Annotated in this window: 61 protein-coding genes and 2 tRNA genes (1 of these 63 running past the window's edge); 15 read left to right on the top strand and 48 right to left on the bottom strand. The window is 55.3% G+C overall.

Annotated features, from left to right (window positions below; all coding sequences use genetic code 11):
* From WMO24_RS11510 to WMO24_RS11495, 4 genes are all read left to right on the top strand, one after another.
* On the top strand, positions 1-7 hold the 3' end of the coding sequence (locus WMO24_RS11510) for a hypothetical protein (protein WP_349216585.1). The gene continues 716 nt to the left of window position 1, outside the view; the window shows 7 of its 723 coding nt (coding positions 717-723); the start codon falls outside the window, past its left edge; its stop codon occupies positions 5-7.
* A 220-nt stretch (positions 8-227) separates the two neighbouring features.
* Positions 228-824 carry a hypothetical protein gene (locus WMO24_RS11505; protein WP_349216584.1) on the top strand — a complete coding sequence of 199 codons (597 nt, stop codon included), beginning with the start codon at positions 228-230 and terminating at the stop codon, positions 822-824.
* Between the two features lie 58 nt (positions 825-882).
* Complete coding sequence (locus WMO24_RS11500; protein WP_349216583.1) at positions 883-1,380, top strand: flavodoxin family protein; 498 nt, start codon at positions 883-885, stop codon at positions 1,378-1,380.
* Between the two features lie 145 nt (positions 1,381-1,525).
* Complete coding sequence (locus WMO24_RS11495) at positions 1,526-2,128, top strand: hypothetical protein (protein ID WP_349216582.1); 603 nt, start codon at positions 1,526-1,528, stop codon at positions 2,126-2,128.
* Between the two features lie 150 nt (positions 2,129-2,278).
* Here the strand turns inward: WMO24_RS11495 and WMO24_RS11490 are convergent, their stop codons facing one another.
* The 9 genes from WMO24_RS11490 to WMO24_RS11445 all read right to left on the bottom strand — a co-directional run bounded on the left by WMO24_RS11490 (position 2,279) and on the right by WMO24_RS11445 (position 11,410).
* Positions 2,279-3,109 carry a MurR/RpiR family transcriptional regulator gene (locus WMO24_RS11490; RefSeq protein WP_349216581.1) on the bottom strand — a complete coding sequence of 277 codons (831 nt, stop codon included), beginning with the start codon at positions 3,107-3,109 and terminating at the stop codon, positions 2,279-2,281.
* A gap of 56 nt (positions 3,110-3,165) precedes the next feature.
* Positions 3,166-3,822: a PepSY domain-containing protein gene (locus WMO24_RS11485; RefSeq protein WP_349216580.1), complete on the bottom strand. Its 657-nt coding sequence runs from the start codon at positions 3,820-3,822 to the stop codon at positions 3,166-3,168.
* Positions 3,823-3,889: 67 nt separating this feature from the next.
* Complete coding sequence (locus tag WMO24_RS11480; protein WP_349216579.1) at positions 3,890-4,885, bottom strand: PHP domain-containing protein; 996 nt, start codon at positions 4,883-4,885, stop codon at positions 3,890-3,892.
* A gap of 15 nt (positions 4,886-4,900) precedes the next feature.
* Positions 4,901-5,740: an energy-coupling factor transporter transmembrane component T family protein gene (locus tag WMO24_RS11475; RefSeq protein WP_349216578.1), complete on the bottom strand. Its 840-nt coding sequence runs from the start codon at positions 5,738-5,740 to the stop codon at positions 4,901-4,903.
* Between the two features lie 2 nt (positions 5,741-5,742).
* The gene (locus WMO24_RS11470; RefSeq protein WP_349216577.1) at positions 5,743-7,437 is read right to left on the bottom strand and encodes an ABC transporter ATP-binding protein; all 1,695 of its coding nucleotides are present in this window, start codon (positions 7,435-7,437) and stop codon (positions 5,743-5,745) included.
* Positions 7,434-8,282, bottom strand: a complete 849-nt coding sequence (locus WMO24_RS11465; protein WP_349216576.1) for a DUF8171 family membrane protein — start codon at positions 8,280-8,282, stop codon at positions 7,434-7,436. The genes WMO24_RS11470 and WMO24_RS11465 overlap by 4 nt, the downstream gene beginning before the upstream one ends.
* Positions 8,283-8,439: 157 nt before the next feature.
* Positions 8,440-8,682, bottom strand: a complete 243-nt coding sequence (locus WMO24_RS11460) for a hypothetical protein (RefSeq protein ID WP_349216575.1) — start codon at positions 8,680-8,682, stop codon at positions 8,440-8,442.
* 42 nt (positions 8,683-8,724) lie between these two features.
* Positions 8,725-10,095 carry a PhoH family protein gene (locus WMO24_RS11455; RefSeq protein ID WP_349216574.1) on the bottom strand — a complete coding sequence of 457 codons (1,371 nt, stop codon included), beginning with the start codon at positions 10,093-10,095 and terminating at the stop codon, positions 8,725-8,727.
* Between the two features lie 940 nt (positions 10,096-11,035).
* Positions 11,036-11,410, bottom strand: a complete 375-nt coding sequence (locus tag WMO24_RS11445; protein ID WP_349216573.1) for a hypothetical protein — start codon at positions 11,408-11,410, stop codon at positions 11,036-11,038.
* Between the two features lie 147 nt (positions 11,411-11,557).
* Between WMO24_RS11445 and WMO24_RS11440 the strand changes: the two genes are divergently transcribed.
* The 4 genes from WMO24_RS11440 to WMO24_RS11425 are packed head-to-tail and all read left to right on the top strand — an operon-like array spanning position 11,558 to position 12,765.
* Positions 11,558-11,806 carry a DUF6788 family protein gene (locus WMO24_RS11440; protein ID WP_349216572.1) on the top strand — a complete coding sequence of 83 codons (249 nt, stop codon included), beginning with the start codon at positions 11,558-11,560 and terminating at the stop codon, positions 11,804-11,806.
* Entirely contained in the window at positions 11,803-12,294 is a 492-nt protein-coding gene (locus WMO24_RS11435; RefSeq protein ID WP_349216571.1) for a DUF3990 domain-containing protein, read from the top strand. Before WMO24_RS11440 ends, WMO24_RS11435 begins: the two co-directional genes overlap by 4 nt.
* 2 nt (positions 12,295-12,296) lie before the next feature.
* Complete coding sequence (locus tag WMO24_RS11430) at positions 12,297-12,533, top strand: hypothetical protein (RefSeq protein ID WP_349216570.1); 237 nt, start codon at positions 12,297-12,299, stop codon at positions 12,531-12,533.
* A 13-nt stretch (positions 12,534-12,546) separates the two neighbouring features.
* Positions 12,547-12,765 carry a DUF3791 domain-containing protein gene (locus WMO24_RS11425; protein WP_349216569.1) on the top strand — a complete coding sequence of 73 codons (219 nt, stop codon included), beginning with the start codon at positions 12,547-12,549 and terminating at the stop codon, positions 12,763-12,765.
* 102 nt (positions 12,766-12,867) lie between these two features.
* Here WMO24_RS11425 and WMO24_RS11420 read toward each other — a convergent pair whose 3' ends face one another.
* From WMO24_RS11420 to WMO24_RS11380, 9 genes are all read right to left on the bottom strand, one after another.
* On the bottom strand, positions 12,868-13,764 hold the full coding sequence (locus WMO24_RS11420) for a tetratricopeptide repeat protein (protein ID WP_349216568.1): 897 nt from the start codon (positions 13,762-13,764) through the stop codon (positions 12,868-12,870).
* Positions 13,739-14,971 (bottom strand): VirB4 family type IV secretion system protein, encoded by a 1,233-nt coding sequence (locus tag WMO24_RS11415; RefSeq protein WP_435413939.1) that lies wholly within the window; start codon positions 14,969-14,971, stop codon positions 13,739-13,741. Before WMO24_RS11415 ends, WMO24_RS11420 begins: the two co-directional genes overlap by 26 nt.
* Positions 14,972-15,068: 97 nt before the next feature.
* Complete coding sequence (locus tag WMO24_RS11410) at positions 15,069-16,583, bottom strand: DUF6788 family protein (RefSeq protein ID WP_349216567.1); 1,515 nt, start codon at positions 16,581-16,583, stop codon at positions 15,069-15,071.
* An 85-nt stretch (positions 16,584-16,668) separates the two neighbouring features.
* Positions 16,669-17,163: a class B sortase gene (locus tag WMO24_RS11405; protein WP_349216566.1), complete on the bottom strand. Its 495-nt coding sequence runs from the start codon at positions 17,161-17,163 to the stop codon at positions 16,669-16,671.
* A 12-nt stretch (positions 17,164-17,175) separates the two neighbouring features.
* A complete protein-coding gene (locus tag WMO24_RS11400; protein ID WP_349216565.1) occupies positions 17,176-17,469 on the bottom strand; it encodes a DUF4314 domain-containing protein in 294 nt (97 codons plus the stop codon).
* A 1-nt stretch (position 17,470) separates the two neighbouring features.
* Positions 17,471-18,397, bottom strand: coding sequence for a hypothetical protein (locus tag WMO24_RS11395; protein ID WP_349216564.1), 927 nt, complete (start codon positions 18,395-18,397; stop codon positions 17,471-17,473).
* Between the two features lie 290 nt (positions 18,398-18,687).
* Positions 18,688-18,777, bottom strand: a tRNA-Ser gene (locus WMO24_RS11390).
* Between the two features lie 48 nt (positions 18,778-18,825).
* Positions 18,826-18,913: transfer RNA gene (locus WMO24_RS11385), tRNA-Ser, on the bottom strand.
* 94 nt (positions 18,914-19,007) lie between these two features.
* Entirely contained in the window at positions 19,008-19,265 is a 258-nt protein-coding gene (locus tag WMO24_RS11380; protein WP_349216563.1) for a hypothetical protein, read from the bottom strand.
* Between the two features lie 164 nt (positions 19,266-19,429).
* On the opposite strand from WMO24_RS11380, the gene WMO24_RS11375 reads away from it, so the two are divergent.
* The 3 genes from WMO24_RS11375 to WMO24_RS11365 all read left to right on the top strand — a co-directional run bounded on the left by WMO24_RS11375 (position 19,430) and on the right by WMO24_RS11365 (position 22,276).
* On the top strand, positions 19,430-20,038 hold the full coding sequence (locus tag WMO24_RS11375; RefSeq protein WP_349216562.1) for a LexA family protein: 609 nt from the start codon (positions 19,430-19,432) through the stop codon (positions 20,036-20,038).
* 127 nt (positions 20,039-20,165) lie between these two features.
* The gene (locus WMO24_RS11370; protein WP_349216561.1) at positions 20,166-21,503 is read left to right on the top strand and encodes a putative DNA modification/repair radical SAM protein; all 1,338 of its coding nucleotides are present in this window, start codon (positions 20,166-20,168) and stop codon (positions 21,501-21,503) included.
* Complete coding sequence (locus tag WMO24_RS11365; RefSeq protein WP_349216560.1) at positions 21,482-22,276, top strand: TIGR03915 family putative DNA repair protein; 795 nt, start codon at positions 21,482-21,484, stop codon at positions 22,274-22,276. Before WMO24_RS11370 ends, WMO24_RS11365 begins: the two co-directional genes overlap by 22 nt.
* A gap of 32 nt (positions 22,277-22,308) precedes the next feature.
* On the opposite strand, the gene WMO24_RS11360 is transcribed toward WMO24_RS11365, so the two are convergent.
* The 5 genes from WMO24_RS11360 to WMO24_RS11340 all read right to left on the bottom strand — a co-directional run bounded on the left by WMO24_RS11360 (position 22,309) and on the right by WMO24_RS11340 (position 26,046).
* Positions 22,309-23,904, bottom strand: coding sequence for a potassium/proton antiporter (locus tag WMO24_RS11360; protein ID WP_349216559.1), 1,596 nt, complete (start codon positions 23,902-23,904; stop codon positions 22,309-22,311).
* 142 nt (positions 23,905-24,046) lie between these two features.
* Positions 24,047-24,250, bottom strand: coding sequence for a PspC domain-containing protein (locus tag WMO24_RS11355; protein ID WP_349216558.1), 204 nt, complete (start codon positions 24,248-24,250; stop codon positions 24,047-24,049).
* 22 nt (positions 24,251-24,272) lie between these two features.
* Positions 24,273-25,031, bottom strand: a complete 759-nt coding sequence (locus WMO24_RS11350) for a DUF4097 family beta strand repeat-containing protein (RefSeq protein WP_349216557.1) — start codon at positions 25,029-25,031, stop codon at positions 24,273-24,275.
* A 3-nt stretch (positions 25,032-25,034) separates the two neighbouring features.
* The gene (locus WMO24_RS11345) at positions 25,035-25,733 is read right to left on the bottom strand and encodes a DUF1700 domain-containing protein (protein ID WP_349216556.1); all 699 of its coding nucleotides are present in this window, start codon (positions 25,731-25,733) and stop codon (positions 25,035-25,037) included.
* Positions 25,726-26,046 carry a PadR family transcriptional regulator gene (locus tag WMO24_RS11340; RefSeq protein WP_349216555.1) on the bottom strand — a complete coding sequence of 107 codons (321 nt, stop codon included), beginning with the start codon at positions 26,044-26,046 and terminating at the stop codon, positions 25,726-25,728. The genes WMO24_RS11345 and WMO24_RS11340 overlap by 8 nt, the downstream gene beginning before the upstream one ends.
* Before the next feature lie 196 nt (positions 26,047-26,242).
* On the opposite strand from WMO24_RS11340, the gene WMO24_RS11335 reads away from it, so the two are divergent.
* The 3 genes from WMO24_RS11335 to WMO24_RS11325 all read left to right on the top strand — a co-directional run bounded on the left by WMO24_RS11335 (position 26,243) and on the right by WMO24_RS11325 (position 28,897).
* Entirely contained in the window at positions 26,243-27,910 is a 1,668-nt protein-coding gene (locus WMO24_RS11335) for a MutS-related protein (RefSeq protein WP_349216554.1), read from the top strand.
* Between the two features lie 95 nt (positions 27,911-28,005).
* Positions 28,006-28,479, top strand: coding sequence for a peptidylprolyl isomerase (locus tag WMO24_RS11330; RefSeq protein ID WP_349216553.1), 474 nt, complete (start codon positions 28,006-28,008; stop codon positions 28,477-28,479).
* A 1-nt stretch (position 28,480) separates the two neighbouring features.
* Positions 28,481-28,897, top strand: coding sequence for a GtrA family protein (locus tag WMO24_RS11325; protein WP_349216552.1), 417 nt, complete (start codon positions 28,481-28,483; stop codon positions 28,895-28,897).
* Between the two features lie 37 nt (positions 28,898-28,934).
* Here the strand turns inward: WMO24_RS11325 and WMO24_RS11320 are convergent, their stop codons facing one another.
* The 4 genes from WMO24_RS11320 to WMO24_RS11305 all read right to left on the bottom strand — a co-directional run bounded on the left by WMO24_RS11320 (position 28,935) and on the right by WMO24_RS11305 (position 32,261).
* Entirely contained in the window at positions 28,935-29,453 is a 519-nt protein-coding gene (locus WMO24_RS11320) for a DUF5666 domain-containing protein (RefSeq protein WP_349216551.1), read from the bottom strand.
* On the bottom strand, positions 29,440-29,922 hold the full coding sequence (locus WMO24_RS11315) for an RNA polymerase sigma factor (RefSeq protein WP_349216550.1): 483 nt from the start codon (positions 29,920-29,922) through the stop codon (positions 29,440-29,442). The genes WMO24_RS11320 and WMO24_RS11315 overlap by 14 nt, the downstream gene beginning before the upstream one ends.
* A gap of 144 nt (positions 29,923-30,066) precedes the next feature.
* Entirely contained in the window at positions 30,067-31,575 is a 1,509-nt protein-coding gene (locus WMO24_RS11310; protein ID WP_349216549.1) for a sensor histidine kinase, read from the bottom strand.
* Positions 31,572-32,261: a response regulator transcription factor gene (locus tag WMO24_RS11305; RefSeq protein WP_349216548.1), complete on the bottom strand. Its 690-nt coding sequence runs from the start codon at positions 32,259-32,261 to the stop codon at positions 31,572-31,574. Before WMO24_RS11305 ends, WMO24_RS11310 begins: the two co-directional genes overlap by 4 nt.
* Before the next feature lie 181 nt (positions 32,262-32,442).
* Between WMO24_RS11305 and WMO24_RS11300 the strand changes: the two genes are divergently transcribed.
* Entirely contained in the window at positions 32,443-33,279 is an 837-nt protein-coding gene (locus WMO24_RS11300; RefSeq protein WP_349216547.1) for a glycerophosphodiester phosphodiesterase family protein, read from the top strand.
* A 70-nt stretch (positions 33,280-33,349) separates the two neighbouring features.
* On the opposite strand, the gene WMO24_RS11295 is transcribed toward WMO24_RS11300, so the two are convergent.
* The 21 genes from WMO24_RS11295 to WMO24_RS11195 form a co-directional block, all read right to left on the bottom strand.
* Positions 33,350-34,198, bottom strand: a complete 849-nt coding sequence (locus tag WMO24_RS11295; RefSeq protein WP_349216546.1) for a patatin-like phospholipase family protein — start codon at positions 34,196-34,198, stop codon at positions 33,350-33,352.
* 88 nt (positions 34,199-34,286) lie between these two features.
* Positions 34,287-35,330: a ribonucleotide-diphosphate reductase subunit beta gene (locus WMO24_RS11290; protein ID WP_349216545.1), complete on the bottom strand. Its 1,044-nt coding sequence runs from the start codon at positions 35,328-35,330 to the stop codon at positions 34,287-34,289.
* Positions 35,331-35,348: 18 nt separating this feature from the next.
* Positions 35,349-37,871, bottom strand: coding sequence for a ribonucleoside-diphosphate reductase subunit alpha (locus WMO24_RS11285; protein ID WP_349216544.1), 2,523 nt, complete (start codon positions 37,869-37,871; stop codon positions 35,349-35,351).
* A 114-nt stretch (positions 37,872-37,985) separates the two neighbouring features.
* Positions 37,986-39,311, bottom strand: coding sequence for a diguanylate cyclase (locus WMO24_RS11280; protein ID WP_349216543.1), 1,326 nt, complete (start codon positions 39,309-39,311; stop codon positions 37,986-37,988).
* A gap of 246 nt (positions 39,312-39,557) precedes the next feature.
* Complete coding sequence (locus WMO24_RS11275; RefSeq protein WP_349216542.1) at positions 39,558-41,693, bottom strand: polyribonucleotide nucleotidyltransferase; 2,136 nt, start codon at positions 41,691-41,693, stop codon at positions 39,558-39,560.
* 182 nt (positions 41,694-41,875) lie between these two features.
* A complete protein-coding gene (rpsO, locus tag WMO24_RS11270; RefSeq protein ID WP_349216541.1) occupies positions 41,876-42,133 on the bottom strand; it encodes a 30S ribosomal protein S15 in 258 nt (85 codons plus the stop codon).
* 155 nt (positions 42,134-42,288) lie between these two features.
* Positions 42,289-43,212, bottom strand: a complete 924-nt coding sequence (gene ribF, locus WMO24_RS11265) for a riboflavin biosynthesis protein RibF (protein WP_349216540.1) — start codon at positions 43,210-43,212, stop codon at positions 42,289-42,291.
* Positions 43,213-43,218: 6 nt separating this feature from the next.
* A complete protein-coding gene (gene truB, locus WMO24_RS11260) occupies positions 43,219-44,100 on the bottom strand; it encodes a tRNA pseudouridine(55) synthase TruB (RefSeq protein ID WP_349216539.1) in 882 nt (293 codons plus the stop codon).
* Positions 44,085-45,047, bottom strand: coding sequence for a DHH family phosphoesterase (locus WMO24_RS11255; RefSeq protein ID WP_349216538.1), 963 nt, complete (start codon positions 45,045-45,047; stop codon positions 44,085-44,087). Before WMO24_RS11255 ends, truB begins: the two co-directional genes overlap by 16 nt.
* 25 nt (positions 45,048-45,072) lie before the next feature.
* Complete coding sequence (gene rbfA / locus WMO24_RS11250; RefSeq protein ID WP_349216537.1) at positions 45,073-45,423, bottom strand: 30S ribosome-binding factor RbfA; 351 nt, start codon at positions 45,421-45,423, stop codon at positions 45,073-45,075.
* 34 nt (positions 45,424-45,457) lie between these two features.
* Positions 45,458-47,845 carry a translation initiation factor IF-2 gene (gene infB, locus WMO24_RS11245; RefSeq protein ID WP_349216536.1) on the bottom strand — a complete coding sequence of 796 codons (2,388 nt, stop codon included), beginning with the start codon at positions 47,843-47,845 and terminating at the stop codon, positions 45,458-45,460.
* Positions 47,842-48,171, bottom strand: coding sequence for a L7Ae/L30e/S12e/Gadd45 family ribosomal protein (locus WMO24_RS11240; protein WP_349216535.1), 330 nt, complete (start codon positions 48,169-48,171; stop codon positions 47,842-47,844). Before WMO24_RS11240 ends, infB begins: the two co-directional genes overlap by 4 nt.
* Positions 48,161-48,442: an RNase P modulator RnpM gene (gene rnpM / locus WMO24_RS11235; RefSeq protein WP_349216534.1), complete on the bottom strand. Its 282-nt coding sequence runs from the start codon at positions 48,440-48,442 to the stop codon at positions 48,161-48,163. The genes WMO24_RS11240 and rnpM overlap by 11 nt, the downstream gene beginning before the upstream one ends.
* 58 nt (positions 48,443-48,500) lie before the next feature.
* On the bottom strand, positions 48,501-49,583 hold the full coding sequence (nusA, locus tag WMO24_RS11230) for a transcription termination factor NusA (protein ID WP_349216533.1): 1,083 nt from the start codon (positions 49,581-49,583) through the stop codon (positions 48,501-48,503).
* Positions 49,584-49,629: 46 nt separating this feature from the next.
* Positions 49,630-50,115: a ribosome maturation factor RimP gene (gene rimP / locus WMO24_RS11225; RefSeq protein ID WP_349216532.1), complete on the bottom strand. Its 486-nt coding sequence runs from the start codon at positions 50,113-50,115 to the stop codon at positions 49,630-49,632.
* A gap of 109 nt (positions 50,116-50,224) precedes the next feature.
* Positions 50,225-51,370, bottom strand: coding sequence for a glycerate kinase family protein (locus WMO24_RS11220; RefSeq protein ID WP_349216531.1), 1,146 nt, complete (start codon positions 51,368-51,370; stop codon positions 50,225-50,227).
* A 34-nt stretch (positions 51,371-51,404) separates the two neighbouring features.
* Entirely contained in the window at positions 51,405-52,730 is a 1,326-nt protein-coding gene (locus tag WMO24_RS11215; protein ID WP_349216530.1) for a C69 family dipeptidase, read from the bottom strand.
* 13 nt (positions 52,731-52,743) lie between these two features.
* Positions 52,744-53,628, bottom strand: a complete 885-nt coding sequence (locus WMO24_RS11210) for a DMT family transporter (protein ID WP_349216529.1) — start codon at positions 53,626-53,628, stop codon at positions 52,744-52,746.
* Entirely contained in the window at positions 53,625-54,794 is a 1,170-nt protein-coding gene (locus tag WMO24_RS11205) for a sugar diacid recognition domain-containing protein (protein ID WP_349216528.1), read from the bottom strand. Before WMO24_RS11205 ends, WMO24_RS11210 begins: the two co-directional genes overlap by 4 nt.
* 45 nt (positions 54,795-54,839) lie before the next feature.
* The gene (locus tag WMO24_RS11200) at positions 54,840-56,183 is read right to left on the bottom strand and encodes an MFS transporter (protein ID WP_349216527.1); all 1,344 of its coding nucleotides are present in this window, start codon (positions 56,181-56,183) and stop codon (positions 54,840-54,842) included.
* On the bottom strand, positions 56,162-56,567 hold a 406-nt coding region (locus WMO24_RS11195), incomplete at its 5' end, for a hypothetical protein (protein WP_349216526.1). The genes WMO24_RS11195 and WMO24_RS11200, both read right to left, overlap by 22 nt.

The following is a 56,567-nucleotide window of genomic DNA, read 5'->3' as shown; positions in this document are numbered from 1 at the left end:
CAGTTAAGAGGGATACGGCATCCGTTTGATACGGAGAAAGGGGCTGGCGTTTCGTGGAAAACCTATTGATCCAATTTTTCAACTGGATGTTTGAAAATCCGACTCGGGGTACCTTGCTGTCGTATGGGGTGATTACCGCACTGTGTATCCTGCTGGGATTTGTGCTCCCGGCCAGATCCGAAAGGCGGAAAAGGAAGAAGGAGCAGCGCTGGAGGGATGCCCGCACAGTGAAGACCTTGGGTTTTATCCGTTCTGCAAAGCATACGGGACGAAGCGTCAATGATAATCCCGAGATCCGCTTCGTGGTGGACGCGTTGGCTAAGGACGGAGCATTTTTTGAGACCACCGTGACGGAGATCGTCCCCCGGGCGCAGCTTTCCATGTGCGCCGTCGGAGCTCCGCTCTCCATCCGGTATGACCCGGCAGACCGCTCCCATGCCATCGGGGATGATAATCCGGATGCCGATGTGCTGAATGAGCGCATCGCCCGCTACCAGTGCCGAAAACATCCGGGCGAGCTGACCTATGAACAGCGCATGGAGCTTAACAGAAACAGCGTGGTCAAAAAAGCACTGCTGGAAAACCTGCGGCTGACCGGGAAAGCGGAAGCCGGGGACTGGGAAGCAAAAGTGACAGTTCGGATCACGGACAATACGGCGGGAGACACGGTCATGAACCGCACCCTTTACTTAAACGACAAGATGCTTAAGCATATGGTTCCTGGCAAATATATCGACATCAGCGTTGTGCCGGGCAGGGAGGACTTTTTCGGTATCGTAACGGATATTGCTACGAAGGTTGTCCCTGAGAAAAGCGGGTCTTGAATGTCAAGCGGGCGCTCTTTCCTGTCCGGGATAATGTCACAAAAGAAAGGATTGCGTTTTGAAAACGATCATTCATGATTTTTATAAAGAAACATTCTCTGCTTTTGAACTTCCGGATGAAAATGTTGTTGTTCTCAATGCGGACGGCCATTATGCTCCGTGCCGTGGCTGCTTTGCATGCTGGCTGAAAAATACCGGATTCTGTGTGATGGACGACTCCTTGAAACATGCGGGCGCTTTGATCGGGCAAAGCGACCCGCTGATCATTATCAGCCGCTTGTGTTACGGCGGCTACAGCCCCGGCGTCAAGGCTGTTTTGGACCGCGCTATTGGGGTATCCCTCCCCTTCTTTACCTGGCGGGGCGGCCAAACCCATCATATGGGGCGCTACCCGCAGCGAAAACTGCTGCGCATTCTCTTTTACGGGGATTGTACGGAATCGGAACGGCAGACTGCCGCAGAGCTTGCCGAGCGCAACCGGCTCAACCTTGGATACAAAACAGCGGAAACGCTGTTTTTCCAAAATCCTGCACAGATCAGGGGAGCGATATCATGAAGCTGCTGATCCTCAATGCAAGCCCCAAAAAGAGAGGCGGCGCTTCTCAATTTTTCTCCGGTATCCTCCGGCTGTTTCTTCCCGGCCTTGTCAAAAAACGGTTCCTCTGCGGAGCCGGAAAGACTTTGACCATGCGCTTTCCCAGTTGGGCAGCGCGGACGCCGTATGTATCTCTTTCCCGCTTTATGTAGATGGATTGCCCTCTCATTTAGCAGAGTTCCTATCGCTGGCAGAAGAATATTGTAAAGCCCGTTCTCTTCGGTTCCGCCTGTACGCCATTGCCAACAACGGCTTTATAGAGGGACAGCAAAACCGTACCGCACTGCGGATACTGGAATCCTGGTGCCTGCATTCCGGCGCTATCTGGAGCGGCGGGATCGGGATTGGCGGAGGCGTCATGCTGCGGGTGCTGGGAATCGTCTATCCTGTTTTGATCGCGCTATCTATCGTACAGATCGCCGTTTCGTTTCTTACGGCAGGAAGCGTACCGCCGGACATGCTTTATACCCTCGCCATTCAGGCGGGAAGCTGGCTGTTTTTCAATTCCGGCGTATTGTTTTGCCTGGCCCGGTTGTCTGCGGCTGTTCATAAGCGCAAAACCGTAAAGAGCCGCTACACCCGTGTGCTGCTTCCATCCTTCCTGTTTGTTCCGATTGCCGATCTGTTTATGATTCTATCCTCTCTGTCTTGCGGCCGGTTCCTGTTCGCACTTTTAAAACAGGACGATTGTTCTCGTCATAAAGGGTAAGGTGATTGCATGGAGTCCGTCATTTTATACGGAATAGGCGCCAATCGGCGCAAAATAAAATCGCGGCAGTCGGGTTAACGATTGCCGCGATTTCAGATAAAAGCTGTAAAATAACAGGCAAGGATTGCCCTCCGGAGGCGCGTTGGAATTTTACCGGTTTGGCGCATAAGTTTTTTTCATATGGTACAGATGGGAGAGGTTTTCTACGGAGGCCTCTCCCATCTGTTCGGATACCGCCACTACCAGTGCGTCCACCAACGCCGCAGGCGCCGTCATCGAGTGATACTCTTTTGCCTCTCCCCGATAGGCGAACAGCTGGATATCTGCCCGTTCTTCTTCCGGGACAAATGCACGGGAGATAAACGTAAGCGTCTGGTAACCGGCTTCTTTCCGGTATCCCAGGATCATCTTTCCCTCCTGCGAGAGCTTGGAAAAGCTGAACATAATCACCAGATCGCCGGCCTTTGCCTGTGAGAGCCCTTCCAGCACCTCCGAGCCCCCTGATGGCAGCAGAACGGACTGAATCCCAAGCCGCCGCAGGCGAAACATCAGAAGCTGCCCCAATGAGGACGACGCGCTTTTCGCATGGATAAATACCCGATGTGCAGAGCAAAGCGCCGAAACTGCCTTCTGAAATTCCTCCTGTTCCAATCCCTCCAGCGTTTTCTGCAGGTACATCTGCTGACGCAGGAACCAATTGTTCACGGTAAATGCTTCTTCAGAATGCAATGTCTGCATCAGTTTGGCAGCCGGACCTTCCGAAATGTTCTGATCTGCCACCAGCCGCTTGAGTTCCTTATAATCCCCGCAGCCCAGACGGCGCACAAAGCGGGAAATCGTCGTACCCGAAACATCAAGCTTTTCTCCCACTTCCCCGATGGAGGAAAGCAAAAATTCTTCCGGGTTATTGGAAATATAGTCCAGAATCCGGGATTCAGCTTTGGTGATCTGCTCCGGCATCCGGGGAAACTGTAAAGTCATCAGCTGCGACTCCTCCTGTGGCCTTTCTTTGCTCAAACCAGCTCTGTGTGGAGCTGTTATTCCCGCAGATCCGCATTCCAGTCAAAAATAATCCCGGTCTTCGGATCGATCTCAAACTCATATTTGACGCCGTCGTGGAACAACTCCCCCTCAAAGCGGCCCCGACCGTCGCCGCTTTCTTCCCGCATTCGGACGTTTTCCGCGCTGGAGCCGGGCACCTTGCTCTGGACGACCTGTTTAGCTTCCTCCAGCGTAACAGGGCTTCCGCCCAGCCTGTCCAGCCACTCTTCATCCACCTCGTAATCGGCACCGATGATCGTCCCGTCTGCTATTGCGATTTCAAAATCATAATCTCCATATTGGGTTTCAAATTCCACCTGGAAAATCGGGATATCGTTTTCCCGATCCCGTTCCACTTTCACGTTATAAGCGTCTTTTTCCGGAACGCCGGCATTTTCCATCGCCAGGGCAAGCGCGGCATCCTGATCGATTTCAGCATCTGCCGGCTGGCTGCTGCCGGATGGTTTTGAACTGTCCGGAATCTCATCATCCGGAAGGATTTCGGGCTGCGCGGTACCGGAAGCTGTCTCCTGCGGAGCCTGATCTGCCGCAGAAGATCCTTGCGGGGGATCGGATGGTATCTGGCCGGTTGTTCTGCCGCAGCCGGCCAGCAGCAGGCACAAAACAGAAAATAACAGTGCAATTCGTCTCATAAAGCGCTCACCTCTATCCTATAACAAGTATATCAAGAAGCCATGCTCTGTTCAAGAAAAAGGTCCATTACATACCTTTTCCCCGGAAAACCAGGATACCCTTCGCTGAGCCGGTGGTTGTTGCAGATACCAGTTCAAAACCCTTCCGGGACATTTCGTTGGCAGTCAGCTGGATCCTGTCCGCCATTTCTCCGGCTTTTGGCGAATAGTCGATCACCACCGTTTGGTAGGCTACGGCGAGCCTGTCTGAAAAAGAACAGGAATCCTGTTCTTTTCCACCGCCCAGCAGAACGCCGACATAGTCCCCGCCTAAAGCGTGAATCTCCTTCAGCGCCCGCTTCAGGATGCCGGCGGTTTTCACCTGAAACGCGGCCTGCTCCGAAACCATAATCTGATAGGCTCCTGACGACATTTGACGGCGCAGTTCGTCCAGTGTGGCGGGTTTCTCTGCAAATTCTGTCCAGATACAACCGTATTGCACCGCCTGATGGGTGTCGCTCCCGCTGACTACCGGTTTGTGGAGCCGTTCTCCCAGAGAACGGGTGAGCCGTTCGGCGCGTTCCCGGTCCTCCGCCACATCCTTGCCGTTTAAGTCCAGGAAATCCAGCCGTTCCAGCTGTTCCCGGGGCAGCTCCGGAATATGTCCGCCTGCCCGGTAAGGGTGGGCGGCGCCTACCAGAACATCGTATTCCCTGAAGAGGTCCAGCAGCTTTTCAAAGGGGAGAAAATGCCCCGGCTGCTTGTGCGGAGCCAACCGCTGATTGAGTTCCAGAATCGTTTCTACAGTTCCCAGCGACAGGATATGCCCACCCTCGGCAATATCCGTCTCCATGCCTGGGAATATCCGCAGCCCGTTTTCCAGCAGAAGGGCGTCTCCTTCCCGTTTGCTTTGATGCAAAAGATAGCCGTACAGCTCATCGAATTGCAGCGTATTGAAATGCTCGGTCAGGCACAGGGCGTCCAGCCCGGCCGCCTTTGCTTCGCCGAACAGCCAGTCGGTATATTGGGTGGAAAACGGAAGCCGTTTGGCCAGTTTCCCGTGAGTATGAAAATCCAGTTTCAAAGTGCAGCCTCTTTTCTAAAATAATGTGGATAACAGAATGGAAACCGCGATCCAGAGGAAAGAGATCGCCAGGAACAGCAGGTCGTTATAGGTGACCTTCAAAGTAGCAAGCTTCATCTTTTTCACCGCCTTGTTGACCGCCGCATAACGGTAGCCTTTGATTTCCAGCGCCTCCACCGTTGTCCGGGAGCGCTTGGCGGTGTTGAGCATCAGCGGGTAAAAGGCGTGCATGACCACTTTGACCTGATAAAACAGGTACTTGACTTTTCCCCAGAACCTTTCGTGCGCCGGCGGATTCCCCCGCATCCGGAAGGAGAGCAGGATGTTCTGGAACTCCTCCATCAGCATGGGCAGGATCCGATAGGCGTAGGAGATGGAAAAGGAGAGCCGTTCCGGGCAGCCGTACCACATCAGCCCGTTGGACAGCCGGTCCGGGTCCAGTCCGGAAAACACCGTGACGGAGGCCAGAGAGCAGGTGGCGACCTTCAGGGTGAGGATCAGCAGCGGGACGACCGTAGAATCGTCCCCACCGAAAAGGAAGGACACCACCAGCAGATATCCCGTCTGGGTAAAGACGCCGACCGCGAACAGCAGCAGCACCAGGCCCGCCACACGGGCCAGTACGGTGGTAACGAGCACCAGCAAAAAGCAGGCCATCAAAAACCATAGGTTATTCACAAACCAGGGAACCAATCCGAAGAACAAATACCACACCAGCAGAATCCGCGGATCCAGTCTGGCGATCACTGTGTCATCGTTGCCGTAGGCGTTTTTGAGCACCTGATTGCGCAGAAAGTCAATGGAGAATTTATCCAGGATATTTTCGGAGAGCTTCTTTTTCATCTTCGTTGCCATCCTCACGCCTCCTCAAAGCCATGCAGGAATTCCTCCACCGTATAGCAGAGAGCCCTGCCGTCCAGAGCCTGCCCCATGGAAAAAATCTCCGGCGGCCGGATCCCTACGGTGTTCAGGATTTCCTGATTTCCAAAGATCTCGTCCCGCGAACCGTCCGCTACCACCCGGCCCCGGCAGAGCACCACGATCCGCTGCGCCCATTCACAGACCAGCTGCATATCGTGGGTGGCGATCATCACCGTTTCGGTGATATCCTTCATATCCGTCAGCGTCCGCATGATCTCCTTGCGGGTGGCGATATCCAGATTGGCGGTCGGCTCGTCCAGCAGCAAAATGCCGGGGTTCAGGGCAACGCCGATGGCGAGACTTGCCCGTCGCATCTGGCCGCCGGAGAGAAGCCGGCCGTCCCGGTCCTGCAATTCCGTCAGCCGGAAGCGGGCCAGCAGTTCGTCGGTGCGCGCCTGCCAGTTTTCAACATCCCGTACCTGCATGGCATAGGCGATATCGGCACGGATGGAATCCTTGATAAACATCTCTTCCGGATTCTGATAAACAAGGGAAATGCTTCGAGACAGCTGTTCCGTCTTTTTCTTCCGGGTGCTTTCGCCGTTCAGGAGGATATCGCCCGTCCCCGGCTTGAGAAGGCCCACCATCAGTTTCATTAAGGTGGATTTCCCCGCGCCGTTGGAACCGATCAGGGCGATCTTTTCTCCGCGGCGGATCTCCAGATCCAGGCCGTCAAACACCAACCGGTCATCCCCTTTGACGCTGCGGTAAGCGATGGACACGTCCCGAAACTGCACATTCGGCTCACCGGCTTCTGCCGCTTTCTGTTCCGCAGAGGCACGGGGATGATACTGTAAGTTCCGAAAAGCGTTTTTCCCTTCTTCTACGGTGGTGGGCAGGAGCTGTCCCTCCGGCAGCCTGCCTTCCTGATTCATCCGGTGAGCGGCAATGGTCACCTGGGGCGGGAAGATATTGCATGCCTGCAACTCCTCCACCCGGCGCAGCGCCTCGCCCGTGGGAAGCTTCCACGCAACGCCGCCGTCCCGCATCAGCATCACATGCTTGCAGTAATCGGCGATATATTCCGTATGGTGCTCGATGACGATGATCGTCTTGCCATGCTTTTCGTTCAGCTCCTTCAGTACGCCGTAGATTTTATCCGCATGGCTGGGATCCAGCTGGGCGATCGGCTCGTCCAGAATCAGGATATCCGGCCGCAGGGAAACAGCGCCCGCCAGCGCCAGCAGATGGGTCTGCCCCCCGGAAAGCTGCCAGATATAGTCGTCTTCCCGTCCCTCCAGCCCGCAAAGGGAGAGAGCCTGCCGTCCTCTTTCGATATAATCCGGCATGGCGTAGTTCAAGCAGGCATAGGAGGCGTCATCCAGCACGGTAGGTCGGACGATCTGATTTTCAAAATCCTGATAGACATATCCCGCCTTGCAGGCCAGCGTCCCCACATCCGATTCCAGGGTGTTGATCCCTCCCACCTTGACGGTCCCTTCAAAATCTCCGTCGATAAAGTGGGGAATAAGCCCGTTTAAGGTTTTACAAAAAGTGGACTTCCCGCAGCCGTTGTTCCCAACGACCGCCAGGAAGTCCCCTTCTTCAACCGTAAGCGATATGTTCTTCAGAATCGGACTTTTTGCGGCGGGATAGGAATAGGTCAAATTCTCTATCTCGATGATGTTCATTGTTCCTCCGCCTGTTTCTTTCCGGCCTTGACTTTTAGCGCAACGATCGCAGCAACAGCGATTACGGCGGCAACTACAAGACCGATGGCCAGCGCTGTCCCGCTTTCCGCCCACTCGGCTTCCCATTCGATCAGCGGGGTGCCGCTGGTAGCCAAAAGCTCGGCACCTGCCGCTGCGGCAAAGGCAACGATACAGCCGATGACAACTTTGGCGTTGATCCCGCCCAGCCAGGTCTTTTCATCCCGCGGGCGCATTCCCAGCAGCGGCTCGATCTTGCCGTACAGCTTCGGCACCAGAAACAGGGTAGGCAGCAGGCAGAACAGGATACCGGAAAACAGCAGGTCGTTGAGGAACGCAAAGCCTTCGGTGGCAAACACGCTCTCCGGCAGGCCGGCTACTGCTTCAAAATCCTCTACGGCAAACTGTACCTTCAAAATATCTACGACGGTTCCCATCAGCAGCTGAAGCCCCGTCCCGGTAATGGCCGCGATGCCGACCATTTTATAGTTCTTCGGGTTCTTCACCATCCGTCCGGCAACATACACACCAATGGTTACCGTCAGGAATTTTTCCAGCTCGCCCAAGCCGCCGAACTGGCCCAGCATGATCTCGCTGAATACCAGCTCGCCGGTAGCCGCGCCCAGCGCCGCTGAAAGCGGGTCAAACAGCATGGCCAGCGTCAGCGGGATAAACAGGAAGTATTCCACCGAAAATTCCACGATACCGGCCTGAAAGCTGGGAATCAGTTCGGTAAACAGGGTTGCCAATCCATACAGCGCCATGGTCAATACGAAGACCATGAGTTTTTGCGACTGCGTCGCCGTCTGCTTTTTCGAGAGCTCCATGTCCTTTCATCCTCCAAATCAGAAATGATTTCTTGCATTTGTCTGCGTCTACAATATACCATACGTTCTGTTAGCTCTCTATCATGGCTGCGTAAAAAGTAAATTAAATTTGCGTAATTCCAATTTATAAAAATTTTTTACCGTTTCAAAATCAGGGTTACTTTCTCCGGATGAAGGACAGCAGGACGGCGAGGATCCCAACGAGAAGGACACCGGCCGAGAGGCCCATGAGGATGCCGGTGGCGAAATCCTGGAACGGGGAACCGCCCACCGCCCTGGAAACAATCCCCAAAACGATACCGAGCAGGATCAGCAGCACGCCGAAATACCGCTTCCGGCTGCTCCTGAGCTTTTGCCCTATCCGTGCGATGGTCTCCTGAAAGGAACCGTTTTGTTTCATATCGCTATCACCTTTCCTGTGCATATATAAAATCCAATCCAATTACATCCGTTTAACTGCATCCATAGCCAGTGCGGAACGCTCGCACTCTTCGGCGGACATGGTGACCTGCCAGCACAGCGGGCTGCCCTTCATTTTTTCCGCTGCGTAGCTCAAACCGTTGGTGCGTTCGTCCAGAAGAGGATGGTCGATCTGCTGCGGGTCGCCCAGCAGGATGATTTTCGTACCCATCCCGGCGCGGGTGATGATCCCCTTGGCCTGCTTGGGTGTCAGGTTCTGCGCCTCGTCAATGACCAGATAGGTTTTGGAAATCGACCGGCCGCGGATGAAATTGAGGGCCTGGGCGTCCACAATACCCCGGTCGAACAGCTCTTCCACTTTTCCGGAAAGGCTGCGTTCGTCGGAAAACCGTTCCTTTTCGTTCTGATCTACCAAAAGCTCCAGATTGTCGACGACCGGCCGGAGCAGCGGCGCGATCTTTTCCGACTCGTCCCCCGGGAGGAACCCGATATCATCGTCAAACTGGGCGTTGGGACGGCTGATCAAAATGCGCCGGTAATCCGGTTCCTCCTGCTCCAGCATGGCGTGCAGGCCGACAGCCAAGGTGTAGAAGGTTTTTGCTGTGCCGGCCATCCCCTTTACGATCACCAGCGGCGCTTCTTCCGCATCGGCCATCAAGGCCTCCTGTAAAAATTTTTGACCCACATTTCTTGGGGAAACGCCGTAGGGCTTTTTCTTCTGAAAAGCGAGCGGTACGATTTTCTTCCCGTCAAAACGGCCAAGCTGGGTTTTCCTGGCGGATTGGTCCGCTTTGAGGATGACAAACTGGTTGGGCACGAGCGTCACCGGAAGCTTTTCACCGGATTCGTCCGCCTGATACACATCTTCCGGCGCAATATGCTTCTTTTTAAAGTCCTCGAATTTCTTTTCCGCTACAAAGACCTCGCATCGTCCGGTATACTGTTCCTCACTGACAGGCGCCTGCTCAGTGGTGAAATCCTCCGCGGGAATCCCCAGCATCTGCGCCTTGACGCGCACCACAATGTCCTTTGTCACCAGGATAACCGGCGTTTTCCCGTTTTGCAGGCCAAGGCAGACCTTTAAAATCCGGTTGTCGTTTTTGTGCTCCGGGAAGCCCTCCGGCAGCTTCACGTCCACGCAGTTAACCTCCAGGCGCAGCGTGCCGCCGCCCGGCAGGGAGACGCCTTCCAGCAGGTTTCCCGCCGTGCGCACCGATTCCAGATACCGGATGGCCTGCCGCGCATTAGCGCCCCTTTCCCCCTCTGCATTTTTCAATCCGTCCAGCTCTTCCAGGACAGCAAGAGGTAAGACAAGATGGTTGTCCTCAAAGGATTGGAGAGCATAGGGGGCCTGAATCAAAACGTTGGTATCCAGCACATATGTCTTTTGCATGGCGTTTTCTCCTTTTTATGATAATTACAAGGGGTTTGATTCTCCGCATAACAAAACAGCCGGTTTTTCGGAAAAAGCGGCGCAAAGCAACACGCTTCCTCCGGAAAACCGGCTGATGCTATACAGGCAATATGCCACGAAATCATATAGGGCAAAAAGCATAGGCAACCCACTCCATATTCCTATTATACATTTAATGTATTTGGTTTTCCATATAACTGGAGTTAATTATCAGTAAAATACCAGTAGAATTAATCTATGATTATCTCCGGCTTTCTTGAAGAGCGCATGAGAACTTTTTAAATGATAGTTCCGTTTCTAAAGCATAACTTTGAGGGGTAAGGCGTTTTCTCGTTTTTTCGTTCAAAAGCGTTACACGCTTCATTGTGCAGTTTTCATGTTGGCTTTCATTTATGCAAAATCACTTCTGCGTTCACGATTTCTACCGCCGCTTCACGCAGCGCAGTCATCCTGTCCACCATTCTATCTGACTTTCTGCCTTTATCTGCTCGGTTACGCCCTTATACGCTGTCATCTGTTCTACCGACCGTGAAAAATTTTTTCTCCTGTTGGTCGATATCCGTAAGATAGCTGTTCAGGTTGTCGCTTGTGAGCAGATTCGTGCAAAATACTTTCCTATGCTGCCGGATATACCGTAAATGCCGTTACTCTAATATCCCATGGGCTTATTTTCTTCGGCAGGTAAAGTGAGATTCGGCAAATAGTAATCGCCTTGCAGCATATAAGTTCCGCCCATCTGTTCAAATAATGATTTCATTGCAATTTCCTCTAAATTTCAGTTTCAGATTTTTCTACAATATAACCGCACCGATTGGCTTTACCGCTTGTTTTCAAAACCTTCGTTACGGAACCTCATCATTGAGCAAGCGGCTTGTTTTTTACCTTCTGATCAATAGACAGGCGCACCGTAGTCGAGTATCTACCGGATAGCTGTTCTGACAAACAGAAGCCTCGGAGTTGCCCTCGACCGTGTAAACTTTGCCGTTTTCCACTTTTTGAACGATACCCGTACTGCGAGTGTGCAGCTGCACCCGCCCAGCAGGTATTCCACAGCTTCCGGGTAGGATTTGTTATAATACCTCCGCACAAAGTCAATCGCGTCGCCGCCGACTTCTTCGTACTGGTGATACCATAGGTTTCCGCGTACCGTGACCTTTGCAGAGCCGTCCCGCCACTCATACTCGCTGCCGGAGCGTTTTAATGTTTCACCTTGGGAATGTAACAGCCCGGCAATATCGATTTGCCGGGCTGCCTGTTTTTGTTCTTCTGTAAAGTGAATATATCGTGTTGCCATAAAAATTCCTTTCTGATTCAAACTGCATTTTACGCATTGCCACACTGCGCACTTGATATTTTCGTGATTGTGTGGTATAATACAAACGAGGTGAAAGACTTGTTGATACGCTCTGTGATACAAAACGAGGCTCTCCGAAATGAACGGATGATCCGTGAATACGAAGCTTTACTTGCACAATTACCTAAAGGATCACTCGTATGCCGCAGGAAAGAATATTATTATTTGAAATATCGGGAGAACGGAAAGCTGCATGATAAATACATCGGCAAGGATGCCGGTACCGTTGCTGCTGTCCGCGACAAGCTCGCACTTCGCAAACACTATGCAGAAATGCTGTCTGCCCTGAAACAGGAGCAGAAGACTATTCATAAAATGTTGGAGGGACTCGCATGATCCTTTATCATGGAAGCACCGTTCCCGTGGAAAAGCCGGAAATTCGCATCAGCGAAAGCTTTCTGGATTTCGGCACGGGTTTTTATACCACGACGTCCTTGCAGCAGGCGGAGCGCTGGGCAAGAATCAAGATGCGTAGAGAAAACAAACCGGTGGGGTATGTCTCCGTCTACGAGTTTGATTTTGATGCGGCCAAATCCCGGGTCGTCATTCACCGCTATCAGAACGCCGATATGGAATGGCTGCAGTTTGTTGTCAAAAACCGCAGAGGCGAAATGACCGATATAGCGGCGGATATGCACATCGGACCGGTTGCAGACGATAATGTTTACCGCTCTATCCGCCTTTTTGAAACAGGCGTTCTGGACGCGGAGGAAACGGTAAAACGGCTGAAAACAGAGGTCTTGCAGGATCAGTGGACATTCCATACGGAAAAGCTTCTTGCCTTTGTGAAATTTATTGAGTCCAAAGAAATCCGGGAGGAATAACGATGGGAAAGGAACAATTCCTTGCTGTCATGCCATATATCAGCGCCGATCTTATCAGTATGATTGCAAAAAAGAAACAAGTCACCGAAGACGAAGCCATCGCCATGCTGTACGCCTCCAAGCTCTATGCGGCGCTGGAGCAGGAGGAGACCAAGGTCTGGCAGTACAGCACGGAGATGCTTTATTCGCTTTTTGAACAGGAAGAACAAACGGGAAGTATTTGCTATCCCGATGTGTAAGGAGGCTGCCGGTATGAGTCAGGAAACTGCTTTCGCCGTATTCTGCATCGAAAACTATAAAGTCCACAAATCGCTGACAGGGAAACAGACTGAGGCGCTTTTCCGCCGTTACGGTGTGTTCGACTATCTGCGCGAATTTTATGATGTGCTGCATACAACGGGCTATCAATACATCAATAACGATATTGACATCTATCTGAAATCCCGTAACGCGGTTATTCCCGTGCAGTGATCGGTACAGCCGCGTTCGGCTGATTTAATATCGGATGTTAAATCAGCCGAACAAAATGGAAAGAGCATATTGAAAGCCTGCGGAAAAATCCGCAGGCTTTTCTCATCCCATTTTCATACCGTGCGCCTGTTTCTTTTCCTCGATCTTCTGCCGCAGCTTCTTTTCAATAACCGCCCGCTGACCGTCCTCGTTTCTGCGGAGGCGATCCGTAAACATACGGCCAAGCTGGGAGAGCAGACGGACAGCCGCCATGCCAAGAGACGGATTTCTCAGCCTGCCGCTGTAATAGCTTTGCAGCAGCCTTGCGGCATACACATTTCCTTGTTCTGCGGATGCCGACAGCAGAGCAATGCCGGTTTCTACATCCCGATCCGTTTCTTTCCCGAACAGCAGCATCTTTCCAAGCAGATACTGTGCGTATTGATTTTTTTGTTTTACGGATTCCCACAGCCAGTGTAATGCTTTCTCTGCATCCTTTGGAATCCCGTCTTCACAGAGATACAGTTTGGCAAGGAGATATTGTGCCTGACTGTTTTTCTGCATGGCGGAGGCAGTAAGCAATCGCTCTGCTTCCTGCAAATTCTTTTCGGTATGCTCACCTCGGAAACAGAATTTACCGAGCAAATACTGCGCCCACTGATTTCCGTCATCTGCGGATTCCCGAAGGAGCCGGATTGCTTTCACTTCATCGCTCTGTACGGCAAGTCCGGCAAGATGCATTTTTGCAAGGGAGTATTTTGCGTAGCTATTTCCCTGATCGGAGGCTTGTTCGAGCCATCCTTCCGCTTGCAGGAAATCCTGCTCTATTTCATCACCCAAAAGATACAGCTTTCCGAGACGGTACTGCGCGTATTCGTATCCCTGTTCAGCGGAGAGCAGAAGCCACCGCACCGCTTCAGCCGGATCGTATAGAGGGCTGTCCTTGTCGAGATATTCTTTTGCTTTGCGGTATTGGAACAGCGGATGGTCGGGATCATTCCACCACTTTTTGGGTATCATAGCTGTAGAATTCTTCCTCGCACAGCTTGTAGAAATCCTCCATAATGGGAAAATCCGAGGGCTTTTTTACGCTGTAGTCGGTGCTGTCGGTGATACCGAACCGGGCATACAGCTTGGAGAGCAGGATTTCAATGGTGTCGATCTGTGCATCCGAAAAATCCTTGTAGCTTCTGAAAAAGTCTTTTAGGAATGCGATGTGCTGGGAAAGCCTTGTCGCTTTTTTAAACGCCGCGGGAGCACCGGGATCAACATCGTCTGTGCTGTCATTCCAAGCTTTGGGTTCCAGAGGGTTAATGGTGTACTCGCCGGACAGAAAGTCAATATAGCAGCCGCCCAGCGCCGAACAGAGTTCCTCGTACTCGCTTTCGGGATCAAGGCAGATAAGCTGCTTGCCGGATTCCCGAAGGTTGGTGAGGATCAGCTTTAACAGATAGCTCTTGCCCTGACCACTGTTGCCTAAAATGAGAATATTACTTGTGGTCTTGTCTTCAGCTCTGCGGTCGAAGTCCACAAGAATGTTCGTCCCGAACTTATCTCTACCGATATATATTCCTTTCGGATCGGTCTTGCCGGAGAAGTTGAAGGGATACAGATTTGCCGCCGAGCTTGCAGGCAGAACACGCTCATACTGCGCACCGAACTGATTTGTGCCCACCGGCAGAACAGAGAGGAAACCTTCTTTCTGCCGTAAGGTCAGGCGGTCTACCGAAATTTTGGAGCGCGTCAGTTCCATTGCAATTTCGCTCTGCAGCTCTTTCAGCGCGTCCATATTCCGCGCCTTTAATTCGATGAACACCGAGCAGTGCAGAAGCGGCTCGCGGTTCTTGCGGAGATTTGCCAGCAATTCGATCACATCCTGGAGATTGCCCTCGGCTTCGATGGTTTCGTTTACATCAGTGCCGCCGCTTTTGAGCTTGTTTCGGCGGGTGGCGTTCTGGATGATCTTCCTCTGTTCCATGCTTTCGACCAGCCTGTGATAGATGCGTAAGGTCACGCCGCTGCGGTCGGCAAGCTGGGAAAGGATCGCCTGCTCCTCGGTGGAGGGCGGGTACTCACGGATCGCCCATACACAGCGATAGCTGTCGCCTACGATATAGTGGTCGGAAAGAAATTTGATTGTGCCGGGCAGGATCATGTCGAAAAAATCCTTTGTACGGATTTCTTCCTGTTCCTCCGGTGTGAGTACCTTTGGCTTTCGTTTGAACATTTTTCCTCCTTCCGTCGTCTTGCAGACAGAGGGAGGACATAAAAAATCAGCCGCTTTGCTGTCTGCAAAACGACTGATTGGTTTTCCTGGTTTGAACTTACAGTTCCATTTTCGGAGCGTAGCTCTCGGCAATGTTTTCTTTTACATCATCCTCTGTGGAAATCTCCTGTACCGGCGTATGACATATGGCAAGCTGCGAAAGCTGTTCGATCCGCCGCTGCGCTGCGCCGATGATTGCGCGGATACGAGTATCGTCTATATATTCCTCCGCGCCGTCCGCGGACAAAGCGTCGGCAATCAGTTCCCCGATATCCGACAGGCTGTCAAAATCGATCCAACTGAAGTCAGATACCAACTTTAACTGCTCCGCATGATGATTTTTAAACGGCTTGCAGACGACCTCTTTTTCCGAGCGCATCTGCGCGGGCACCTTGTCGTAGCCGAGGGAGGAGCCACTGTCATAGATGGGCGCAAAGCCGAGCCATTCCAATGTTTCGGCATTGCGGATCACGCCGAAATTGTTGAAATGCCGGTCTTCGTTGGCGATGATATAGTCCAGCACGATCATTCGGTCGAGATACGGCACGGTGTCTTTGATGCCGAGCGCCTCGCAGCAATTCACAAAGTGCTGATACACCGAGGTGCTGTTGTCCTTTTTCTGTGTTTTGAGAATGCGCCACGCCGGGATCAGCTCGGTGTTTTCGGTAATGAAATCCTCGCACACGCTGTACGGCGCTCCCTTGTTCCAGGTGACCGTGTACGGCACATGGGGGATACCGAGCCGTTCCATGATTCCGGATGCGATCACCTCGTTGAAAGGCTGCTGTCGGAACGGGTTGCTGCCGCCTTTGATCAGGCAGCGTTTACCGTCTATGATCTTCCACCGCTTTTTCAGATTACCGTCCGAGGTGTTGTCGGGGGAACTGAAATCCAGCGCGTCTTTCTTTTTATTTTCCCCGAACAAGACATCGCCGATATCGTCTGAAAAATCATTCTCAAAAAAGTTGATACTGTCCCAAGTAAGGTTGGAGCCTTCGGGACAGATCCAATACTGGTCGGACAGGCTCAGCCCCCAGCAGCGCACCAGCAGCATTTTGGTGCTGCTGATTTCCAGCGCCTCCAGCGCCTCGCGCACACCCGAACGGCTGGCGGGGATGGAACGGTCTGTCCACCACTCGTTGAGCGCCGCTCGGTCAGCAGCGCCTTTTCTTATCGGAATGCTGACCGGCAGATGCTCCGGCGCATAGACCGTCCCGATTTTTTGTATAAAGCCGGTGGCGTCATCCAGTTCCAGTTCCGCCACTGGGATTCGTTTATGCATCAGGGTGCATTTCAAGCTGTTCACCTCATTCCGTTTTTTGCTCACAGCAGAAGATGTTGCTTTCAAAGCGCGCAGCTTTGCCTGCAGCGCCTTGCGCTGTTCTATCTGTCCGGCAAGCGGTTCGATTTCCGAATCGTGCAGATACCGGCTCTGCTTCACGCCACTTTGAGACCATTGATGATAGTAATAGACCTTTCCGTTGATTTGTTTCTTTGAGATATATCCTTTCGGCAGATCGTTGATTTTTGCTGTCAATTCCGCTATTTGATTCAAAAGCTCATTGTCCTGCATCCGTACCGCCTCCGTTCATCGATTGTTATTATACCCTATTTTAACCCCTTTTGTCAATGAGACAGTGGGAATCGCCCATGAAAGGTTACAGTTTTACGGCTGCCACAATCAGCCTGCCGTTTTTTCCCGAACCGTAACAGGTGGACAGGGTGATGATCTGCTGACCGTACACAGGCGTAACGCCGGTATCATAGAGCGATTTTTGCAGGAACGCTGCGGTTTGTTCGGTGAAATCCGTGCTGTCGGCCGCATGAATAAAGCTGTACCAAGTATCGGTTTTTTGAACAGCGGCAACGGCAAAGACCATATATTTTTCCATACCATCTGCTGTTTGAAATTCTATAACCGGACGCGCGGCACAGAACGCCGGGTCAGTATAATTCCGAAGTGATGAGAACATCGTGCCGTTTTTCATGTTGTGACCGTAAACAATGAGATGATCGCTCTGCAGGTCGCACCGCCAGTCCAGAAACGGCACGCCGCTTTGACTGTATTCGCCGTAAAAACTTCGGCGCAGATATTTCTGCGGATTATCCGGGGTGTGCATGACGGGATAGGACATCGCATCCTTGGGCTTCACATCATCCTTTCCTTACTGCATTTTCATACCGAAATCCTGCGTTTCGCTTATTTCCTGTTCTTCTGCAAGCTCCTGATCCGTCAATCTGCGGAAACTGTCCTCGCCGGGGACAACGCCAAGCTGTCTGCCGTTATCAAAATCACAGTGCAGCGTTCCCATATCATCCACCGCCCTGACCGTACCTCTCGTGTTAGGCTCGATGGGGCGGGGGTCGTCGCCCATCTGCAAAAGCATGATCCTTGTGCCGGGCGGATAGTTGTCCTTCATACGCTGTGCAAAGCGCCGCTCTGTTTCAAATTTGTTCATCTCATTCCATCTCCATTCCAAATAATTCTTCCGGCGACCAGGTAAAGCTGAAATTCACTTCCTCTATATTGTCACAGTAATCTGCAAGGAAGCTGCTGCCGGATTTAAGCCGTGAGGAAAGCTGCAGAATATCCGAATAGGAGGCATCAATTGTTTCCCCCTCACCATAGAGGTAAGCATCGGCATAATCATATCGTACCTCCGTATTATTTAAGATTGCAGTGCCGTAGCGGGCGATGGTTACCGCCTGTACGATCAGACGAAAGGCATTATCGGAGATAATACCGCTGTCTGCCAGTTCGCACAGCGCTATTTGTTTCTCACCGGTCTGCAGCTCTTTTACCGCTTTCCACAGGGCGTAGCAGTCTGTCGGTACATCTCCGAGACGAACGCTTTTTAAATCGACCCTGCCGTTTGGGGAGAACAGGTGCTTTGTTTTTCTCCACAGTGTATGGTCGGCGGTCAGCAGATACAAAACAGCGAGAACTTTTTTGCCGGGCTTTCGCATAGATAATCGCTCGGCTTCAAAAATCTGCTTATGTCTGTCGTTTTGAAATGTCATTTTCACATCATCCTTTCGGCGGTATATTTCGGACAGGCGTTTTTGGAATGCTGTATTTTGGATGTCTTTGAATACGGCTTTCACGGCATCACCGACAGAAGCTGCGCCGCATCCAAGCCGGATATCCAACACAGGACAGAGTGTCAAGATGCATCCATTCTTTTTTCTGTAGTAGAGACAAAGCCTGCAATCGCAGTCTTTCTTGGTGTATTGATACAATCTGCGAAACCGACCTCCGCCTTTCTGTGTGCCGTAGGGCAGTTTTTTCATGATCGCCTCCATACTGTTGAGGGCGGGGGTATTGGTAAAGTACATTTTGTCAGCTCCTTTTCGTGAAATAAGAACCCGACCCGCCTGCGCAATCAAAGATTGCGGGCGGGTACCCCGGAACCTTGTTGTTTACGCAATGAAAAAAGCCCGAAGTCTTTTGCAAAACTTCGGGCAGTAAAAAGCAAAAACGGCAGACAAGTTTTCAGCGACTTGTCTGCCGTTTGAAGTAGTTATTCTGTTGTTACGGGAGTTCAAATCTATCCGCAAAGCAAAAACAGCCGTTTTATATCTGCAAATATGCGCCTTGAAATCCCGATGTTCGGACAGCAAAAAACCCCGATAAAATCGGGGTTTATGCGAAACATATCTTTTTTATGTTCCTGTTATGGCGGAGATGGAGAGATTTGAACTCTCGCGCCGGTTTCCCGACCTACTCCCTTAGCAGGGGAGCCTCGTCACCACTTGAGTACATCTCCATGGTAGCGTATTTCGCTTTCTTCTATTGTGCACCTCTGAGAGAAATGTGGCGGAGAAGGTGGGATTCGAACCCACGGAACATTGCTGTTCAACGGTTTTCAAGACCGCCTCCTTAAACCACTCGGACACCTCTCCACAGCGGCGTTAGCCTTGAGTGCTCTAGAATCATACCACACAAAATCGTTTTTGTCAACAGCTAACCTTGTCAAAAAGCGTCTGCCACCGCATTTTATGCCGCACGCATGGGGCCGGAAGAGCCTGCCGCCATGCGAATGTTTCTGTCCACGACTTTATAGCGTTTGTGGCGTGCCGCAAAGAAAGATTCGTCCAAGTGATAAAGCCCCCAGGCCATCAATAAACAGCCAGGCGTGGCCAGCATGGCAAGATTCAGCACACCGTCCGCATAGGCGCCAAATCCGCAAAATGCAAATACTCCCAGCAAAACAATAACCGTTTTCAAGATCAAACTAATGGATGCCTGTTTCATTTTTCGATTCCTCCGTTCCCTATCGTTACAATAATACAACTTTTAGTTGTTGTCAATATTTTTTACAACTTTTTTTATTTTAATTTTGAAAACTCTCTTTACTTCGACAACGAAAAGTAGTAGTATAAAATTAACAAGAAAATGACCAGAAAGGAGCTGTGTGCATGTTTGCACAGCGCTTGAAAGAGCTTCGCAAGCTTCGGGGCATTTCACAGGTGGCATTGTCCAACGAACTGGGGCTTTCGCAGCAAGCCATCGGCAAATGGGAAACCGGACGTTCCACGCCCGACCCCGCCATGCTGGCGCGCATCGCCGCCTTTTTTGATGTGAGCACCGACTATTTACTGGGCCGGACGCCGGTTTCCGACACCAGCGGCTGGCAGGCTGCCGGCGAATATCCCATTCCCATCATCGGAACCGTGCGCGCAGGTTACGGCGCCCTGGCTCTGGAAGAGGATTACGGAGAAGATTACGCCCGCGTCAAGGATCCCCAGAATTATTTTTATCTGCTGGTAAAGGGTGACAGCATGGAGCCGCGAATTTTTGAAGGCGACCTTGCACTGGTGCGCCGCCAGCAGACGCTGGAGAGCGGAGATTTGGGTGTTGTTGTATTCGGCGAAGGAGAAGGAACTCTGAAAAAATACATTCGCCGCGGAAACACTGTGATTTTGCAGCCTTTCAACAGCGCTTACCCCCCGCAGATCATCATGGGAGAAGACCTGGATCACCTTTACATTGCCGGCAAAGTGGTGGAAACCAAAACCAAATGGTAAGCTTTTCCTGACAGCTTTATCATAGCGCATCATCTGTACAATAAAACGTACTTTTAAGCCTCGGCGCAAAAAACGGCGAGCGGGGCTTCTTTTTTTGCGCCTTTTTAAGAAAGAGAGGGACCTTTGGATGGATCTGCTGAAGAAACTGGAAATTTTGACAGACAGTGCAAAATACGATGTGGCATGTACATCCAGCGGTGTGGACCGTCCCGGCGACGGACAGAGTCTGGGCAGTGCGGTGAAAGCCGGCATTTGCCACGCCTTTGCCGCCGACGGACGCTGCATCAGCCTGCTGAAGGTTCTTCTGACCAATGTGTGTATTTACAACTGCAAATACTGCGTGAACCGCGCTTCCAACGATGTGCCCCGCGCAGCGTTCACGCCCCACGAACTGGCTGAGCTGACCATTCAGTTTTACCGGCGCAATTACATTGAAGGGTTGTTTCTTTCCAGCGCAGTCATCCGAAATCCCGACTACACCATGGAGCAAATGATTCAGGCGCTGGAGCTGCTGCGCAATGAATACCGCTTTCGGGGATACATTCACGCCAAGACCATTCCCGGTGCTGACCCCGCCCTTGTCACCCGCCTGGGATTGCTGGCGGACCGCCTGAGTGTAAACATTGAATTGCCCAGTGAACGAAGTCTTTCCCTGCTGGCCCCCAACAAAACCAAACGTGCAATTTTGGCTCCCATGGGACTGGTGCGGGACGGAATGGCTGAAAACAAACGGGAATTGGCCGTATACCGTCATGCGCCCCGTTTCGCACCCGCCGGACAGAGCACCCAAATGATTGTGGGCGCGAGCCCGGAGACCGATTACCACATTCTTCGCCTGACGGAAGGGCTGTACCAGCGCTATCAGCTGAAGCGTGTTTTCTTCTCCGCTTATATTCCCGTGGCGCAGGACACGCTTCTTCCGTCACTGGATACCAAACCGCCTCTTTTGCGGGAACACCGCCTGTATCAGGCCGACTGGCTGCTGCGCTTTTACCACTTCACTGCCGGTGAAATTCTGGATGAGAAAAATCAGAATTTCAACCCTTATCTGGACCCCAAGTGCAACTGGGCGATCCACAATCTGCACCTGTTCCCCGTGGATGTGAACACCTGCAGTTACGAAATGCTGCTGCGCGTTCCCGGCATCGGTGTCAAAAGCGCTCAGCGCATCCGCACAGCGCGGCGGAACGGACGCCTGGGACTGCCGGAACTGAAACGCATCGGCGTCGTGCTCAAGCGCGCACAGTTCTTCATTGTGTGCAAGGGGTTCCACCCTTCCGGGGCCAGCCGGGAGAGCACGGTGCGGGCACTGCTGGACCCGGCCGCTTTCAATGCAGGGACCGAGCAGTTGAGCCTGTTCAGTGCGCCTGCGGTGCAGCAGCTGGCTGCGGAAGGCATGCCCCTGCCCCTCGCCGCCAAAACCGTGGAAGAGGAGGCGGTCACATGCCTGACACGTCAAATGTGATTTATCTGTACGATGGCAGTTATGACGGCTTTTTGTGCTGCGTTTTCGACAGTGTATACCGGCGCGAACTGCCCCAGGACATCCTTCCGGAGGCGGAGGCACAACCGTCCCTGTTCTCCGTGCGGTATGTGGAAACGGACCCGGAACACGCCCAACGTGTGCGCGCTTCCATCCCTCAAAAAATCGGGACCGAAGCGGAACGATTGGTAAAGGACGTTTTCTGCTCCTGCACACCCGGACGGGAACGCATGATTCTGCGTTTTCTGTTGCTGGGCTACCGGATCGGGCACCGGGTTGTGTACCTGGCCGGGCACGAAGAGGTACAGCCCATGCTGGCCGCACAGCAGTTTCTTCACAACGAGGCGCACCGGTTTGTGGAGTTTCTGCGCTTTTCCGATCACGGCGGAGTGCTGACGGCCGAGATCTCTCCAAAATCGTTTGTGCTTCCTTATATTCAGGAGCATTTTTGCAGCCGATATGCCATTGAAACCTTTTTGATTTATGACCGCATTCACCACGCGGCTCTGATCTGGAAAGACCGGCACGCTTCCATCGTACCGCTGGACCATTTTCAGCCGCCGCCCCTCAGCGAGGACGAGCGAAAATACCGGGCCCTGTGGCAGCGCTTTTATGACGTCGTCGCCATTCCCGACCGGGAAAATCCGCGCTGCCGGATGAACCACTGTCCCAAGCGCTACTGGCCGGACATGTTGGAAATGCCGGGACACGTCAAAGAAAATTTCGCAGGATCTCCGCGAAAAATCCGCCAATAAAAAAAGCGTTCCGACCGGAACGCTTTTTTCTTTTACGGCTGGCTGAGCACCAGCACATCTCCCTCCTGAAGGACTGTATTCCCATCGGGCAGAATCACCTGACCGCCGCGCCGAACGAGAACCGCCAGTTTATTTTCCCCGAGCCGAATTTCCGAAAGAGCCTTTCCGCACAAGCCGCTCTCCTTTTCAACGGTTCGCTCAATCAGGCATCCCTCTGTATTATTCTCCGGAAGGAGCGCACTGAGGACCACCTCGTCCCCCTCCTGAAGGAGCGTTTCCCCGGTGGGGACGATGCGCTGGCCTTCCCGAACCACAAGGACCAGAAGAAGCTTCGGCAAAAGTTCGATTTCCCGCACTTTGTGCCCAATCCACGGATGGGGCGCCTGCACGGAAAGACTGAGGAACTGAATGGGCAGTTTCTCCGAATAGTCGCTGAACGTTTTCAGGATATCACTGTTCCGATCGATGGTTTTGAGGCTGCGGGCCACCTTTGCCAACAACGTGCCCTGCAGTCCGATGGAAAAGAGCACAATGAAAAAGACAATGTGGAACACATCCTGCTTCATATATGCGGGATGGACCGTGGCCACAATGGCAAACACAATGGAAGCCGCGCCCCGCAGCCCTGCCCAGGAGACCAGCAATTTCTGATTGAGCGGGCAGCGGAAAGGCAACAAAACCGCAAATACTGCCAGAGGGCGGGCTGCGAATGTGAGGAACAGCGAGATGGCCAGCGCAGACAGCGCCACCTTCGGCAGCTGCGAAGGAAACGAGAGAAGCCCCAGCAGGAAAAAGATGAGCATCTGCATCAAGCCGGTGAGCCCGTCAAAAAAATGAACCATGGCTTTTTTGTGCGGGAAGGGCCGGTTGCCCAGCAAAATGCCCGCCACGTAAGCCGACAGATAACCATTTCCGCCTAAAGCATTCGCCCCCGCATAGGAGATCAGCGCCATGCTGAACACAAAGATGGTGTCAAAGCCATCGGTTGGGAAACGCACATGATCCAGCACCCATCCGGCCACCCATGCGGTCAACAGGCCCCACAGGGCACCGAACACAAATTGCGCCGCAATCATCCAGAAAAGCGCACTTCCGCTGGACTGCCCGTTCATGACCGACAGAATGATGACTGTAAGCATGTAAGAGCAGGGATCGTTGCTTCCGCTTTCCACCTCCAGCATGGATGCGGTGTTGTCCTTCAGGTTCAGCCGTTTGGACCGAAGAATGGAAAACACAGACGCTGCGTCCGTGGAGCTGACCACTGCACCCACCAGCATACTTTCCCAGAACGCAAAATGAAGCACCCAAAAACAGAACAAGCCGGTGGCGAGCGCGGTGAGCGCGACCCCCAGCGTGGAGAGCAGCACCGCTTTGACCGCCACCGGGCGGGCCGCGTTCCAGTTGGTGCCGAACCCGCCGTAAAACATAATAAAGATCAGCGCAAAAGAGCAAATGGTTTCCGCCAGTTCAAAATCGTCAAAGGGAATTTTAAAAAGGCCGTCCGTGCCGAACAGCATGCCCAGCAAAATAAATGCAAGCAGCATGGGCAGCCCCATTTTTGCCGCGATCTTGTTGAGCAGCAGGCAGACCAGAATGACCACCGCTGCCAAAAGAATCAATCCGTTCACAAAAGCCTCCCTTCGGCATAAAAAAGTCCGTACAGTAACAGTATAACACAACCAGAGGATATTCCGCAAAGAACGAAGGCGAAGAAACGCTTAATTTTCACAAAAAAGCACAGAGGCGGAGGCCTCTGTGCTCAAAATGGATTTACTGCATTGGATCATAAGGCGGTTCCGGCATTACGATCGCAGCGATGATGTACAGCAGGAAACCAGATCCCCAGAGGATGACCGCCGCTGCAAATGCCAACCGAACCAGCGTGGGGTCTACGTTAAAATACTCCGCCACGCCGCCACAAACACCGAACAAAATGCGGGAACCCCGCGCTTTATAAAGTTTTTTCCCATCCATCGTATGCTTCTCCTCTCACATTTTAAAATTCGACTTTTACACTACCCATATCGCATTGAATCTTATAAAAATTTTTCGCCTCGGGGAAGATTTCCACTTCTGTATCCAAGCCGTTGTATTTCTGGCCGTCCACGGTGACGGTGCCCATGCTGCTGGCCACACTGTAGCCGTATTCTTCCGGCTTTTCCAGTTCCAGATCCACCTCGCCCATGTCACATTCCACCGTGGTCTCGCCCAACAGGCGGCCCGAAAGATCCAGTTTGCCCATGGAGACATCCAAATTCGTCTGTTCCTCCACTACAAGATGTTCCGCGCCGATGGAGCCGACGCCCACTTTGAAATCCGCCGCTTTGCAGTGAAGGTTCTCAAGATCCATCCGGCCGGCGCCCACATCCAGATGAATCCAGTCCAGCAGGCGGTCTTCCGGAATGGTCACGACGATGCGGGCACCTTCCAGGTTCGGTGTTCCGTTTTCAAGAATCCAGACGCCGTTGGATACTTTGTTTTGCCGAAGTGAGCCGCGTGCGACTTCCAGTGAAAAACCGGTTCCGCTGCGCAAAGTGAGCTCTCCGCCGCCCAACTCAAACTCCAGAGCACGAATCTCCCCCTGGGGCACCTCTACCGATGCCACCGTCTCCTTCGTTTCCCAAAAATGCCAGCGGTCAAGCCATTCGCCGTTCCAGTGCACATGCTGGGGACGGCCACCCATCAGGTAACCCACCAGTCCCAGAACCAGCGAAAACACCAGAACTGCCGAACACACCTTTACGATTCGCTTCATGGCTTATTTTCCCACCTTTCCACAAACAGCCTGCACCGCCCGGCGGACCAGGCTTACCAGCCATGGTACAAAACGGCGCAGCAGCCACACACAACCGGCTGTCAGAAGGACGCCGATTGCGATGCTGGCCATGGACAGCGCCATGCTGACCATTCCATCCGCCGGGTTGCCGACCAGCGTAAACAGAGAGAATATCAGAGCGATCGCACCGCCTGCAATGGCCGAAATGCCGCCGATAAAAATCCCCAGAATGCCGCCCAGCAACCCCATAAGCGCGCCGAACAGTCCCCCCAGTATGCCGATCCAAAGGGGGCTTGTGAAAACCAGCAACAAAACCAGCAGCACACGGCTGTTGTTTTTGCTTTTTGGAAAAGGCTGTCCGCCGTACGCCGCAGAGCCCGCGCCGGGGGCGCCGCTCTGCGCCTGCTGTTCCGTTTTCCGGCTCCAGTCCGGCCCGTTCAGCGTCAGAGACGGCTTGGGCGTCTCGTGGGGCGCCGCGCTCTCGTCGGACAGCCCCAAATTGGCGCGGATGATGGCGGCTACTTTTTGCGGGCTTCCCAGTTCTGCCAGGACTGCCGCCTCATTTTCCGGCCCCGCTTCATCCAGATACTCCACATAAAACTTCAAGGCTTCCTGGCGCTCTACCGGCGCCAGGCCGCTGAGTTCTGCTTCAAGCTGCTCGAGGAATTGCTGTCTATTCATTGCCGATCCCTCCGAATAACACATGATTGATCTTCTCCTCATATACTTTCCACTCGCGGCGGTAGGTTTCCAGCCGCTCGTTTCCCTTTTCCGTAATGCTGTAATAACGGCGATTGCGCCCCGCAAATTCGCGGTCGTATGTCTCCAGGCACTCGTCCCTTTGCAGACGGCGCAGCACCGGATACAATGTGCTCTCCGACACATCCATCACGCTGCGCACATCCTGGGTGATTTTATAACCGTAGGTGCTTTCCTGGCTGACAATGCTGAGCACCAGCGCGTCCATCAACGCGGCACCTGTGTTAAAAGCCATGCAGACCCCTTCCTTTCCCGGGTATGTACCCGCATCATTCTCAGCTTCAACAATATTATATTGAATATAATATTAAATGTCAATACAGTATTGTATGAATCACACTTACTTTTAATACGATGCAGAAGGAACTCTTTCTTCAAAAAAACAGAAACCGTGCTATACTACTATTATTCAGGAAAGGAGACCGTCTCTTATGGAATGGTTCTTTTGTTTAATCGCCGTTATGGTAACCGCGATTTTTGCCGCATTCTGGGCCTGGCAGTACCAGCGCCGAAAAAAAGCCTTGATGAAGCGCATTCGCAGCGCGTTCGGGCAGGAACCCGCCAACGGAAAACTGCAAAAGGACACCGGCCGGCTTTGGGAGATCTGGAAAAGCGAGGACTGTTTCACCGTGGACGATCAGACCTGGAGCGATTTGGGAATGGATGACGTCTACCTTCGGCTGGACTGCTGTGAAAGCGCCATCGGGAAAGAATATCTGTATGCGGCGCTGCACCGGCCGCTGGGGCCCGAGGGTGCCGCGCACCGCAGCGAGCTGCGAAAAGCCATGGAGCAAAACCCGGACATGCGGTTTGCCCTGCAAATGGAGTTTGCCCGGCTCGGGCGTTACGGACGGGACTTCGAACATCTGCTGAACGATCCGAAGCAGGCGACGCTGCCTTTTTCCCGGTTCTATCCGATTTTTGCACTTCTGCCCTGGGTAAGCCTTCCCCTGCTGTTCTTCGGGCCGCAGGGCGGCCTTCTGTGTCTGTGTGCAGTCTGCCTGAATATTGCACTCAGTGTGGCCGCCAAACCCCGCCTGGAAGGAGAACTGCAGGCGCTGGGGTATCTGGCCGCCGCACTGCAGACAGCGCGCCGCCTCGCAAAGCTGACGCACAGCGAACTTCCCGAATTGTCAGAAGAACTTCGTCTGAATCTGGATTCATTGCGAAAGCTGATGGGGCCGCTGTCCGCCTCCGCCTGCCCGCCCCCGGCGGGAGACGCGGGAACGTTTCAGGAAGTGGCGGGCATGCTGACCTTGTGGCCCCTGCTGTTTTACGGGCGCTCCATCAAACTGCTGGCACGCAGCCAGAAGCAGGTCTGCGGAGTGATCCGCCTGCTGGGCGAATTGGAACTGGCCATTGCGTCCGCCTCCTTTTGCGCGGGAGTGCCGGGCTGGTGCACACCCCAATGGGCCGACGAAAAAGAGCCTGTGCGGGTGGAGTGTGCCGAATTATATCATCCGCTGTTGAGCGAGCCCGTAAAAAACAGCGCGGTGTTTGAGCAGAACACGCTGTTTACCGGTTCCAATGCGTCAGGAAAATCCACATTTCTGAAGGCGATTGCCGTGAACGCACTGCTGGCAGGCTGCCTGGGTGTGTGCTGTGCGGAGAAGTTCCGTCTCCCCTTCATCCCCGTGATCAGCTCCATGGCGGTGCGGGACGATCTGCTGGCCGGTGAAAGTTATTTTATTGCAGAACTGCGAAGTCTGCTGCGTCTGGTCCGGCAGGCACAGGCCGGCCCCTGTCTGTGCTTTGTGGATGAGATTTTGAAGGGGACCAACACCGTGGAGCGAATTGCCGCATCGGCGGCAGTTTTGGAACAAATGGACCAAACCCCGGCGCTGTGCTTCGTGGCCACCCACGACGGCGAACTGACCCGGATTCTTTCTTCTTCCTGGGACAACCGCCATTTCCGTGAACAGGTGACGGAACAGGGCGTGTCATTTGATTACCGGCTGTACGACGGTCCATCCGTCACGCGCAATGCCATTGCTCTGCTGGACACCATGGGGTTTGGGCAAAGCACCATTCAGCGCGCCCGGGAACTGGCGGCCTGCTTTGACAAAACGGGGACCTGGCCGGGTGGAACATCGCGGTGAAATGTGTTATAATAGCGCAAACGGTCTTGTTTGACCGCTGTTTTTACCGGATTGAATAAACGCGCGCAAACCGCGCGGGATTGGAGAGTATTTACATGATCGAAATCACCATGGAAAACGGAAAAACCATTCGGGTGGAGCTGGATGCCAGCGCCGCCCCCATCACGGTGGCCAACTTTGAAAAGCTGGTGCGCGATGGGTTTTACGACGGCCTGACCTTCCATCGCATCATCCCCGGCTTTATGATTCAGGGCGGATGCCCCGAAGGGACCGGCATGGGTGGCCCGGGCTACGGCATCAAGGGCGAATTTGCCTCCAACGGCGTAAACAATCCCATTCGCCACACCCGCGGCGTGATCAGCATGGCGCGTTCCTCCATGCCCAACTCCGCCGGCAGCCAGTTCTTCATCATGCATGCGGATGCACCGCATCTGGACGGTGACTATGCCGCTTTCGGCCATGTGGTCTCGGGCATGGACGTGGTGGACGAAATTGCCGCCACCCCCACCGACTGGCGGGACAAACCCACCACCCCCGTGGTGATGAAAACCGTGCGCGTGGTGGAATAAAATGAAGAAGATCCTTCATTTCTTTCTGGACAAAAGCCTGCTGCCTTTTCTGATCATCGGCGGCACCAACACCATCATCACACAGGTGGGCGAACAGCTGCTGCTGGGGCCGCTGGGATACTGGGGCGCATCGGCGCTGATGTACTTTTTGTGCAGCATCGCCAGCTTCATTTTGAACCGGAAGTACAGCTTTCACAGCACAGCGCCGCTGCTGCAGAGCGCGATCCGCTTCACCGTGCTGGTCAGCGCATGCTATGTGCTGAGCCACGGCTTGTCCCAGTGGATCATTCCCTGGGGTCTGGAACTGGTGTTCGGCACCGCACCCAGCTGGGCAGAGCGCCTGACGCTGCTGGGAGCGCAGGTCATTTTTACGCTGCTGAATTACGTGGGCCAGCGTCTTTGGGCATTCAAAGAATAAGCAAAAAGCTTCGGGGCAGTTGCTCCGAAGCTTTTTCTTATTCCTGTGCTTTTTCCACCCGGCTGGCATACACCGTGCCGTCCTCCTGCTGCTCTCCGCTCACCTGCACGAAAGCGCCTTCCTGCAGGACTCCCTCTTCCAAAACTGTCTGTTCATCCAGCCGGAACGTCTGCTCTGCGCCGTCTACCGAGAGGACCAGCTCCTCCTGTGTCCAGCGCACCACCGTGCCGCAGATCAATGGTGCCGCGGCCAGATTTTCATCCGCAGCCACCGCATCCTGTGCACTGTACATTCTGGCCTGCATTTCCTCAGGCGCAGCGGCAGCAGCCGCGATGCTCTGCGTCCCGCCGGATGCATTCTGCAAACCGATGCTGGGCCAGATGGTCGCCACCGCCAGAAGCAGCGCGGCTGCGCAGGCAGTGAACGCCACAGCCTTTTTCAGCGGAACAATGCGGCGTGTTTTCCGGGCGCTTTCCATCCGGCGCAGGGTCTCCGCACGCCAGTCTTCCCCTGGAGAGAGTTTCTGCATCCCGGAAACATAATCATCCTTCCACATAGTCAAACTCTCCTTCCAGCATTTTTGCAAGTTGCTTGCGCGCCCGGGCCATCCGGCTGAGCACGGTGTTTTGCGGCAGGCGCAGCAGCTTCGCCAGCTCGGCCGAGGAATAGCCCTCGACATAATATAAGTACACGACCTGCCGATATTTTTCAGGCAGCTTTGCCACCGCCTCCAGAACGGTGCTCTCCCCGGGGGTAAAGGCCGCGTCGGGCAGGGTATCGGGCAGGCCCTGGGTGCGTTGCTGCCAGGCGCTGCGCAAAAAACTTTTACTGCGGTTGATGGTCACCCGAAGCAGCCACGCCTTCTGATGCTCATCGCTTTCAAACTTCGGCTGGACGCGCACAAGGCATACAAACACGTCCTGGGCAATATCTTCAGCGTCATGCGGATTTTTCACCATGGCATAGGCCGTGCGGAAGACCATGTCTCCGTACTGGTCCAATATTTCCTGCGCGCTTTTCTCCATTGCCCTTCTCCCCCCTTCACCGGGAATACGCCGCAGCCGGGCGTATTCTTGCATTCCTTTTGACATTATGAAAAAAAATCTGCGGAAATGCAAGCCTTTTCAACGAAACAGCCGCACCGGGCGAAGGCCGGTGCGGCTGTTTTATCATGCTTCTGCTGATTTTTCAGGCTCGGCGGCCGCGGCTACAAACCAGAACGTGCTGCCCTTGCCCAGTTCGCTGTCCACGCCAAACGCATAGCCATGGCTGATGAGAATGGCCTTTGTGATGGACAGACCCAAACCGGTGCCCACTTTTCCCGCATCCGCGCGGGAACGGTAATATTTATCGAAAATATAGGGAAGATCTTCTTTGGAGATGCCTGCGCCGTGGTCAATGATCTCCACCCGCGTGCTTCCGTCTGCCTGCGGCTTCACATGCAATGCCACATATCCGTCTTCGCCGATGTGGTGGATGGCATTGGACAAAAGGTTGTGGATGGCCCGGCTCATGCTGTCCGGGTCCGCTTTGACCATGCAGACCTGGTCGGTCTGCACATCCAGATGGTACCCGTTCTGCTCGCATACATTGCGGTAGCGATCGGCCACTTCGTCACACAGCTGCGCCAGATCAAAGCGCACCGGTTCCATTTTCATGGTGCCGGAGGAATACTTGGACAGCTCCATCACGCTGTTCACAAGCCCGCTGAGGCGGTCGGTCTCATCCACGATCACGTCCAGCTGATCGGTGCGTTTCTGCTTGTCGTCGCCGGTCAAATCACGCACGGTCTCGGCATAGCCTTTGATCAGCGTCAGCGGCGTGCGCAAGTCATGGCTGACGTTGGCGATCAGGTCTCGCTGCAGCTCCGACGTGCGGCCCACTTCGGCGGCCATGGTATTGAAGTCCCGTGCAAGCTGCCCCAGCTCATCAGCATTTTCCGGTTCGCGCACACGAACCTGATAGTTGCCCTTGGCCACCTCCCGGGCGGCATGGGACAGTTCGGTAATGGGTTTTGTAAACCACTTGCTGAACAGGTAGGCCCCCAGAATGCTCACTGCCAGAAGGACCGCCGCGATGAGCGGAACCTGCTGGCCAATCACCTCGCCGGCCTGCCCGATGCGTTCCAGGTCTGTGGAAACGATCACCGTATAACGGTCCGCCACATTCTTGCAGACCACCATCTGGCGCATGCCGTTCTGCCCGTTCAGCGTGAAATACATATCGCCGTCGGCCAGCGTCTGGGCCCGGTAGGCCAGCACGTTTTTATTGTTCCAGGACGGCAGGCCCGTATCGCCGAACAGCGTCGTACGGGCCGGATGCAGAAGGCACTGCCCACTGGACAGCGCGTGATTGCCCAAAAGGCAGTTGTAGTTGGCATCCGCGATTTCAATGCATTTTCCCAGCAGCATCGTGGTATATTCCGGCTGCTGAACAGCGCTGTAAAAGTCCGGGCTGATTCCATTGGGCTGGCTCGGGTCCTCCAGCGTCTCATATTTCTGGATCAAAAGCGAAAAGGCATCTGCTGTGCGCTGCAGATCCGTATGCACCTTGTGGGTGTAAAACGACTCCAGCAGCCAGACGTTTAAAAGCCACACAAGCCCCAGCAGGACCCCGCACAAAAGCACCACAAACACCATCAGTTTCTGACGGATGGTACTCAGCCCTTTGATTTTCATCCCTCTTTGACCTCCGGGTCAAATTTATAGCCCACGCCCCACACTGTCACGATGTTCTCGCGGTATTTGCCCAAGTGGCCGCGCAGCATCTTGATGTGCGTATCCACGGTGCGGTCCTCGCCGTAATAGTCGTAGTTCCACACCTTCTGCAAAATTTTCTCCCGGGAAAGGGCGATGCCCTTATTGGACACAAGGAACACCAGCAGATCGAATTCCTTCGGCGTCAGCGGCGCTTCCTCGCCTCCGATGCGCACGCTGTGCGAGGCGGTGTCGATCACAAGATCCCCAAACACATAACTGGTGCCGGTCTCCTGATCTTTGGGCATAGCGCGCGCCAGAACCACTTTCACCCGGGCCACCAGTTCCCGCGGGCTGAAGGGTTTGACCACGTAATCATCGGCGCCATTTTCCAGGCCCGCCAGTTTATCGTACTCTTCGCCCCGGGCGGTCAGCATGATTACCGGGGTCATGATCTTGCGCTTGCGCATCTCCTTCAAGCAGGTCATACCGTCTACAAACGGCATCATGATATCCAGAATGACCAGGTCCACGCCGCCCACGCTCAGGCTTGCCAGCGCGGCCGAGCCGTCCGTCGCCTCTTCACACTCAAAGCCTGCATACTGCAAATGCTCCCGAATGAGTTCCCGGATACGCGGCTCGTCATCCACAATCAAAATTTTCGGCATCTCAATCTCCGTCCCCCTTCTTCTATGCCATTCTGCGGTTATGATATCATAATACCGAAGCGATATGTCCAATTTGTGAAAATTTTGTCTCGAATTTCCGAAAAAGCACCTGTTTCGGTTTGACGCGGCGTGCCCGGCGCGTTACAATGAACAACAGCGACAAAGGAAAGCGAGATGGACAATGTTGGAGTGGATCGTTTGGATCATTGGCGTGATCGTCACTCTATTATGGGTACTGCTGCGGCCCGGCCGTTGCAAAGCCGGCCAGCAGCTGCCGTTTCTGGGCGTCAACCATGCGCACCGCGGACTACACAGCGAGGATAAAACCGTACCGGAAAACAGTCTGCCCGCCTTTCGGGCCGCAGTGGAGGCCGGATACGGCATGGAGCTGGACATTCAGCTTTCCAAAGACGGCCAGGTGATGGTTTTTCACGACGACACCCTGGACCGCGTATGCGGTGTACACGGACGGGTGGACGCGTTCACCTTTGATGAGCTGCGGCAGATGCATTTGTGCGGCACGCAGGAGACGCTTCCCCTTCTGACCGAGGTATTCGAAGTCGTACAGGGCCGCCAGCCCATGATCATTGAACTGAAGACCGGCCCCCGAAACAACGAACTCTGCGAAAAGGGGCTGGCGCTGATGCGCGATTATCAGCGCCGGTATCCGGGTGCCGCCTTCTGTGTGGAAAGCTTTGACCCGCGGATCGTTGCCTGGTTCCGCCGCAACGCACCTGATATTTTCCGGGGCCAGCTGGCGGACGAACCCAAAAGCTATGAAAATCTGTCCCCGTTCAAACGCTTCTGCCTGGGCTGCACCCTGGGCAATGTCATTGCGCGGCCCCAGTTCATCGCCTATGGGCCCGGCCGCAAACCAGTGCTGGAACGTCTGGCGGAGGCCATGGGCGCTGTGCGTGTGTGCTGGACGGTGCGCCCGCAGAACGACATTGTGGCCAAAGAACTGGAAAACGACGCAGTGATTTTTGAATTCTACCGTCCCAAACCCCGCTACAAATAAGACCGATGAAAAAGGCAGACTCTCCCGCAATGTGAGAGTCTGCCTTTTTTGTGCCGTTCCGCACATCGTTTCATTCGTTCAAAAAGCGTTCCAGTTCCGGCCAGCGCCGCTTTGCCTCTTCATAGCCCGCCTGATACAGGGCGCGCAGCTTCTGCGGATCTTTTTCAATGCGGCCGATGCCGCTGGGTTTCTGTGGCCGAAGGACGAAGGCATTTCCCGCCGCCTCCTGCCGGGCCACCTGTTCCAGCGTGCGGTTGTAGCGTATATGGCGGTCACCCAGCGCCTGCACCAGTCTGGGCCAGCGGCGGTACCGAGCCCGGATCGCCGGCATCATCCGGTTGGGCTGTTTGCGATAGCTGGCCATCTGCGTCAGGATCAGAACGTGTTTTTCATTGCCGTCGGCCATGCTTTTGCTCAGGGGAATGGAGTCCGCCACGCCGCCGTCCAGATAGTTCTGCCCGTCGATGGGGACCATGCGGGACAGCAGCGGCAGGGAAGCCGAGGCGCGAATGGCGCTGATGTTCTTTTTCATATCCCGGGACTCGATGTATTCCGCTTTGCCGGTGCGGCAATTGGTGACCACCGCATAAAAATGGCCGGGGTAACGCAGTGCCGCCGCGTAGTCCATGGGGTCCAGGCGGTTTGGAATGGTGTCGTAGCAGAATTTGACGCCGAAAAAGTCGCCGGTTTTCAAAAAGCTGCGCATGCCGCAGTAGCGCGGGTCATCCAGATAATTCACGGCCACCCGCAAAGCTCGTCCCTTCTGCCCTGCAATATAACTGCAGGCATGGCACGCACCTGCCGAAACCGCGTAAATGTTATCAAACGTCAGCCCTTTTTCCAGAAAAAAGTCCAGCACACCGGCAGTGAACACGCCGCGCATGCCGCCGCCTTCCAGAACAAGCCCTGTCTTTGCCATGTGATTTCTACCTTCTTTTGCAGCGTATGATTCTTGTTTTATTGTAGCACATTTTCGGCTGAAATTCACGGCTCACAGTGCATTTTGTTTACAGGTCGTCCACCAGCGCCGTGCTTTTGGCATAAGCGGTGCTCTTGGCCTCAAAAAAGTCGGTTTTGACCATGTTGGCATTGGAATACTGGCTGACCCACACCATATCCGCAGGCTCGCGCTCGCAGCCTTCAAACAGCGTGCCAAAGCCCAGGCTGGACCAGCGCAGATTGCCCAGGTAGCGGATGTAGTCCGTGACCATACGGCTTGTGAGGCCGGGCACTGCATCCCCGATGACGTAGTGGCCCCAGGCGATCTCCTGCCGGACGCCCTCTTCCAGCATCTGCCGCAGCATCTCCACATTTTCCGGGCTGAACAGTTCGGGCTGCTCTTTCTGAAGTTCCAGCAAAATGCTGCGGAACAGCCACAAATGCGTGTTTTCATCCCGATTGATGTAGCGGATCTCCTGCGCGGAACCGGGCATTTTTCCGTTGCGGGACAAATTGTAAAAGAACATGAAGCCCGAGTAAAAATAGACGCCTTCCAAAATGAAGTTGGCCATCAGCACCCGCAGCAGCGTCACCGGATCGCGCTTTTCCTGAAACTCATTGTACAGATCTCCGATGAACGTATTGCGCCGCAACAGGTGCTCGTCTGTTTTCCACTGGTACAGAATCTCATCCCGCTGTGTGGGGCTGCAGATGGTGTCCAGCATATAGCTGTAGCTTTGGCTGTGCACGCACTCCTGAAAGGCCTGAATGGACAGACACAGGTTCACCTCGTTGGCGGTGATATACTCCCCGATGTTGGGCAGATTGGCCGTTTGAATAGAATCCAGAAAGACCAGAAAACTGAGGATCTTGTCATAGGCAGTGCGCTCTGCCTGGGACAGATTGGGATAGTCCTTGACGTCCTGCGCCAGATTGATCTCTTCCGGGATCCAGAAATTGTTCATTGCCTGCCGGTACCAGTCGCTGACCCACGGATATTTCAAATTGTTGAAATCGTTCAGGTTGGTGGTGTTTCCCCCGATCATGCGGCGCAGGCGCACGTCGGTGTCGCCGCCCGGGTTAAACAGCGGTTTTTTCACAAGATGAGCCATCTTTTTCTCTCCTTTCCATCAGGAAGAGCAGCTTTCGCACTCTTCCACCTCCAGCGATTTGGAACGCACATAATAAATGGTTTTCACGCCGTTTTCCCATGCCTGCACATACAGATTCAGCACTTTGCGCAGCGTGTAGTCGTTGGTGATATACAGATTCATACTCTGGGCCTGATCGATGTGGCGCTGGCGCACGCCGCAGGCGCGCACGCTCCAGCTTTGGTCCATCTGGTGCGCCGCCTTGTAGTACCAATAGGTCTCCATGGACAGCTGCGGTGCAATGCGCGGCAGCATGCTGCCTTTTTTCTCCTCCAGGAAGAAGCGCTTCATAATGGGGTCGATACCTGCCGTGGTTCCCGAAAGGATGCTGGTGGAAGACGTGGGCGCCACCGCCAGCAGATAGGCATTGCGCATGCCCTGCCGGGCCACACGGGCAGCCAGTTCCCGCCACTGGGGCGAGGTGTAGCCCCGCTTTTCAAAATAGGCACCGGTCTGCCAGTCGCTTCCCTCGAAGAATCCATAGCTGCCCTTTTCCGCCGCAATGGAGCTGCTGGCCGCAATGGCCGCACGGTTGATGCGTTCAAACAAATCGTCCACAAATTCCAGATGCTCCTGGCTCTCCCAGCGCAGCTTATGTTTGGCCAGCATGTGATGATATCCGGACACACCCAGACCAATGCTGCGATAGCGCCGGTTGGTAAGTTTGGCGTAGGGCAGCGGATAGAAATTCAAATCGATCACATTGTCCAGCGCACGCACTGCCGCAGTGACCACACTGCTCAGCGCCTGGTCATCTTCCACCGGCAAATTGCCCAGGCAAAGGCTGGCCAGATTGCACACCACAAATTCGCCCGGGCGGGTGCGGGTGACCACTACGGTGTCTCCGTGCTCGGTTTCCACCGTCTGGCTGACCTCTTCGATGGGAGCCATGTTCTGAGCGATCTCCGTGCACAGATTGGAACAGTAAATCATTCCCTTATGGCCGTTGGGATTCATGCGGTTGACAAGGTCCCGGTTGAAGGTGAAGGGCGTTCCGGTTTCCACCGCGCTTTTCAGCACAAGGCGCACAATTTGCTTGACCGTGACCATGCGTTTGGAGATGCGGGGATCCGCCACGCAATCGCGGTACCGCCGCTCCCATTCTTCGCCCCAGTAATCTTCCAGCGCATACCCCTTCACCGTCAAAATTTCATGGGGGCACATCAGCGCCCATTCCGCGTCCAGATTCTCTTTGGCCAGTTTCCAGAACAAATCGGGATAGCACACCGCCGGAAACACGTCATGCGCTTTCATGCGGTCATCGCCGTTGTTGGTGCGCAGCTGCAAAAACTCGGGCAGATCTTTGTGCCAGGCATCCAGATACACAGCGACCGCTCCCTGGCGCATCCCCAGCTGATCCACTGCCACCGCCGTGTCGTTGACCAGACGGATCCACCGGATCACGCCGCCGGCCGCTCCCTCAAAACCTCGGATGCTGCCGCCGGTGGCGCGCACCTTGCCGAAATACAAACCCATGCCGCCGCCGAATTTGCTGACCTGCGCAAAGTTATCGATAGAGCGGTAAATTCCCGTGAGACTGTCGGGCACTACATCGATGAAACAGCTGGAGAGCTGATGGTATGGCTTGCGGGCGTTGGACAGGGTGGGCGTGGCCATGCTCACCTGCTGCAGGCTGAGCATGTCATAGAATTTTTTCACCCAGTTCAGGCGGTCGTTTTTCTCCAAAAGCGCCAGATGCAGCGCAATGCCGAGGTACATCTCCTGCGGCGTTTCCAACCGGACGTGGCTGCGGGAACGGATGACGTAGCGGTTCAAAAGAAGGTCCAGTCCGGCATAGGTGAACAGCCGGTCCCGGCTGTCATCCAGAAAGGACGCTGCCTGCTCCAGTTCCTGCCGGCTGTAACCGCTGAGAATGTATTCCCCGTACAAACCTTTTTCCGTCAGATAGCGCAGCTTTTCGTAGAAGCTGGAAACACCCCGCCGCTCCAGTTCCTGCTCCAGACCGAGGCCAAAGGAAAAGCGAAGCAGCCGAGCCGCCACATAATCCCAGGAAGGAGCTTCCGGGCTGGTCATTTCCACCGCGGCCTTGGTCAAAGCCTCCAAAAGCTGCGCCTGCTCCATGCCCGGCTTGCAGAACCCCGCAAACTTCGCCTGCAGCGCGCCCAGGTCGCACTGTTCGCCATAATCTTTCTGAATAGCGGCCAGGACCGGCTCCAGTGCAGGACACAGCGCGGACGCTGCGATCTGCGAGCGAAGCGCCCGCAGATGTGTGCGCTGATTCCGGTACAAAATATAGCTTTTGGCCTCACTGTAGTGACCTTCCTCCATCAGAACGCGCTCCACCACATCCTGAATCTCTTCCACGCTCCACTCCTGGGGGCGGGATGAAAGATGTTCCTCCACCCGCCGGAGCAGCTGTTCCAGACGCACCCGCTCCACAGGCGTCCGGGTATCGGTGAAAGCCTTGCTCATAGCGGTAATAATCTTTTCCGGCGTATAGGCCTGCCGGTCTCCGTTGCGCTTGATGATCGTGCGGTCCATGGCGATCTCTCCATTCACATATTATACTTATTTAGTATAATATGTATTCAGCGCCGCGTCAATCGGAAGTTACAAAAAAACATCCGTATTTTCTTTTGAAAACACGGATGTTTTTTATTTGATCACATCTACATGAACGCGGCTCTTTCCGCTGCGCTTGGCCGTGTACATGGCGCGGTCGACCCGCGCGTACCACGTTTCGAAAGGCATTTTTTCGCTGCTGCAAACAACGCCGATGCTCAGCGTCGGGCCCAGCTTGCCATACAGCTGGCTGGTCCGCCGGGCAAACAGCTGGCAGAACAGTTCCGCCTTATGCCGTGCAATGGACTCCGAATCCGTATGGCTGAGATACACCAGGAACTCATCGCCGCCAAAACGTACGGCAACGTCATTTTCACGCACATTTTCTTTCAGGATCTTGCCCAGTTCCACCAGGACGCTGTCCCCTACCTGATGGCCCAAATGGTCATTGAGCTGCTTGAAGTCATCGATATCGATCAGCATCAAAGCGCCCTTTCCATCGTCCATTTCCAACCGGCGAACTGCCTCGCGCCGGTTGAGCAGATGGGTCAACGCATCCACCGTGGCCTCTTTGGTCAGCCGCTTTTGCAGTTCAATGGAAGTAGAAATATCCATAATGATGCTGATCATTGCGGCGCGGCCGTCCTCGGTGGTGATAAAGCGCCCCTTGTCATACACCCACAGATACGTTCCATTTTTGCGGCGCATCCGGTACTGCACCTGATACTCTCCCGGGCCGCGGAAACCACTCCAAACCTGTTTTTCCACCAGCGGAAGATCATCCGGGTGAATGATTTTTGCCATCTTGCCGCCGGTATCTTCCATCAGTTCCCGATAGGTATATCCCATATAGCCCAGCAGTTCGTCGTTGATCACGTACAGCGGGAACCCGTCTTCCATGTATCCGCCCATGATGCCGCCCGGAATGACGTCGCTCATCAGCTTCAGCAGTTTCTTCTGGGAGCTTTCCTGCATATGAACAACGTCCTGCCGGCCGTAATTCAGCGGAAGGAATTCTCGTTCCGGCTGGTGAATGGAGGGCGCCGACATATGAATGCTGCCGATTTTCCAGTCTCCGTCCCGCCGCACAAAGCCAACGGTCAGACGCGTTTGGAACTGCAGACGGCCACCTGCTCCATCGGAGGTATCCAGGTCCACCAAACAGAAGCTGGCGCACACATCCGGCGTGAGGCTTTTCTCACGGTAATTCAAAAGCTCATATTTGACGGGTTCGGAACTTTCATGAAACTCCTCACGCATCAGCACCGCCAGCGCCTGCTTGTCGGCGGCGATCTCATGCTCTCCGGTTCCCAGGCTGTAAACGTCCTCTGTCAGGAAGGAAAGACTTTTTTCCAAATCACGCTGCGTCAGGTACGCATCAAAAAAACGCTCCAGCGTTTCTCTTGGCTGAGATGGCACGTCGATCTCCCTCCTTTGACAAAAATCACTCCGGCATGAGCCGAAGCCATTCTGCGTTCTTTATAAAGTATAGGCTACCAATCCTGTAAAATTCTGTCAACTAGTGCCCAGTGGGATATCCTTATTTAAAACGATACATTCCCCACTATAAATAGACAAATTTTGATCAAATTGAAAATTTGACCCGAATTAGACCGCAAAAAAGACCGTGCCTTTCGGCACGGTCTTGAACAAAACGAGTTCGATTTATTTGCCCTGTTTGGCAGCCAGATCCGCCAAAGCGTCTTTGCGGGACAGGTTGATGCGGCCCTGCTGATCGATCTCGGTGACCTTAACCAGCAGCTCGTCGCCCACAGCGACCACGTCTTCCACTTTTTCCACGCGCTTGGTATCCAGCTTGGAAATGTGGACCAGACCTTCTTTGCCCGGCGCGATCTCCACAAACGCACCGAAGGTCATCAAACGGGTCACACGGCCTTTGTAGATGGCACCGATCTCGGGGTCTTCCACAATGGTCTTGATGGTGTGCAATGCGCGCTCGCCGTCTTCCTGGTTGATGGCGCTGATGAAGACGCTGCCGTCCTCTTCCACGTCGATCTTGCAGTTGCAGTTGGCGCAGATCTCCTGAATGACCTTGCCGCCCTTGCCGATGACGTCTTTGATCTTATCCACGTCGATCTTGAGGCTCAGCATCTTGGGCGCATACTTGGACAGCTCCGCACGAGGCGCCGGAATGACCGGCAGCATGATCTCGTTCAGGATATACAGGCGGCCTTTGCGGCACTTTTCAAACGCTTCTTCGATGATCTCATAGGTCAGGCCATCCACTTTGATGTCCATCTGAATGGCAGTGATGCCGTTCTTGGTACCGCCGACCTTGAAGTCCATGTCGCCGTGGAAGTCTTCCACACCCTGAATGTCCAGCATGGTCATCCAGCGCTCGCCCTCGGTGATGAGGCCGCAGGAAATGCCGGCCACGGGCTCCTTGATGGGAACGCCTGCATCCATCAGGGCCAGCGTGGAGCCGCAGATGGACGCCTGGCTGGTGGAACCGTTGGAAGAAAGCACCTCAGAAACCAGACGCAGCGCGTACGGGAACTCCTCAGTGGAAGGAATCATGGGCAGCAGAGCGCGCTCAGCCAAAGCGCCGTGACCGATCTCGCGGCGGCCGGGGCTGCGGGGCGCACGGGCCTCGCCCACAGAATAGGGCGGGAAGTTGTAGTGGTGAATGTAACGCTTGGTCTCCTCCGTGGACAGATCGTCCATGATCTGCGCGTCACGCAGGCTGGACAGCGTGCAGGTGGTCAGGACCTGCGTCTGGCCGCGGGTAAACATGCCGGAACCGTGTACACGGGGCAGCAGGCCAACTTCGGCGGCCAGCGGACGGATCTCGTTGATGCCACGGCCGTCCACGCGCTTGCCCTCGTCCAGAAGCCAGCGGCGAACCACGAACTTCTGCATTTTGTACATGATCTCTTCGACGGTGGCCTCGCCCCACTCCTCGCCGTATTTCTCGGAAATGCGGTCACGGATGGGCAGCAGGCGCATGTCGCGGACGTTTTTGTCATCGGTGTCCATGGCGGCTTTGAAGTCATCCAGGAACTCAGCCTTCACAGCTTCGAACAGGTCGTGATCCAGCTCCATGGACTGGAACTCTTTCTTGGGTTTGCCGATCTCGGCCACGATGGAGTTGATGAACTCGATCATCTTTTTGATCTCCACGTGAGCGGCTTTGATGGCGTTCAGCATGGTGCGCTCGTCCACTTCGTTGGCGCCCGCCTCGATCATGACGATCTTCTCCATGCTGGCGGCAACGGTCAGCTGCAGGTCGCTTTTCTCGCGCTGCGCCTCGGTGGGGTTGACCACCAGCTCGTTGTCCACCAGACCCATGTAAACACCCGCGATGGGGCCTTTCCAGGGAATGTCGGAGATGGAAATGGCGATGGACGTACCGATCATGCCGGCGATCTCAGGGCTGCAGTCCTGGTCCACGCTCATAACGGTCATGACCACAGACACGTCATTGCGCATATCCTTGGGGAACAGCGGACGGATGGGGCGGTCCACCACACGGGAGGTCAGGATCGCCTTTTCACCGGGGCGGCCTTCGCGGCGCATAAAGCTGCCGGGGATGCGGCCCACTGCGTACAGTTTCTCTTCAAAGTCCACGGAAAGCGGGAAGAAATCAACGCCTTCACGGGGTTTTTCAGACATAGTGACGTTGCACAGCACACGGGTGTCACCATAGCTGATCATGCAGCTGCCGTTGGACAGGCCGCACATTTTGCCGGTTTCCACAATGAAGGGACGGCCGGCCAGTTCGGTTTCGAACTTGCGGTAATGGGGGAATGTCTCTTTCTTGGAGGAGAATTCCAATGCCATAATGTTGCCTCCTTATCAAAGCAATTTGATTTATTTTCAAGGGAGGCTTTAGCAACAAATCCAGCCCGCGTCGGCGCAGAAGACACGCGTTCGATTTATTGCTAACAACCTTCCCGTTGAATGCGAACAAAATACACCGAAAGGCAGAGGGATGAGCCCGTCTGCCTTCGGTTAAAATGTTCTTATTTACGCAGGCCGAGTTTTGCGATCAGGGCACGATAACGCTCGATGTCCTTTTTCTTCAGGTAGGCCAGCAGATTGCGGCGACGGCCGACCATTTTCAGCAGGCCGCGGCGGCTGTGGTGATCGTTTTTGTTGTCCTTCAGGTGCTCGTTCAGGTGGTTGATGCGCGCGGTCAGCAGCGCGACCTGAACCTCAGGAGAACCAGTGTCGTTCTCATGAACGCGGGCGGACTCGATGATGGTCTGTTTGTTTTCCATTTCAATAACTCCTCTTTTTCAAAATGAATGTGCCCAAAGCCCAGTGTCGGTACCAAGCGAGGATATGCCGGCCACCAAGCCCGGGTATGCCACAGTACGGCAGCTTATATAGTATACCACACGCACTGCAAAAAAATCAAGCTGAAAACGCCATTTCACAGGGACTGTTTTTGAAAATAATCCAGCGAAGCCCGGGCGGCCCGGCGCACCATGGCGGCCAGATCGTTCACGCTTTCAAACTTTTCGGTGGGCCATAAGTATTTGTAAAAAGAAACCGTCACCTCGTCGCCGTAAATATCGCCGGAAAAGCCCGGCAGAAACGTCTCGCAGGTGATTTTATCCTCGTCGCTGACGGTGGGGCGGCTGCCCAGCCCCGTGGCCCCCGGGTGCCGGGTGCCGTCAGACAGGGTGACCTGTGTGACATAAACGCCGCTTCGGGGGATCAAAAGTCCCTCGGGATAGGTGAGGTTGATGGTGGGGAACCCCAGTGTATGCCCCAGGCCCTGCCCCCGCTGCACACTGCGGCGCAGGCTGTAGGGCTGACCCAGCATGTCATTGACCGGCTCCATTTCCCCCTGGGAAAGGCAGGCCCGGATGCGGGTGGAAGAAACCGTTTGCCCCTGGTACTGTGCCATGGGCACCACATGCACTTCGATGGAACGCTCCGCGCAAAGCCGGCGCAGCACTTCCACGTTGCCCGCCTTGTCCTTGCCGAAGGTGAAGTTGTCCCCGCAGAACACGGCCCGCGCTCCCAGGTCCCGCAGCAGCACCTCGTCCACAAACTGACGGGGCGACAGGACCCGGAACTGCTCAAAAGGTGGGCACAGGTACAGCTCCACACCCAAAGAGGCAATGCGGCGCCGCTTTTCTTCCCCGGTGAGAATGCGGCGGCCCTTAAACCCGCCGGAAACCGGCAGGGAGAAGGTAAACGCCGCAGCGGTCAGCCCCCGGCTGCGGGCACAGGACACAGCTTCGCTCAGCACTGCCCGGTGTCCCAGATGGACGCCGTCAAAGTACCCCAGCGCCACAGCACTGCCCGCGCCGTATTCCATTTTGCCAAGCTCGGTAAATCGCTGCAACCGCACTTACTCCCTTTCCACAAACAATTTTTCCGTGTGAAGCGTACCGTTCTTTACCCGGCCAACGCCCAGAAAAGCGCCGTCCCGCCGCAGACGGACCAGTCCATCCGCCGCGGCGCACCGATACACGGGCGCGCCGTTGCGCAGGCGCTTTTCTCCCGTTTCGTCCACCTGCCAGACCGGCAAATGTGCAAACACGGTTTCCACGCTCAGAAGAAGCTGTTCCAGGCGCCCCTCGTCCCGCGCCTGCTGAATCTGCTCAAAACCCACCGCCTGCTCCTGCGTATAGGGGCCTGCCTGGGTGCGGCGCAGCGCGGCCAGCGTGGCGGGAACACCCAGCGCCGTGCCAATGTCCTCCACCAGCGTGCGCACATAGGTGCCTTTTCCGCAGGCGACATGCAGTGCGTATTCCCGCTCCGACACGCGGCCGGTCAGCGTCAGGGAATGGATGGTCACCGGGCGCGGCTTGCGCTCTACCGTTTCGCCGCGCCGGGCCGCCTTGTACAGCGGCTGCCCATTGATCTTCACGGCTGAATACATGGGCGGAAGCTGCATCTGCGGACCCAAAAAGCGGTCCAGCACCTGCCGCACCGCCGCCTCATCCAGATTCGGCGGAAGAGGTGCCTCTTCCAGCGTCTCACCGGTGACGTCACCGGTGTCCGTACGGCGGCCCAGCAGCATCACCGCATCATAGGCTTTGTCGGTGTTCTGCTGCATATCTACGGCTTTGGCCGCGCCGCCGATAAACACAGGCAGCACACCGGTCGCCATGGGGTCCAGTGTGCCGCTGTGGCCAATTTTTCTTGTTTTGCAAATGCCGCGCAGTTTGGCCACCACGTCAAAGGACGTGAAGCCCGCGGGCTTGTCCACAATCAAGATTCCTTGCACAGAGCACGCTCCACTTCTGACAGCAGCGCCGCCTTTGCATTTTCCATACTGCCCAGAATCTCGCAGCCGGCCGCCTGTTTGTGGCCGCCGCCGCCCAGATGCGCACAGATCTGCGCCGCGTCCACACCCACTTCGGTGCGCACGCTGACTTTGTAGCTTCCGGTGGGCTGCTGACGCAGCGTAATGCCCACGCGGACGCCCTCGATCATGCGGGGAAGGCTGGTGATGCCTTCCAGATCCAGCGGTTCCACGCCGGTGCGCTCGATCTGCTCCTTGGTCAGGCTGATGATGGCGCAGGCGCCGTCAAAATGATACTCCAGGCTCTCCAGCGCAATGCGCTCGATCTCCAGACGGCTGCGGGATTTGCTCTCGAACAAAATGTTGTTGAGTTTGACCAGATCCGCCCCCGCCTCGATCAGACGGGCCGCCACCAGATGTGTTTTTGCCGTTGTGTTGGCAAATTTGAAGCAGCCTGTGTCTGTGGCCAGGCCTGTGTACAGGCAGTTGGCAATCAGCGGCGTGATGGAAACATCCATGGATTCAAACAAACTGTACAAAAGTTCGGCTGTGGCTGCCGCCTCGCCGTCCAGCAGCATGGCGTCGGCATAGCCGCCGTTGGAGGGGTGATGGTCAATGCACAGATCCACCCGGTCCGCATACTGGGAAACCGGATCGCCGAACAGCTGGATGCCCGCCACGTCCACGGCAACAATGTAGCGCGGCTCAAAAGAGCCGTCGTACATGCCGATCTCCATATAATCGTAGCGTGCGGGGATCTCGTCCGAACAGGTGACCGCCACGGTCTTGCCCAAGCCCTTGAGCACATGATACAGCGCCGCTGCGCTGCCAATGGTGTCGCCGTCAGGATTTTTATGGCAAAGAAGCAAGATGTTCTCTGCTTTCAAAAGACGGCTGATGACGGTCACCAGGTCCAAAATCTCACTCATAATTTCTCCTCTTTTACCCTTCGGGTCACTCTTCGCGCTTCAGTCCCGCGATCAGTTCATTGATGTGGGTGGCATACTTGGCCCCGTCATCCGCAAAGAAGCGGAATTCGGGCGCTTTGCGGATGTGCATGTGCGCGGCCACTTCGCTGCGCACATGTCCGGCCGCGCGGTTCAGCGCCTTGACGGCCTGCTCGGTGGCGTCATCCGCCCCCATTTTGCTGACATACACCTTGGCACTGGACAAATCCGGCGCCACTTCCACACGCATCACCGTCAAAAAGCCCTGGACCCGAGGATCCTTCATCTGGCCGATAACGCTGATCAGCTCACGCTTCATGTCTTCGGTCAGCCGAGCCATATTTTTGCTTTGTGGCATTGCTGATCTCCTTTCTTTGAGAGAAGGGGCGCGCTCAGTCGCGGTACTCTTCCATCACAAAGGCTTCGAACACGTCGCCTTCCTTGATGTCAGAGAACTTCTCAAGCCCCACGCCGCACTCGTAACCGGCGGCAACTTCCTTGACGTCGTCCTTAAAGCGGCGCAGAGAATCGATCTCGTCCTCGGTGATGACGATGCCGTCACGCACCAGGCGGATCTTGGCGGAACGGGTGATTTTGCCCTCCTGCACGTAGCAGCCCGCAATGGTGCCCGCAGAAGAGATTTTGAACACGTTGCGGACCTCGGCACGGCCCAGCTCCACCTCGCGGTATTTCGGAGCCAGCATACCCTTCATGGCGTCGTTCACGTCGTTGATGGCGTCATAGATCACGCGATACATGCGCATCTCAACCTCAGCCTGCGCCGCCTCTTCCTTCGCAATGGGATCGGGACGGACGTTAAAGCCGATGATGATGGCGTTGCCGGCGTTGGCCAGCATGACGTCGGATTTGTTGATGGCACCCACGCCCGCGTGGATGACCCGCACGCGCACCTCGCCGTTGGACAGCTTCTCCAGCGACTGCTTCACCGCTTCGGCAGAGCCCTGCACGTCGGCCTTCACAATGATGGCCAGCTCTTTGCGCTCGCCCTCGGCGATCTGGCTGAACAGATTGTCCAGCGTAACTTTCTTATAGGCGGCGAACTGTTTCTCCTTGGCCTCGACAGCGCGCTGATCCGCCAGCTCACGGGCCAGTTTTTCGTCTTCGACCGCGTCAAAAATATCACCTGCCGCAGGCACTTCGGTCAGGCCGGTGATCTCCACAGGCGTGGAAGGACCTGCCTCTTTCAGATTGCGGCCCTGGTCATCACGCATCACGCGCACACGGCCCACAGCGGTTCCGGCGATCACGATATCGCCCTGATGCAGTGTGCCCTTCTGAACCAGAATGGTGGCCACAGGACCCTGGCCCTTGTCCAGGCGCGCCTCGATCACCGCGCCTTTGGCACGGCGGTTGGGGTTGGCCTTCAACTCTTTGACTTCCGCTACCAGAATGATGTTCTCCAGCAGATCTTCGATGCCCTGACCGGTCAGTGCGGAAACAGGGACGCAGATGGTGTCGCCGCCCCACTCCTCGGGAACCAGCTCATACTGGGTCAGCTGCTCCATGACATGGGTGGGATTCGCGGTGGGTTTATCCATTTTGTTGATGGCCACGATCACCGTAACACCCGCCGCTTTGGCATGGTTGATGGACTCGACGGTCTGGGGCATGATGCCGTCATCCGCAGCTACCACCAGAACGGCGATATCTGTCAGGTTGGCACCGCGGGCGCGCATGGAGGTAAACGCCTCATGGCCCGGGGTATCCAGGAAGGTGATGACCTTTCCGTTTTTCTCCACCTGATAAGCACCGATGTGCTGGGTGATGCCGCCGGCCTCGCCCGCGGTCACGCGGGTCTTGCGGATGGCATCCAGAATAGAGGTTTTGCCGTGGTCAACGTGACCCATGACCACCACGACGGGCGGCCGCTCCTGCAAATCCTCCTCGCGGTCTTCGTCCACCTCAAACAGACGCTCCTCAATGGTCACGTGCACTTCGTGCTCCACCTTGGCGCCCAGTTCTTCGGCCACCAGAGAAGCCGTGTCGAAATCGATCACTTCGCTGATGGAGGCCATGACGCCCAGACCCATCAGCTTTTTGATGACCTGCGCCACATTGACTTTCAGACGGGTGGCCAGTTCGCCCACCGCGATCTCGTCGGGAATGGAAACCTTGAGCTGCGCTTTGCGGGCCTTTTCCAGCTGGATGCGCTGCAGGCGCTCGGCCTCGGTCTCGCGCTTTTTCTGGAACGGCTGGTTGCGGTTTTTCTTGTTGCCGAACTTCTGCTTGTTGCCGGCCGGCGTGGGTTTGCGGCGGTTCTCCACGTTCTTGGTGCTGGCCAGATCGGTATATTTTTCGTTGAATTTATCCAGGTTCACGTCGGACACACGGGTATCCACCGTGACCGTGACCACTTCGCGCTTTTCGGGCGCGGGGCGGTTCGCCTTCTCCTCTTTGGGCATGCGGATGCGCTCTTTGCGCTTGGCAGGCGCGGCTTTCTGCTGCTGCGGACGCTGTGCCTCCGGCTTTGCCGCGGCGGGTGCCTGCGGTTTTGCGGCGGCCTGCGGCTTCGCCGCCTGAGGCGCCGGCTTCTCTTTCTCTTTTTCAGCGCCGGACGCCGGCACGCTGGACAGGTAAGCATCCAGGCTGGTCTCTTCATTCTGGGTGGTCAGCTTTTCAAACAGCTGGTTCAGTTCCGCATCCGTCAGCAGAGAAGAGTGCTTCTTCGCCTCGCCGGTCAGCTCGCTGACCATCTCCAGCAATTCTTTGCCGGGGATATTCAAATCCTTGGCAACATCACTCAGTTTATATTTAATCATGGGCGTTCCTCCTTAACTGGCGCCGCGCAGGCGTCTAGGTTTTTGCGGCAAAGCACCGCGAGGTTTTCATCGGTGACAGCAAATACGCCCGTAGGCTTTTTGCTGACGGCGGAAAGTTCAAACTGGGTCAGAGGCATATCCGCCGTTTCTGTTTCGTTCTGGCAAAACCGGACCACACGCTGGCGCGTGGCCGGGGAAAGATCGCCGGCGCAAAGCACCAGGCACGCTTTTCCCTGATTGACACTGTCTTTCACCGCGTCAAACCCCATTACCAGGGCGCCTGCCTTGCGGCACAGGGAAAGCGCAAACAACAGTTTATTCTGCATTCGGCTCCCCTTTTTCGATCTCGGCCTCCATGGCCGCATAAATTTCATCCGGAATGGAGACCTCCAGCGCCCGCTCGATGCGCCGGGCCTTGCGCGCCTTGGCAAGGCAGGCGGCGGACGGACACACATAGGCGCCGCGCCCCGGTTTCTTGCCGGTCAGGTCCAGCGACACGGTTCCGTCCTGGGCGCGCACCACGCGCACCAGTTCCTTTTTGGGCTTCGATTCGCCGCAGCCATTGCAGCGCCGCAGCGGAATTTTTCTCTGGGTCATACAGGTCTCCTTCCAATGCTTTGTAACGGAGCGGGAACTTCTCTGTTCCCCTGAGAATTTACTCCTCGGTCTTTTTCACAGGCGGTTCTTCGCCGTAATATCCGCTCTCCGGCCGGATATCGATATTATAGCCGGTCAGGCGGGCGGTCAGGCGGGCGTTCTGGCCCTTATTGCCAATGGCCAGGCTGAGCTGATGATCGGGCACCGTCACACGGCAGGCGCGCGTCTCACCTTCCAGAATCTCCACGCCCACCACGTCGGCCGGGCTGAGCGCCTCGCTGATAAACTTGGCCGGGTCTTCGTTCCAGCGAACGATGTCGATCTTCTCGCCGCCCAGCTCCTCAACGATCTTGGCCACACGCTGACCGCGGGGGCCGATGCATGCACCCACGGGATCCACGTTCTCGTCCTTGGACCAGACTGCCATTTTGGTGCGGGCGCCCGCCTCACGGCTGATGGCTTTGATCTCCACGGTGCCGTCAAAGATCTCGGGCACTTCCATTTCAAACATACGTTTCACAAGGCCGGGGTGCGTGCGGCTGATCATCATGCGGGGACCGCGCTCGGACTCGACCACGTCCACCACATACACCTGCAGATGCTGGCCCTCGGTCAGGGTCTCGCCGGGCACCTGCTCATTGCGGGGCAGGGTGGCAACGCCGCCCTTGCCCAGTTCCAGCGTGACGATGCCGCGCTGCGGATCCACATTCGTGACCACCGCAGAAACGATCTCGTGCGCTTTGGACTGCATTTCCGCGTACATCTGGCTGCGCTCGGCCTCTTTCAGGCCCTGCCGGATCACATGTTTGGCCGTCTGTGCCGCAATGCGTCCGAAGTCCTTGGTTTTCAGCGGAATCTGGAACATATCGCCCAGTTTGTAGGTCTTGCGCTTTGCCTGCGCAGCCTCCAGGCTGATCTGTGTGCGGGTGTCCTCCACCTCATCCACAACCTGTTTCAGCAGGCTCACGTTGAACTTGCCGGTCGCCGGGTCGATCTCCACGGAAACATTTTCATCCTCAACGTCATAGTCTTTTTTGACTGCGATGACAATGGCGTTCTTGATTTTCTCCAGCAGGTATTCCGCAGGCAGGCCGCGCTCCGCCTCCAGCATGGAAAGTGCTTCAAAAAATTCTGCGTTCATTTTTCCGATCTCCGTCCTTCTCATAATTGGTTGTCTTAACCGAAGGTCAAAACAGGTCCTCGTCGTCGCACAGCTTGAAATAACTTGCGTCTTTGGTATCGATGGCCGCCAGAGTGCCGTCCTCCCGCTCCAGAGTGACAACAGTGCCCTCTTTTCCGCGCAGAATGCCGGTCACCTCGCGCTCGCCCGCTTCATTGGCACGAATGAGATGCGCCAGCACCTTCTGCCCGCATTTCGCCGCGAAGTGCGAATCCCGGGTCAGTCTGCGGCCAAGGCCGGGGCCGCCCACCTCCAGATAATAGCTCTGTGAAATGGGGTCCGCCTGATCGATCACCGGGTTGATGGCCCGGGTAGCCGCCTCGCATGCCGCGATATCCAACGGGGTATCCCGGTCGATGAAGACGCGCAGAAACCAGTCCGGTCCTTCCTTTTCAAAGCGCACATCCCAAAGCCGCAGGCCCAATTCCTCCAGCACAGGCGTCACCAGTGCTTCCACGATCTGCACCGTGCCGCCCACCTTTTCTTTTGCCATGCAAAACCTCCTGTCAACAAGGCCCTAACAACAGGAAAGAGCGGGCCTTGCGGTCCACTCTTTCCATAAAAACTTATCGTACTGTAATAATATAGCACATCGGTCCAAATTATGCAAGCCCTGTTTTCCGGGCGCAGTCGTAAAAGCGAAGCAGATTTTCCATGGTCAGACGCAGGTCGTCTGCCGCGCGGGACTTCATAGCCTCGTAGGGCAGCGCCACACGGTTGATGCTGAACACTCCCGTGACCCCCTGCTCATACACCTGCTCGATGTGATCGCCGATGTCGCCGACCACCGCCACCACCGGCACGCCCGCTTTCTGCGCCCGGTGTGCCACGCCAAGCACCACTTTGCCCCGCAGGGACTGGGTGTCCAGCTTGCCTTCGCCGGTGAACACCATTTCCGCTCCGTCCAGCATGGCGTTGAAGCCCACGGTATCCAGCACAGTCTCGATGCCCATCTGCATCTGTGCGCCCAGAAGCGCGGCCATTCCGCCGCCCATTCCGCCGGCCGCACCGGCGCCGGGCAGATCCAGAATCTCCTTGCCCGTATCGCGCCGAACCACGTCGGCCAGATTCTGCAGGCCTGCATCCAGCCGGGCAACCATGGCGGGGTCCGCGCCTTTCTGCGGGCCAAACACCGCCGCTGCGCCTGTCGGTCCGCACAAAGGCGTATCCACATCGCACATGGCAATGACCGGCACCTCTTTCAACCGGGGATGCAAATTTCTCAAATCAATGTGATCCACCTGCTTCAGCGTGCGCCCTACGGGCACAAACGAAGTTCCATTCTTATCCAGGAACACCGCGCCCAACGCCGCGGCCGCACCGCAGCCTCCGTCGTTTGTAGCGCTGCCGCCCAACCCTACCACCAGTTTTTTACAACCGGCATCCAGAGCGGCGGCCATCAGCTGACCCACGCCGTATGTGGTGGTGCGCTCCGCGTTCCGGGCGCCGCCCACCATAGGCAGGCCGGCCGCCGCCGCCATTTCCACCACAGCCGTCCCGTCCGGAAGAAGGGCGAAGAACCCGTTCGCCGGTTCTCCGTAAGGGCCCTGCACCGAACAGTGGCGCTTCTCGCCGCCCACCGCCTGCAAAAAGGCTTCCACACTGCCCTCGCCGCCATCGGCCACCGGCACGCACACGACCTGTGCGCCGGGAATTCGGCGGAGAATCGCCTCTTCCATAATGGAGCAGATCGTGCGGGAACTCATGGTTCCCTTAAAGGAGTCCGGAATCACAATAAACTTTCTCACGAGCAGCAGCTCCCTTTCCTGCGATGTTCCGCGTTTACTCGATTCCCGCGTCTTCGCGCACTTTTTTCAAATAAGGAATGCGCTGCGGCTGCGTGCACGGTCCATCATCCTGTTCCAGAGCCGCGTACAGACGGTCCGCCTCATTCTCCACCGCGCTCCAATCCTTTGCCATGGCCTCGGTCAGTTCCTGGGCAGAGCGGCACGGGTCGGCTGCCTGCGCCATTTCCTGCTCCATTTTGTCCCACACCGGACGTACCACGCGGATAAAGCGGGGATAATCTTCCTCAATCTTATAGTTCAGCCGTTCGAACTTCCACCACAGCGAATCTTCGCTGAAACGCGCGCCCGCATGACTGAGGTTTGCAGGCAGTTTGCCCTCCAGATAGCAGGGCACATACACCGAAGCACAGGGACTGGACAGTGTATTGAACCACACCAGCGGCTTATCGGGCGTCAGTTCCACCACCGCGCCGGCTGCTGTTTTGCTGGCATCCGGGTCGATGCTGTGCATACAGATGGACACATGCAGACCATCCGCCGGGCTGAACCGCGGCTCGATCAATTCGCCTTCAAAATGATCCCGCTGAATCTTCTGAAGCGTCTCGCGGGTAATGTCCCCCTTGGCCTGATTCAGCAGCTTATTGAGACGCATCCAGCGGGGATGCGCCGCCCGGTGCTTGATGGACATGGCGCTGTAGGCCTGCGCAAAGTTAAAAGGCAGCTCCCGGGGGTACCAGCCCATCTCATAAGCGTGTTCCTGCAGATCGGGGCTGGCCTCGTCCCACTGCGTGGTGGTGCTGTAGCAGTTGGAAATACCCGCCACATCCTGCACACGGCGCGCCACCCAGCGGCGGTTGACGGTGTCCAGAACCCACGCCTCGGTCGGGTCCGCGATCAGGAACGCATTATGATAGTGGAACACTTTGCCCACAGCCGCATTGCCGCCCTGGCCGTATTTTTCCAGCAGCGAAATGATGACGTGCATGGCTTCATACGCTGTTTTCCCGCGCTCCAGGCCCAGTCGAAGCAAGTCCATGCCGATCAGGCCGTTCTCCGTCTCTTCCTCTTCTTTGGACCAGACCGCCTCGTTGCCGATGACCACTTTGTGTTCGTTCATGCCATGTTCAAAGCCCCAAAGCCAATAGGGCTGCGAACCCATGACACGATAGGTGTGCTCCACCTGCGGAATGGTGATGTAGGTGCATTTCAGCTCTTCGCCCGGCGCATGGTCCGCTGCTTCAAAAAGTACCAGCGGCTGCGCCTCGTTTACGGGCCGATCACTGTTTTTTGCAAACAGAATGTTTCCGGAACGGGTGCTGTTTCCCAGCGCCACCATTGTATCGCAAGAATAGAATTCCATTTTTCTTCTCCTTTCATTGCTTGAGATCCGCACGCTGTGCGCTGCGTTCTCCCAATACGATCAAAATTGAAGCCGCTATGATGGCCGCGCATCCGGCCATCGTTCGAATATTCAAAGGTTCCGCGAATGCCAGAACGCCTGCCACTACGCTGACCACCGGTTCCAGCATATTGAGCACAGAAGCGGTGGATGCCCCAAGAGTGCGAATGCCGTAAGTGAGCATTGCCAAAGCAAAAATCGTACACACAACCGAAATGATGATCAGACAAACAAACGCCGTCCCGTTGGGCGGTGCCTGCAGCTGGCCCAACAACAGACTTTTGGCGCCAAAAATCAGTGTGGAAAACGCGCTGACAAAAAAGATGACTTCCATGGGCGGCAGAATTGCAAAACTGCTTTTGCGCCCTGCGATCACAAACGCAGCATACGTGACGGCAGAACCCAGTGCCAGCAGAACGCCCGGCAGTGCAAGCCCTTGGGAAAAATCAGCCAGAAGAGCCACGCCCGCCAGTGCGACCGCCACGGCAGCCACCTTATAACGTGTAATTTTTTCGTGGTACAGTACCGCCATGACCGCCAGAATCACCAGCGGATAAGCGAAGTGAAACATGGTGGCCAAACCGGTGGGAATGTACTGATACGAAAATGTGAGCAGATTAATGGTCATGCCAAAGCCGAGAATTCCAAACACAAGAAGGTGCCACAGTTGCCGACGCGTCACATAACGTCGATTGGAACGCTTGATTAAAAACAACAGCGCAAATGCGGATGAAAAAAGAAACCGAAAAAACACCACGCTTTCCGCATTCATTCCCTGTGCCATCGCCGTCTTGGAAAACACCGGCATAATGCCGTACGCCACCGAGGCGGCCAAAACCGCCAGCACACCCTTGATCATGTGTCTGCCTCCACATTCTCCCGATCGATCTGCAGAAGTGCCGCCAAAATATGAAGTCTCAGCCGGTCGCTTTCACAATGCAACGGGTCCAGGCCGGTTTGTTCTTTCAGGCGCTGCATACGAAACGCCACGGTGTTGCGGTGAATGTACAATCGCTCTGCCGCAGCACTGGGGCTCATTTCACTGGAACTGAGCGCGATCACTGTTTTGGCCAGTTCTTCATCCTGACGCAGCAAACCCAGACCTTCACGCAGTGCCTCCGACCGCCTCAGGTCCGGCATATGCCGGACCATCCAACACAAAAGCCAGTCCTGAATGTGGTAAATCCCCGGGGCAGCGCATCCAGGCCACCCCATCAGGAACCGGGCTTCTTCAAAGCTTTCCGGCACACGTTCCATTGCCGAAGCCACGCTGCCGCAGACCATGCGCAGTGCGATGCCCTGTGAAGCGCAATCCGCGCGCAGCGTTTCAAAAAAACGCTCCAGTTCCGCGCGGGCCTGCCGGGTTCGACCTGCCGGCGCTGTCTTCAGCAGCACCACCTGCTTTCCGCCCAGATATGCCGCGATGTCCTGCGCCGAAAAGCCCGGCATCCGTTCGACACTGCGCAGCACCGCGTCGTGCATGGAGGACGGACGGCGGCGGCCTGCCAGCGGCTGTGCCGCAAGCAGGCAGACCGCACGCGGCTGGTCCATATCATACCCGTGCCGTTCCGCCCAAAGGCGAACGCTCTGTGCATCCTGCGGGCTCGCCAGAGAGATCAAACGGTTCACATAACTGGTCTTTGCTGTCTGATCACTGAGTTTCTGATCATTTGCAAATTCCTGCTCCATCAGCAGTTCCGCCGTCAGTTTCACAAGACGTGCCATATGCTCCAGCTGGTGCGGATCGCCCGTGACACCCACAACACCCACCACTTCGCCCGCATGGCACAGGGGCATATTGATGCCCGGCTGCGTACTTTCCGCGCCGGCATCTGTGGTGTCAAAGCACTGGACGGTCTCTTTTCGCTCCAGAACAAGGCATGCGCCCACATGAAGCTTTCCGATCCGGTCCGGTTCTCCGCTGGCGATAATCACACCGCGCCCATCCATCATATTTACGTTGCAGCCCAGGCTTTCCATCATTCGATCCACTAGCTTTTGGGCCACAGGTGCGTCCAGAAACATGGCTTCACCGCTTTCATGCGGGCCCGCATACAGCGGGCCCTGCTGTTATTCCTGCTCAGCGGCTTTTGCCGCCTCGCGCTCGTTCAATTCCGCAACAATCTGATGCATACGGTCCTCGTTCAGTTTCCAGCCGCACAGAACCAGCGTCATCAGCAGATAAATCACTGCCGGAACAACGCAGTAGATCAGCAGAATGCCCTGCAAAGCCTGCGGGGTCTGCGCCTCATTGGCCACATAGCCGAACAGGTCCAGCCAGCCGCCGACGATAGTGGCAGAAATGGCCATGCCGAACTTCTGGCAGAAGGTATAGAAGCCGTAGTTGATCGCACGCACGTTTTTGCCCGTCAGCCACAGGCCATAGTCGGTGGTGTCCGCGATCATGGTGAAGAAAATCGCCAGTGTGGCGCTCATGGCAAACATTCCAACCAGGTTGGTCGCAACCACTACAACACCGCTGGTGGGGATAAAGTAGCGAACGATGCTTGCAGCCGCGAATACGACGCCGCAGGCCATCAGAAGTTTCTTCTTGCCGGTTCTGCGCGCAATGGGTTCCACGCTCAAAGCCGCCACCGCCGAAATCGGCGCATTGAAGAACAGGATGGTAGACATCAGCGTTGCCGAACCATAGTAGTAGTTGAAGAAATACGCCATGGACGAAGAGAAGATGTAATAGCCCAGCGTGCGCAGGAAGAATGCAACGCTGACCACCAGCAGCTGCTTGTTGCTGACAACCGCCTTGAAATATTCTTTCGCCGTGGTGCGCTCGGATTTTTTGGGCGCCGTGGCGCGCTCTACAATGCCGCGAACACAAATCAGGGTGGCAAAGGTCGCAATCAGCGCAAAGATCAGTGCCGTGCGGGAATAAGAAGTGTTTCCGGTCTGGCCGCTCTTCAGATACGGAGTGGCAATGGAGATGATCAGGCTGGGGATGGCCACAATGGCAAAACGGATGGAGTTCAGTTTCGTGCGCTCTTCCGTGCTCTGGGTCATCGTGGATGCAAACGCGTTGAAGGGAATCGCATAGCATGTATACATCAGCGTCCAGAAGCAGAACGCCGCCAGCGCAAAGACCGCCTGCAGATTGGTGGGAAGATCAAACTTTGTAAACATTATAACAAAGCTGACAGCCGTGGCAATAGAGCCCCACAGAATCCAGCGTTTATAATGTCCGGTTTTGTCGGAAATGTAGCCGATGAACACGTCGTTCACACCGTCGAAAATACGGCTTACCATCGAAATCAGACCAGCCAGTGTCGCCGGGATCCCCAAAACGTCCGTATAGAACACCAGCAGGAAAATCGCAATGAACTGAAGATACAGGTTGGCGGTGATATCGCCAATGCCGTAACTGATCATTTCCTTCATTGTCAGCTTTTTCGTTTTATCCATGAATAACCCTCCTCTTTAATTGGTTCACAACAACTTTCAGAATGCGGAACGCGCGCCTCCCTTCCAAATGCACTTTGTGCACTTTTATCGTTTATTCGTTTTTTTGATATCAAAATTCTAGCATATTTCACCATGAATGTCTTTATTCCCGCACCCCAGAATCTTTTGACCGCATTTGTGCTCTGCGCACAAAAAGCGACCACTGCTCCCAAAATCAAATTCTCCTGTTCAGGAACAGCATGCGCCGTTGTTCTTCCCTCTCTTTTTGAAATCATATGCCTGCCGTCGCGGACACAAATACGCTTGCGCGCCGGCCGCCCGAAAAAAATCTCGAAACGTTGTATGGTGAAAACATGCAAAAAGCGCGCACGTTCAAAACGTGCG

The organism is Ruthenibacterium intestinale (genome assembly GCF_040096265.1).
Taxonomy (GTDB): Bacteria; Bacillota; Clostridia; order Oscillospirales; family Ruminococcaceae; genus Ruthenibacterium; species Ruthenibacterium komagatae.
This window is presented reverse-complemented; position numbering and strand designations above follow the sequence as displayed.

Bases quoted from the DNA above. Each gene is read 5' to 3' on its own strand.
- WMO24_RS11490 (WP_349216581.1), bottom strand. From the start codon at position 3,109: ATGACTTTACAGTTTCCCCGGATGCCGGAGCAGATCACCAAAGCTGAA.
- WMO24_RS11485 (WP_349216580.1), bottom strand. From the start codon at position 3,822: ATGAGACGAATTGCACTGTTATTTTCTGTTTTGTGCCTGCTGCTGGCC.
- WMO24_RS11475 (WP_349216578.1), bottom strand. From the start codon at position 5,740: ATGGCAACGAAGATGAAAAAGAAGCTCTCCGAAAATATCCTGGATAAA.
- WMO24_RS11470 (WP_349216577.1), bottom strand. From the start codon at position 7,437: ATGAACATCATCGAGATAGAGAATTTGACCTATTCCTATCCCGCCGCA.
- WMO24_RS11465 (WP_349216576.1), bottom strand. From the start codon at position 8,282: ATGGAGCTCTCGAAAAAGCAGACGGCGACGCAGTCGCAAAAACTCATG.
- WMO24_RS11460 (WP_349216575.1), bottom strand. From the start codon at position 8,682: ATGAAACAAAACGGTTCCTTTCAGGAGACCATCGCACGGATAGGGCAA.
- WMO24_RS11455 (WP_349216574.1), bottom strand. From the start codon at position 10,095: ATGCAAAAGACATATGTGCTGGATACCAACGTTTTGATTCAGGCCCCC.
- WMO24_RS11445 (WP_349216573.1), bottom strand. From the start codon at position 11,410: ATGGCAACACGATATATTCACTTTACAGAAGAACAAAAACAGGCAGCC.
- WMO24_RS11440 (WP_349216572.1), top strand. From the start codon at position 11,558: ATGATCCGTGAATACGAAGCTTTACTTGCACAATTACCTAAAGGATCA.
- WMO24_RS11435 (WP_349216571.1), top strand. From the start codon at position 11,803: ATGATCCTTTATCATGGAAGCACCGTTCCCGTGGAAAAGCCGGAAATT.
- WMO24_RS11430 (WP_349216570.1), top strand. From the start codon at position 12,297: ATGGGAAAGGAACAATTCCTTGCTGTCATGCCATATATCAGCGCCGAT.
- WMO24_RS11425 (WP_349216569.1), top strand. From the start codon at position 12,547: ATGAGTCAGGAAACTGCTTTCGCCGTATTCTGCATCGAAAACTATAAA.
- WMO24_RS11420 (WP_349216568.1), bottom strand. From the start codon at position 13,764: ATGATACCCAAAAAGTGGTGGAATGATCCCGACCATCCGCTGTTCCAA.
- WMO24_RS11415 (WP_435413939.1), bottom strand. From the start codon at position 14,971: ATGTTCAAACGAAAGCCAAAGGTACTCACACCGGAGGAACAGGAAGAA.
- WMO24_RS11410 (WP_349216567.1), bottom strand. From the start codon at position 16,583: ATGCAGGACAATGAGCTTTTGAATCAAATAGCGGAATTGACAGCAAAA.
- WMO24_RS11400 (WP_349216565.1), bottom strand. From the start codon at position 17,469: ATGAACAAATTTGAAACAGAGCGGCGCTTTGCACAGCGTATGAAGGAC.
- WMO24_RS11380 (WP_349216563.1), bottom strand. From the start codon at position 19,265: ATGAAACAGGCATCCATTAGTTTGATCTTGAAAACGGTTATTGTTTTG.
- WMO24_RS11375 (WP_349216562.1), top strand. From the start codon at position 19,430: ATGTTTGCACAGCGCTTGAAAGAGCTTCGCAAGCTTCGGGGCATTTCA.
- WMO24_RS11370 (WP_349216561.1), top strand. From the start codon at position 20,166: ATGGATCTGCTGAAGAAACTGGAAATTTTGACAGACAGTGCAAAATAC.
- WMO24_RS11365 (WP_349216560.1), top strand. From the start codon at position 21,482: ATGCCTGACACGTCAAATGTGATTTATCTGTACGATGGCAGTTATGAC.
- WMO24_RS11355 (WP_349216558.1), bottom strand. From the start codon at position 24,250: ATGGATGGGAAAAAACTTTATAAAGCGCGGGGTTCCCGCATTTTGTTC.
- WMO24_RS11350 (WP_349216557.1), bottom strand. From the start codon at position 25,031: ATGAAGCGAATCGTAAAGGTGTGTTCGGCAGTTCTGGTGTTTTCGCTG.
- WMO24_RS11345 (WP_349216556.1), bottom strand. From the start codon at position 25,733: ATGAATAGACAGCAATTCCTCGAGCAGCTTGAAGCAGAACTCAGCGGC.
- WMO24_RS11340 (WP_349216555.1), bottom strand. From the start codon at position 26,046: ATGGCTTTTAACACAGGTGCCGCGTTGATGGACGCGCTGGTGCTCAGC.
- WMO24_RS11335 (WP_349216554.1), top strand. From the start codon at position 26,243: ATGGAATGGTTCTTTTGTTTAATCGCCGTTATGGTAACCGCGATTTTT.
- WMO24_RS11330 (WP_349216553.1), top strand. From the start codon at position 28,006: ATGATCGAAATCACCATGGAAAACGGAAAAACCATTCGGGTGGAGCTG.
- WMO24_RS11325 (WP_349216552.1), top strand. From the start codon at position 28,481: ATGAAGAAGATCCTTCATTTCTTTCTGGACAAAAGCCTGCTGCCTTTT.
- WMO24_RS11320 (WP_349216551.1), bottom strand. From the start codon at position 29,453: ATGTGGAAGGATGATTATGTTTCCGGGATGCAGAAACTCTCTCCAGGG.
- WMO24_RS11315 (WP_349216550.1), bottom strand. From the start codon at position 29,922: ATGGAGAAAAGCGCGCAGGAAATATTGGACCAGTACGGAGACATGGTC.
- WMO24_RS11310 (WP_349216549.1), bottom strand. From the start codon at position 31,575: ATGAAAATCAAAGGGCTGAGTACCATCCGTCAGAAACTGATGGTGTTT.
- WMO24_RS11305 (WP_349216548.1), bottom strand. From the start codon at position 32,261: ATGCCGAAAATTTTGATTGTGGATGACGAGCCGCGTATCCGGGAACTC.
- WMO24_RS11300 (WP_349216547.1), top strand. From the start codon at position 32,443: ATGTTGGAGTGGATCGTTTGGATCATTGGCGTGATCGTCACTCTATTA.
- WMO24_RS11295 (WP_349216546.1), bottom strand. From the start codon at position 34,198: ATGGCAAAGACAGGGCTTGTTCTGGAAGGCGGCGGCATGCGCGGCGTG.
- WMO24_RS11290 (WP_349216545.1), bottom strand. From the start codon at position 35,330: ATGGCTCATCTTGTGAAAAAACCGCTGTTTAACCCGGGCGGCGACACC.
- WMO24_RS11285 (WP_349216544.1), bottom strand. From the start codon at position 37,871: ATGGACCGCACGATCATCAAGCGCAACGGAGACCGGCAGGCCTATACG.
- WMO24_RS11275 (WP_349216542.1), bottom strand. From the start codon at position 41,693: ATGGCATTGGAATTCTCCTCCAAGAAAGAGACATTCCCCCATTACCGC.
- rpsO (WP_349216541.1), bottom strand. From the start codon at position 42,133: ATGGAAAACAAACAGACCATCATCGAGTCCGCCCGCGTTCATGAGAAC.
- WMO24_RS11255 (WP_349216538.1), bottom strand. From the start codon at position 45,047: ATGAGTGAGATTTTGGACCTGGTGACCGTCATCAGCCGTCTTTTGAAA.
- rbfA (WP_349216537.1), bottom strand. From the start codon at position 45,423: ATGCCACAAAGCAAAAATATGGCTCGGCTGACCGAAGACATGAAGCGT.
- infB (WP_349216536.1), bottom strand. From the start codon at position 47,845: ATGATTAAATATAAACTGAGTGATGTTGCCAAGGATTTGAATATCCCC.
- WMO24_RS11240 (WP_349216535.1), bottom strand. From the start codon at position 48,171: ATGCAGAATAAACTGTTGTTTGCGCTTTCCCTGTGCCGCAAGGCAGGC.
- rnpM (WP_349216534.1), bottom strand. From the start codon at position 48,442: ATGACCCAGAGAAAAATTCCGCTGCGGCGCTGCAATGGCTGCGGCGAA.
- nusA (WP_349216533.1), bottom strand. From the start codon at position 49,583: ATGAACGCAGAATTTTTTGAAGCACTTTCCATGCTGGAGGCGGAGCGC.
- rimP (WP_349216532.1), bottom strand. From the start codon at position 50,115: ATGGCAAAAGAAAAGGTGGGCGGCACGGTGCAGATCGTGGAAGCACTG.
- WMO24_RS11215 (WP_349216530.1), bottom strand. From the start codon at position 52,730: ATGGAATTCTATTCTTGCGATACAATGGTGGCGCTGGGAAACAGCACC.
- WMO24_RS11210 (WP_349216529.1), bottom strand. From the start codon at position 53,628: ATGATCAAGGGTGTGCTGGCGGTTTTGGCCGCCTCGGTGGCGTACGGC.
- WMO24_RS11205 (WP_349216528.1), bottom strand. From the start codon at position 54,794: ATGTTTCTGGACGCACCTGTGGCCCAAAAGCTAGTGGATCGAATGATG.
- WMO24_RS11200 (WP_349216527.1), bottom strand. From the start codon at position 56,183: ATGGATAAAACGAAAAAGCTGACAATGAAGGAAATGATCAGTTACGGC.